The sequence below is a fragment of the Variovorax saccharolyticus genome (genome assembly GCF_030316765.1).
Classification (GTDB): domain Bacteria; phylum Pseudomonadota; class Gammaproteobacteria; order Burkholderiales; family Burkholderiaceae_C; genus Variovorax; species Variovorax saccharolyticus.
In genome coordinates, this window is the sequence record NZ_JASZYT010000002.1 from 712,957 (window position 1) to 768,923 (window position 55,967).

Here is a 55,967-nt window from a genome sequence, read left to right on the forward strand (position 1 = left end):
ATTTCAGTGCTCGGCGCCTACCTGGCCTGGTCGCTGATCTGCGCCGAGGTGCTGTTCACCGCCGCCAAGACCAAGGACATGCCCGCCGTCTTCGCCAAGGAGAACGGCAACGGGGTGCCGGCCAATGCGCTCTGGCTCAGCAACATCATCGTCCAGCTGCTGGTGATCACCACCTACTTCTCGAACGATGCCTTCGCGCTGATGCTGAACCTCACCAGCGCGATGGCGCTGATCCCGTACCTGTTCGTGGCGGCCTACGGCTTCATGATCTCCAAGCGCGGCGAGAGCTACCAGCTGCGGCCCGAGGAGCGAAAGCGCGACCTGATCATGGCCTCGGTGGCGGTGATCTACACGGTCTTCATGATCTACGCGGGCGGCCTCAAGTTCATCCTGCTGTCGGCGGTGCTCTATGCGCCCGGCACGCTGCTCTATATCTGGGCCCGGCGCGAACAGGGCAAGACCGTGTTCACGGCCACCGACTGGATGATCTTCCTCGTCGCCGTCGCGGGTGCCGTGGTCGGCATCTACGGGCTCGTCACCGGCAGCATCACCATCTAGTCACGCGGACTGGATATACACAGGCAGACACTGAAATTTTGGAGGTCAACATGGCGACTACGGATGTGAAAGAGACAAAGTTCGGCGTGCACTCGGAGGTCGGGCAGCTGCGCAAGGTGATGGTGTGCGCCCCCGGCCTGGCCCATTCGCGCCTGACGCCGAGCAACTGCGACCAGCTGCTGTTCGACGACGTGCTGTGGGTCGAGAACGCCAAGCGCGACCACTTCGACTTCGTCACCAAGATGCGCGACCGCGGCATCGAGGTGGTCGAGATGCACAACCTGCTGGCCGAGACGGTGGCCGTGCCCGAGGGCAAGAAGTGGATCCTCGACAACCAGGTCGTGCCCAACCAGGTCGGCCTCGGCTTCATCGACGAGCTGCGCAGCTACCTCGAGGGCCTGGACAACCGCAAGCTGGCCGAGACGCTGATCGGCGGGCTGTCGACCAACGACTTCCCCGAGTCCATCGGCGGCAAGGCGCTGGAGGTGGTGCGCGAGGCCGCAGGCGTCACCGAATACCTGCTGCCGCCGCTGCCCAACACGCTCTACACGCGCGACACCACCTGCTGGATCTATGGCGGCGTGACGCTGAACCCGCTGTACTGGCCGGCGCGCCACGAGGAAACCATCCTCACCACCGCGATCTACAAGTTCCACCCCGACTTCGCCGGCAAGGTCAACGTCTGGTGGGGTGACCCGACCGAAGACCACGGCCTGGCCACCCTCGAAGGCGGCGACGTGATGCCGATCGGCAAGGGCAACGTGCTGATCGGCATGAGCGAACGCACCTCGCGCCAGGCCATCAGCCAGCTCGCCGCCACGCTGTTCAAGAAGGGCGCGGCCGAACGCGTGATCGTCGCCGCGATGCCCAAGATCCGCGCCGCGATGCACCTCGACACCGTGTTCACCTTCGCCGACCGCGATTGCGTGCTGCTGGCGCCGGACTTCATGAACCAGACGCGCACCTACTCGTACCGTCCGAGCAGCCATCCGAGCGGCGTCGAACTGCATGCCGAGAACAAGCCCTTCGTCGACGTCGTGGCCCAGGCCCTGGGCTTCAAGAAGCTGCGCGTGGTCGAGGCCGGCGGCAGCGACTACCAGCGCGAGCGCACCCAGTGGGACAGCGGTGCCAACCTGGTCTGCGCCTCGCCGGGCGTGGTTTATGCATACGATCGCAACACCTACACCAACACGCTGCTGCGCAAGCAGGGCATCGAGGTGGTGACGATCGTCGGTGCCGAGCTGGGCCGCGGACGTGGCGGCGGCCATTGCATGACCTGCCCGATCATTCGCGATCCAGTAGATTTCTGAGGCTTGACGATCGGTCCCGAGGGGCCGGAGGGATGGCACGGACCGCCACGAGGCGTCCGGAAGATCAATTGTTAGAGAGAGGAAGACAGCACGTGTCCCCGACATCCGCTGCCCAACGAGTTGGAATCCGGCCCAGGACGGCGACGCTGCTGGCGATCGCGGCCCTGGTGTCGCTGTCGGCCTGCAGGCGCGCCGAAGAGGCGCCGGCGCCCGAAGTCCGTCCCGTCCGCGTCATGACGATCGAGCAGCGCACGGTCGGCGACACCGTGTCGTTGACCGGGCGCATACAGGCCCAGAGCGAGGTCAACCAGTCCTTCCGCATCGACGGCCGGCTGATCGAGCGCAACGTCGACGTCGGCGACCGGGTCAGGCCCGGCCAGCTGCTGGCCCGGCTGGACCAGATGAACGAGGACAGCAGCCTGCAGTCCGCGCGGGCCCAGTTGGCGGCTGCGCAGGCCCAGGGCATCGAGGCCCGCAACACCTTCAACCGGATGCGCGACCTGCTGGCCGAGAACGCGGTCTCGCGCGCCTCGTTCGAGCAGGCCGAGGCGATGCTCAAGGTCACGCAGTCGCAGGTCAATTCGGCCCAGTCGCTGGTCGACATCGCGCAGAACCGCCTGAGCTACACCCGGCTGCTGTCCGACGTGGCCGGTGTGGTCACGGCGCGCGGCGCCGAGCCCGGGGAAGTGGTGCCGGCCGGCCGCATGATCGTGCAGGTGGCGCGCGAAGGCGCGATCGACGCGGTCTTCGACGTCCCGGCCCAGATCAAGGACATCGCGCCGACCAACCCCGACATCCTGGTCTCGCTGGGCGGCGATCCGAAGGTCACGGCCGCGGGCAAGGTGCGCGAGGTCTCGCCGCGCGCCGACCCGGTCACCGGCACCTTCGCGGTCCGGGTCCGGCTGGTCAATCCGCCCGCGGCGATGCGCCTGGGCAGCACCGTCACCGGGCGCATGAAGCTCAACACCGAGCCCGCGCTCGACATCCCGGCCAGCGCGCTGGTGCGCGCCAACGGCCAGACCTCGGTGTGGGTGGTCGACACCAAGGCCGGCACGGTTTCGGCTCGCAACGTGCAGGTGCGCGCCTATGACGCGGCCCGCGTCCAGGTCTCGCAGGGGCTGGCGCCCGGCGACGTGATCGTCACCGCCGGTGTCCAGGCGCTGCGGCCGGGACAGAAGGTCCGCTGGCTCGAGGCCGCGAAGTGATCGGCCCGAACCTGTCGGAGTGGGCGCTCTCCAAGCGCTCGCTGGTGGTGTTCCTGATGATCATCGCGGTCGTCGCGGGCACCTTGTCGTTCCTGAAGCTCGGGCGCGCCGAAGACCCGGCCTTCACCTTCCGCACCATGATCGTCGCCGCCGGCTGGCCCGGCGCCACGGTCGACGAGACGCTGTCGCAGGTCACCGAGCGGCTTGAGCGCACGCTGCAGGAAACGCGGCACCTCGACCGGGTGCGCAGCTACACGACGGCGGGCCAGACCACGATCTTCGTCGACCTCAAGCAGTCGACGCCGCCGGCCGAGGTGGCGGACATCTGGTACCAGGTGCGCAAGAACATCGGCGACATGCGCCAGACGCTGCCGACCGGCGTCGTCGGTCCCTTCTTCAACGACGACTTCGGCGACACCTTCGGCATCATCTATGCCTTCACCGCCGACGGCTACACCTTCCGCGAACTGCGCGACAAGGTCGAAGACGCGCGCTCGCGCCTGCTGCAGGTGCCCGACGTCTCGAAGATCGAGGTACTGGGCGCGCAGGACGAGCAGATCTTCATCGAATTCTCGACCGAGCGCCTGGCCGGCCTGCGCCTGGACTACGGCGCGATCGTGGCGGCGCTGCAGGCGCAGAACGTGATCCGTCCGGCGGGCGTGCTGCACACCGAGCAGGAGCGCGTCTTCATGCGCGTCACCGGCTCCTTCGACAACGAGCGCGACATCGAGTCGGTCAACCTGGTGCTCGGCGGGCGCAACATTCGCCTGGGCGACATCGCCACCGTGCGGCGCGGCTTCACCGACCCGCCGCAGCCGATGTTCAGGGTCAACGGCAAGCCGGCGATCGGCCTTGCGATCGCGATGCGCGACGCCGGCGACATCCTCGCGCTCGGCAAGAACATCAAGGCCGTGATGGCCGACATCACGGCCAACCTGCCGCACGGCATCGAGCCGACGCTGGTGGCCGACCAGGCGGTCACGGTCGATGTCGCGATCAGCGACTTCATGGCCTCGCTGTGGCAGGCGATCGCGATCATCCTGGTGTGCAGCTTCGTGAGCCTGGGCGTGCGGCCCGGCGCGGTGGTGGCGCTGTCGATCCCGCTCACGCTGGCGATCGTCTTCGCGATCATGGACTTCGTGAACATCGACCTGCACCGGGTCTCGCTGGGCGCGCTGATCATCGCGCTGACCCTGCTGGTCGACGACGCGATGACCACGGTCGACGCGATGCTCAACCGCCTCGCGGCCGGCGACACCAAGGACCAGGCCGCGACCTTCGCCTACCGCACGCTGGCGGCGCCGATGCTGATCGGCACGCTGGTGTCGATCTCCAGCTTCGTGCCGATCGGCTTCGCGCGCAGCTCGGCCGGCGAATACACCTTCTCGATCTTCGCCGTGGTGGCGATCGCGCTGATCGTCTCCTGGCTCGGCGCCGTGATCTTCGCGCCGCTGGTGGGCAAGGCGCTGCTCAAGTCGCCCAAGGCCGATGCGGTGGTCAAGCCCAGCAAGTTCCTGAATGCCTACGGCGGTTTCCTCAAGGGCGCGATCCGCGCCAAGTGGCTGACCATCGGGCTCACGCTGGCGGCCTTCGTGGGGTCGATGTTCCTGGTGCGTTTCGTGCCGCAGCAGTTCTTCCCGGCCTCCGACCGGCCCGAGCTGACGGTCGACCTGACCCTGCGCCAGAACGCATCGATCTATGCCACCGAGGAAGAGGTCAAGAAGCTCGAGGAGATCCTCAAGGCCGACCCCGATGTCGACCACTTCAGCAGCTATGTCGGCCGCGGTGCGGTGCGCTTCATCCTGACGCTCAACGTGCAGCTGGCGAATCCCTTCTTCTCGCAGCTGGTCGTGGTCGCCAAGGACCTCGAGTCCCGCGACCGCCTGCAGATCAAGCTCGAGAAGGTGCTGGCCGAGCAGTTCCCGGACATGGTGGCGCGGGTGTCGCCGCTCGAACTCGGGCCGCCCGTGGGCTGGCCGCTGCAGTACCGCGTGATGGGGCCCGACAAGGACGAGGTGCGCCGCATCTCGCTCGAGCTGGCGGGCATCCTGGGCTCGCATCCGCAGGCCCGGCACGTGAACTTCGACTGGATGGAGCCGGCGCGGCAGATCCAGATCCGCGTCAACCAGGACGAGGCGCGCCAGCTCGGCATCAGCACCGGCGCGCTGGCCGGCATCATGAACGCGACCGTGACCGGCACCGCGGTCACGCAGGTGCGCGACGACATCTACCTGATCAACGTGGTGGCCCGCTCGAGCGCCGAGCAGCGGCTGTCGCTGCAGACGCTGAGCACCCTGCAGGTGCCCACCGCCAGCGGCCGCATGGTGCCGCTGAACCAGTTCGCGACCTTCTCCGAAGAGCAGGAGTCGCCGCTGGTGTGGCGCCGCAACCGGGTGCCGACGCTCACGGTGCGCGCCGACGTGGTCCACGGCGCGCTGCCCGACACCATCGTCGAGGCGCTGGCACCGAAGATCAAGGAGTTCAACGCCAAGCTGCCGAAGGGCTACAAGATCGAGACCGGCGGCCTGTCCGAGGAAAGCGCGGAGTCGAGCGCCTCGGTGTTCGCGGTGGTGCCGCTCATGATCGTGCTGATGCTGCTGAGCATGATGGTGCTGCTGGTGAGCTTCCGCCGGCTCGCCATGGTGGTCTGCGTGATGCCGCTGGGCTTGATCGGCGTGGTGCTCACGCTGCTGGTGTTCAACCGGCCGCTGGGCTTCGTCGCAATCCTCGGCATCCTGGCGCTGATCGGCATGATCGCCAAGAACGGCGTGATCCTAATCGTGCAGATCGAGACCTACCGGGCCGAGGGCATGAACGTGCTCGACGCCGTGGTGGCCTCGGGCACCTCGCGGATGCGGCCGATGATGCTGACCTCGATCTCGACCGTGCTGGGCCTGATCCCGATTGCGCCGACCGTCTTCTGGGGCTCGATGGCCTTCGCGATCATGGGCGGCCTGCTGGTGGCCACGCTGCTGACGCTGGTCTTCCTGCCGACCCTGTACGTGCTGGTGCTCGGCAAGGAGAAGCCGACGCCGCCGGCAGGCGAGGCCGAGCCGGCGTGAACGGCCGGCTGGCTGACGGGGCAACGCAGATGCAGGCATCCGCAACACCGACCGGGACCGCGGTGCTCGACCTGCACGTGGCCGAACTCCGGCAGCTGTTCAACTCGATGGACCCGGCGCCTTTCCGCCAGCGCGACCTCGATGCCAAGGCACAGGCCTACATCGTCGACTGGGCCCAGGAGGTGCCGGCCGGCCGGCCGCTGGAACTGGTCGTGCACGTCGGCGCCGAGGCCGTCGCGCCGTCCGATGCCGCGATGCTGAAGGACGCGGTCGACGAGTACTTCCGCCAGCGTGCGCTGGCCACTTGGCGCGGCTTGCGCAAGCTGTTCCGCACCGGCCGCATCAGCCTGCTGATCGGCGTGCTGTTCGTCGGCACCGCGGCGGTGGTTGGCGAGTCGATCGCCAGCTTCGTCAGCAAGGGGCGCTACGCGACCCTGATCCACGACAGCCTCGTGATCGGCGCCTGGGTGGCGCTGTGGCGGCCGATGGAGATCTTCCTCTATGACTGGTGGCCGGTGCGCACCGAGGCCCGCCTGTTCGAGCGACTGAGCAGGATCGATGTCCGGCTGATCAGTGCCGGCGGCACGGAGGCGAGCGCATGAAGCCCGCCGCCGCCGATCCCGCCACCCCGGCCGCACCGTCGCGGCGCACCACGGCCGTGGTTCGCGGACTGATGCTGCTCGTGCTCTGGCTGCTGCTGATGCCCAGCCTCAAGCCCGCCGACCTCGGGGTGGGCCTGGTCGCCGTGGCCGCCGGAACCTTCACCAGCCTGCGCCTGCTGCCGCCCGAGGCGGGGCATCTGCGCCTGGGCGCGCTGTTCGGCTTCCTGCCGCATTTCCTCTGGCAGTCGGTGCTGGCCGGCGTCGATGTCGCGCGCCGGGCGCTGTCGCCGCGCATGCCGCTGAAGCCCGGCTTCATCGTTTACAAGGTCGGCTTCCGACCCGGCCTCGCGCGCAACGAGTTCAGCTCGATCACCAGCCTGCTGCCGGGCTCGGTGCCGGTGGCCGAATCGGAGCACGACATCACCTACCACTGCCTGGACCTCGACGCGCCGGTCGCCGAGCAGCTGGCGGCCGAGGAGCGGCGCCTGCGCCGCGCGCTGGTCGCCGGGGAGCGCCACCATGACTGAGTTCCTGCTCGGCGCTTCGGCCTTCGTGCTGCTGACGGTCGCGGTCGGCCTGATCTGCATCCTGCGCGGTCCCGACGACGTCGATCGCATGATGTCGGTGCAGCTGTTCGGCACCGCCGGCATCGCGGCCCTGCTGCTGCTGGGAGCCGCGATCGGCGCCGAGGCCGTGGTCGACCTGGCGCTGATCCTGGCCGTGCTGGCGGCCTTCGCCGCGCTGGCCTTCGTCAAGGCCGGCTCGCGCCCCGGCGCCGCGCACACAGAACCGGAGGACCGCGCATGAGGGCCATCCTGGACATCTTCACGATCGTCGCCGTGGTCGCGGGCGCCTTCTTCTTCCTCGCCGGCACCGTGGGCCTTCTGCGCTTCCCCGACACCTTCACGCGGGCGCACGCGCTGACCAAGGCCGACAACCTCGGACTGGGTCTGGTGGTGATCGGCCTGCTGCCGCAGATGGACGGCGTGATGGCCGGGCTCAAGCTGGTCCTGGTCTGGCTGATGGTGCTGCTGGCCTCGGCCACGGTGTCGCAGCTGATCGCGCGCGCGGCGCGGCGCGGCGGGTCCGACGGGGCCAAATCATGACCTTGGCGCTGACCCTGGCCCTGGTGGGCCTGCTCATGGCGCTGGCCATCTGGACCGTGGTGGCGCGCGACACCTTCGCCGCGGTGACCGGCTTCGTCCCCTACGGGCTGCTGCTCACGCTGGCCTGGCTGCAGCTGCGCGCGGTCGACGTCGCGATGACCGAGGCGGCGATCGGCGCCGGCTTGACCGGCGTGCTGCTGATCGCCGCCGCCGCCCGGCTGCGCTCCACCGAGACGCCGGCCTGGGCCGAGCGGCCCGGCCTCGCGACGCGGGTGCTGGCTGCGATCGTCTCGGCGGCCGTGGCGGCCGGCATCGGCGCCTGCGTGCTGCTGCTGCCCGATCCGGCGCCGAGCCTGGCGCCGGCGGTGGTCGAGAACATCGCCGCCACCGGCGTCGGCAATCCGATCACCGCGGTGCTGATGTCCTTCCGCGCGATGGACACGCTGCTCGAGGCCATCGTGCTGCTGCTGGGCCTGGTCGGCGTCTGGTCGCTGGCGCCCGACCGCTTCTGGGGCGGGCGGCCGGGGCCGGCGCCGACGGAAGACCCGAACAGCATCCTGGGCTACCTCGCGCGGGTTCTGCCGCCGATCGGGATCGTCGTCGGCTTCTACATCCTCTGGGTCGGTGCCGACCATCCGGGCGGCAAGTTCCAGGGCGCCACGGTGCTGGCGGCGATGTGGCTGCTGGTCATGATGGCCGGCCTGTCGGACGCGCCCGCGGTCGACCGGCGCTGGGTCCGGATCGCGCTGGCCGGCGGCCCGGCCGCATTCATCGCGGTCGGCCTGCTCGGCAGCGTCATCGCGGGCGCCTTCCTCGGCTATCCGGAGGCGCTCGCCAAGCCCCTGATCGTGGTCATCGAGGCGGCGCTGCTGCCGTCGCTGGCGGTCACGCTGGCGCTGCTCCTGACCGGGCCGCCGAGCCGGAAGGACAGCAGCGAATGAACACGCCCACCCTGCTCGGACTGTGCGCCGCGGTGCTGATCGGCCTGGGGCTCTACGGCCTCATCGTGAACCCGCACCCGCTGCGCAAGATCATGGCCTTCAACGTGATGGGCAATGGCATCTTCCTGGTCGCCGCCGTGATCGCGCGCCGCGGCGCCGGCGCCGGAATGGGCGGCGACCCGGTGCCGCAGGCCCTGCTGATCACCGCGCTGGTGGTGGCGTTCGCCGCCTCGGCCCTCGGGGTCGCCCTGGTGCTGCGGCTGTTCGAGGAAACCGGCTCGGCCTCGCTGACCGCGCCGGAGGCCGCGCCGCGCACCCCTGCTGCCGAGAGCGAGGTCTAGGTGCCGCTCTCCATGCCCGTTGTGGATCCGACGACGCCGGGCGGCCTGCTGCTGGTGCTGGCCGTGCTGCTGCCCTTCATCGGCATGATGCTCGGCTTCGTGCTCGGCGGCCGGCGCGCGCAGCAGGTGGCCTGGGCGACCATCGCGCTCGGCATTGTGTTGATGGCCGCGATCGCGCACCGGCTGTGGGAGTCGGGCGACGCGCTGGTCTACCTGCTCGGCGGCTGGGCGCCGCCGCTCGGCGTCAGCCTGCGCGCCGATGGCCTGGCGGTCTGCATGATGGTGGCCGTGATGGTGGTGGTGGTCGGCATCGGCGTCTATGCCAACGGCGATTTCGGCACCCCGGCCGGGGTCCGCGAGAAGCGCTCCGCGCTGACCTTCTGGCTGCTGCTGCTCGCGGTCTGGGGCTCGCTCAACCTCGTGTTCGTGAGCGGCGACGTCTTCACGCTGTACGTCGCGCTCGAGCTGCTCACCTTCGCCGGCGTGCCGCTGGTCAGCCTGGACGGCCGCGGCGAAACCTTGCAGGCCGCGCTGCGCTACCTGCTGTATGCGCTGGTCGGCTCGATGTTCTACCTGCTCGGCGCCTTCCTGCTTTACGGCGCCTACGGCACGCTGGACATCGCGCAGCTGGCCCAACGCGTCGGCGCCGAGCCGGTGGCCTGGATTGCCGCCGTGTGCATGACGGTGGGCCTGCTGGCCAAGACCGCGCTGTTCCCGCTCCACCTGTGGCTGCCCCCGGCGCATGCCGGCGCGCCGGCCGCCGCCAGTGCGCTGCTGTCGGCGCTGGTGATCAAGGGCGCCTGGTTCCTGGTGGTTCGGCTGTGGGTCGATGTGTTCGCCGGCGTCATCACGCTGCCCTCGGCGCAGCTGCTCGCTGCCCTCGGCGCCTCGGCGATCCTAGTCGGCAATGTGGTCGCCCTGCGGCAGGCGCGCCTCAAGCTGCTGATCGCCTACTCGACCGTGGCCCAGATCGGCTACCTGTTCCTGATGTTCCCGCTGGTGGCCGGGCTCGATGCCGCGCAGCTGGACAGCAGCTTCGCGGTCACCGGCGGGCTGCTGCAGGCGATCTCGCATGCGACCGCCAAGGCCGCGATGTTCATGGCGGCCGGGCTCATCTACACCACGCTCGGCCATGACCGCGTGGCCGACCTGCGCGGCGCCGGGCGGGCCCTGCCGATGACGATGGCGGCCTTCGCGCTGGCCGGCGCCTCGCTGATCGGGCTGCCGCCCTCGGGCGGCTTCCTCGCCAAGTGGATGCTGCTGTCGGCGGCCATCGCCACCGCCCAGTGGTGGTGGGTGGTCGTGATGCTGGTGGGCGGCCTCTTGACCAGCGCCTACGTCTTCATGGTGATGGTGCGCGCGATGGCGCCGGCCGCCCTCGGCTGGGTGCCTAAGGCGCGCGTGCCGGGCTACCAGCAGGGGGCCGTGCTGGCGCTCGCGCTGTGTTCGTTCCTGCTCGGCGCGGTGGCGCTGCTGCCGGTCGACGTCGCCCAGATCGGCCGCACTGGCCTGCTCGCGGTGGGGGTCCGATGATCGGCTCCGTCACGCTCGCCGCGATCGTGTTCGACGTGCCGGTGCTGCTGCCGCTGGCGCTCGGCGTGCCGCTGCTGCTGCTGCTGGCCTCTGCGTTTCCCGGCCTGCGCCGGCGCCTGCCGGGGCTGTTCGCGCTGGCCCCGGTGCCGGCGCTGGCGGCGGCCCTCTTGGCCGGCGCCGAGCCGGACCTGGTGCTGGGCAATGCGTTCTTCTCGCTGACTTTCGGGCTCGACGCGCCGGGTGCGATGCTGCTCGGCGTCGCCGCGGTGCTGTGGATCTTCGCCGGTGCCTACGCGGCGCGCTGGCTGCGCGAGCGGCCCGACCGCGACGACTTCATCGTCTGCTGGCTGATGACGCTGACCGGCTCCGTCGGCGTCTTCCTGGCGGCCGACCTGATCGGCTTCTACTTCCTGCTGGCCGTGCTCAGCGTCGGTGCCAGCGGCCTGGTGCTGCAGGGCGAGGGGCCGGATGCGTTCCGCGCCAGCGCGCTCTACCTCGGGCTGGCGCTGCTGGCCGAAGCCTTCCTGCTCGCCGGCCTGCTGCTGCTGGCCCAGGCCACGCCCGACGGCAGCCTGCTGATCGCCGATGCGGTGGCTGCGCTGCCCGGCTCGCCGTGGCGCGATCTGACGCTGCTGCTGCTGCTCGTCGGCCTCGGCATGAAGGCCGGCCTGCTGCCGCTGCACTTCTGGATGCCGATCGCCTATGGCGCGGCGCCGATCCCGGCGGCGGCGGTGATGAGCGGCGCCGTGGTCAAGGCCAGCATCATCGCGCTGGTCCGCTTCCTGCCCTTCGATGCCGCGCTGCCGTCCTTCGGCCTGCCGCTGGCCGCGCTGGGGCTTCTCGGGGCCCTCTACGGCGTGGCGATCGGCATCACGCAGAGGCAGCCCAAGCTGATCCTGGCCTATTCGAGCGTCAGCCAGATGGGCTTCCTGGCTGCGGTGATCGGCATGGGCCTGGCCGCCGGCGACCCCGGCACCGCGCTGGCCGCGGCCTTCTATGCGGCCCACCACCTGCTCGTGAAGGGCGCCCTGTTCCTCGCCGTCGGCGTGGTCATGCTGACCGGGCGCCGCCACCTGTGGCCGATGTTGTTGCCGGCCGCTGTCATCGCGCTGGGGCTCGGCGGCCTGCCGCTGACCGGTGGCGCGCTGGCCAAGTACGCGGCCAAGGACCTCATGGGCAGCGGCTTGGCGGCCACCGTGGCCGTGGTGTCCTCGATCGCCACCACCTTGCTGATGGTCCATTTCCTGCGGCGGCTGGCCGCCGACACGGCGGTCGATCCGGGCGCGCGCGCGCCGTCGGTGCTGGTGGTCTCCTGGCTGGCGATGGCGCTGGCCTCGGTGGCGCTGCCGTGGGCGCTCTGCCTGCTGCTGCCGCTCGGCGCGCTGCCCGAGGCCCTGTCGCCCGCGGCGCTGTGGGCCGCGCTCTGGCCGGTGCTGATCGGTGCCGCCATCGCGGTCGGGCTGGACAGCCTCGGACGGGCGCTGCCGCAGATCCCGGCCGGCGATCTCGGCGTGGCGCTGGGCCGGCTCGGCGGTTGGGTCGCCGCGGCCGGACGAGGCTTCGAGACGATCGACACTTTCGCGCGGCGCTGGGCCGTTGCGAGCATTGCATTGCTGGTAGTGTCCCTGCTGTTCGGCTACGCGCTGATGGCACAGGGCTGAAGGAGAACGAGATGAGGAAGTCAACGCTTGCAGCAGTGTCCGCTGCGGTCCTGGTGGCCCTGGCGGGCTGCACGGTCGGGCCCGACTTCGTGCGGCCCGCGGTGCAGTCGCCGACAGCGTGGCGGATCGACTACCCGAAGGCCGCCGAAGTGGCCAACACCAAGTGGTGGGAGCAGTTCGGCGACCCGGTCCTGAACCAGCTGATCGAGACCGCGCTGCGCGACAACCTCGACGTGCGGGTCGCGGCGGCCCGCATCGACCAGTTCCTCGGCGCCCTGACGACCACCGATTCGCAGGCCTATCCGCAGCTCGGCTATGGCGCCGGGGCGGCCCGCACCCGCGCCAGCCGCGAAGGCCAGCCGCCGATCCCCGAGCCCGTCAGCAACTACTTCTCGCTCTACCAGGCCAGCCTCAACGCCAGCTGGCAGATCGACCTGTTCGGCCGCGTGCGGCGCCTGAGCGAGGCCGCCCAGGCCCAGGTCTACGCCAGCGAGCAGGGCCAGCGCGGCGTGGTGCTGACGCTCGTGACCGGCGTGGCGACCAGCTACATCGCGCTGCGGGCACTCGACCGCCAGCTCGAGATCGCCAAGTCCACCGCCGCCAACTTCGGCGAGACCGCGCGCATCTTCGACCTGCGCTTCAAGCGCGGGCTGGTGTCGCAGACCGAGGTGATGCAGGTCCGCTCGCAATACCAGCAGGCGCTGACCGCGATCCCGACCTTCGAGCAGCAGATCGCGGCGCTCGAGAACCAGATCTCGATCCTGCTCGGCCGTGATCCGGCCCCGATCCCGCGCGGGCGCAGCATCGACGACCTGGTCGCGCCGCTGATTCCCGCCGGCCTGCCCTCCGACCTGCTGCAGCGCCGGCCGGACATCCTGGCGGCCGAACAGAACCTGGTGGCCGCCAATGCCAGCATCGGCGTCGCGCGCTCGCTCTACTACCCGAGCCTGTCGCTGACCGGCGCGCTGGGCTCCACCAGCACCTCGTTCAGCAACTTCATGACCGGACCGGCCACCGCCTGGTCGGTGGTCGCGGGCCTCACCGGCCCGATCTTCACCTTCGGCGCCATCGAGGGGCAGGTCCGCTCGGCCGAGGCCCAGAAGGCGCAGGCCGAGCTGGTCTACCAGCAGACCGTGCTGGCTGCCTTCCGCGACACCAACAACGCGCTGGTCGGCACCCAGAAGAGCATCGAGGGGGTCGAATTCCAGCGCGGGCGCGTCAAGGCGCTGCGCGAGTTCGCGCGGCTGTCCAGGCTCAAGTTCGAGGCCGGCCTGATCGGCTACCTCGAGGTCCTGGTGGCCGACAACGAGCTGTTCGCGGCCGAGCTGGCCTTCGTCAACCTGCAGGCCGGGCGCTACACGCAGGCGGTCAACGTCTACCAGGCGATGGGCGGCGGCTGGGTCGACACGGCCGATGCCATGACCCAGCGTCCGGTCGGCGTGGCGGACACGCGGGCCCGCTGATCGCGCACGGCATGAACGAACGCTTCCAGACCTTCGTCTACGGCACCGCGATCGCGCTGATGCTCGGCTGGGTGTTCTACATCGGGCGCAACGTCTTCGTGCCGATCATGTTCAGCGTCTTCGTGGTCTACGTGATCCTCGGACTGGCGCGGCTGATCGGCAAGGTGCCGGTGCTGGGGCCGGCCTTGCCGCAGGTGGTCATCTCGATGTTGTCGGTGCTGATCATCGCGGTCGGCCTGGGGCTGGTGGTCTACACGATCCTGGCCAACAAGGACAGCGTGATCGCGATGGCGCCGCGCTACCAGGAGTCGCTGCTCGCCGCGGTGCAGCGGGTGGCGGTGCTGATGCGGGTCGAGGCCGAGCCGACCTGGACCACGCTGCGCCGCGACCTGCTGTCGCAGGTGAGCCTGCAGCGGGTGGTCGGCTCGGCGCTGGCGTCCCTGTCGTCGCTGTTCGCGACCGTGATCGTGGTCGCGCTCTATGCCTGCTTCCTGCTGGTCGAGCGCAGCCATCTCGACAAGAAGATCGCCGCCATCGCGCGCAGCCCGGCGCATGCGCAGCGCATCAAGCAGGTGATCGCCGACATCAACGCCCGGGTCGGCGCCTACCTGGCGCTCAAGACCTTCCTGGGCGTGCTGCTGGGCGCGCTGAGCTACGTGATCATGCGTTTCGCCGGCCTCGAGTTCGCCGGCTTCTGGGCGGTGATGATCGCCTTGCTGAATTACGTGCCGTACATCGGCTCGTTCCTGAGCGTCGTGCTGCCGGGCCTGATGGCGGTCGCCCAGTTCGGCGGTGCCGGCGAGGCGATCCAGATCATGATGCTGCTGGCGGTGGTCCAGTTCGTGATCGGCAACTTCCTGGATCCCTACGTCATGGGCAATTCGCTCAACCTGAGCCCCTTCGCGATCCTCGTGAGCCTGGCGGTCTGGGTGGCGCTCTGGGGCGTGCCCGGCGCCTTCCTGGCGGTGCCGATCACCGCCATGATGACCATCATCTTCTCCGAGTTCCAGGGCACCCGCCCGATCGCGATCCTGCTTTCCCAAAACGGCAAGCCTTAGCTCGCCCCCAGGTTGCCCGGCACTTCGTGTCCGGGCGCCCACCCCCTTCCGGGGGCGCAGTCAGCGGCCCGGCGAAGCCGGTTCCGCGACTGCCCACCAACGGGCGGGCGCTGCGCGCCGCCGGAGAACATGCACGGCCGGCTCTCTTCTGTTTTCGATCGGCCGGCGCAGCCAGGCCCGTTGGTGAAACACCGCGGAACCGGCTTCGCCGGGCCGCTGGTGTTGTCCCCGGTAGGGGGTGGGCGGGCTACACGAAGTGAGCCCAACCTGGGGGCGAGCTCAAGTTTTCGAGCTCAAGTTTTTCGCCGCAGCGCCGATATACGGTCAGCGCATGCCGCTCGCCGTTCGGGCGAGCCGGCGGTCGCGACGAGGAGCCAGTGTGAATCTGAGGTCGGTGCGGGGTCGCTGCGGCACGCGCCCGAAGGGGCGGGGATGAGCTTGGCCGTCTATGGCTACGACGCCTTCAAGGTGCTGGCCTTCGCCGCGCCGGTGGCGGGCTTCGCTGCGGTCGCCCACGTGCGCGCGAAGCGACGCCGGGAGCAGGCGCGGCGGACCGAAAGTGCGAGCCGCAGTTGCCGCAGCGTCTTCGTCGAAGTGCCGGGACTGCCGGGCGCGCCCGCGGCCATGGTGTCCTTCGAACTCACGCCGCAGTTGCTGGGCTGGCTCGCCGCCGCCCAGAGCGGGTCGCTCAAGGGCATCGACACGCCCGATGCCGTGATGCTGGCCTTCGACGTCGAGGCGGCATGGAAGGGCCTGCGCCTGGCCGGGGCCGACCTCGATCCGGACGCCCGCAGCCAGCTGGTGGCGACCCGGGAGCGCTTCTTCGTGCGCTCGATCGACGCCGGCCGCAACAGCGCCGCCGTGTCGCTGCAGTCGATGCTCGAGGCGCATCGCAGCCTCGCCGAGGGCGAGCCGCTGCATTGCTCGGTCGATGGCGCGATCGGCGTGAAGCCGGTGCGCCGGCTGCGGGTCGAGGCCGCCGCCGTGGCCCGGCAGTTCTACTGGGTGCGTGCGAACAGCCCTCCGCCCTCGCAGCCGCCGCCGAGTTAGGTAGGATTGGCGGCCGCCTCCTGCTTGCGGGGCGGCCTCGCAATTCAAGGACTCTGCATGACCACCCCCAGCTACCCCGACACCCGCCTGCTGATCGATGGCGAATGGTGTGACGCCGCCAGCGGCAAGACCCAGGACGTGATCAACCCGGCCACCGGCCTGCCGATCGGCAAGGTGGCCTTCGCGGCGACCGCCGACCTCGATCGCGCACTCGATGCCGCCCAGCGCGGCTTCGAAGCCTGGCGCCGGATTCCGGCCAACGAGCGCGCCATCACCATGCGCAAGGCAGCCGCACTGCTGCGCGAGCGCGCCCCCGAGATCGCCCGCATCCTCACCCAGGAGCAGGGCAAGCCCTTCGCCGAAGCCCGCGGCGAAGTGCTCGCCGGCGCCGACATCATCGAGTGGTTCGCCGACGAAGGCCGCCGCGTCTACGGCCGCATCGTGCCCTCGCGCAACCTCGCAGCGCAGCAGCTGGTGCTGAAGGAGCCGCTCGGCCCGGTCGCCGCCTTCACGCCGTGGAACTTCCCGATCAACCAGATCGTGCGCAAGCTCGGTGCGGCGCTGGCCAGCGGCTGTTCCTTCCTGTGCAAGGCGCCGGAAGAGACTCCGGCCTCGCCGGCCGCGCTGCTGCAGGCCTTCGTCGACGCCGGCGTGCCCAAGGGTACGGTCGGCCTGGTGTTCGGCGACCCGGCGCAGATCTCGAACTACCTGATCCCGCATCCGATCATCCGCAAGGTCACCTTCACCGGCTCGACGCTGGTGGGCAAGCAGCTCGCGGCACTGGCCGGCCAGCACATGAAGCGCGCCACGATGGAGCTCGGCGGCCATGCCCCGGTGATCGTCGCGGCCGACGCCGACGTCGAACTGGCCGTGAAGGCCTCGGGCGGTGCCAAGTTCCGCAATGCGGGCCAGGTGTGCATCTCGCCGACCCGCTTCCTGGTGCACAACAGCATCAAGCAGGCCTTCGCGCAAGCCATGGTCAAGCATGCCGAAAGCCTCAAGCTCGGCGACGGCCTGGCCGAGGGCACGACGCTCGGGCCGCTGGCCAATGCGCGCCGCCTGGGCGCCATGGCCAAGGTGCTCGAAGACGCCCGCGCCACCGGCGCCAAGGTCGCGACCGGCGGCGAGCGCGTGGGCAGCAGCGGCAACTTCTTCGCGCCCACGGTGCTGACCGACGTCTCGCTCGAGGCCGACGTCTTCAACAACGAGCCCTTCGGCCCGATCGCGGCGATCCGCGGCTTCGACTCGCTCGACGAGGCGATCACCGAGGCGAACCGGCTGCCCTTCGGCCTGGCCGGCTACGCCTTCACGCAGTCGATCAAGAACGCCCACCTGCTCTCGCAGCGCATGGAAGTGGGCATGCTCTGGATCAACCAGCCGGCCGCGCCGTCGCCCGAGATGCCCTTCGGTGGCATCAAGGATTCGGGCTACGGCTCGGAGGGTGGTCCGGAGGCGATGGAGAACTACCTCAACACCAAGGCCGTCTCCATCATGGCGGTGTAGGGCTCGCCCCCCAGGTTGCCCGGCACTTCGTGTCCGGGCGCCCACCCCCTGACCTGGGGGCAACACCAGCGGCCTGGCGAAGCCAGTTCCGCGGTGTTTCACCAACGGGCCGGGCTGCGCCGGCCTTCCCGCCTCTTGCCGTTTTGATGAGCGGCTCTTGCGTCATTGGCGGCGGGGACCACAATGGCGGGCATCATGCAAAACGCCTTGCTCCGCCGGATCCTTGTGTGTGTCTGCCTCCTGCTGCCGGCGCTGGTCTGGTCCCAGACCCAGCTCGGCAGCGCCGCTGCGCTGCTGGCCAAGCACGAAGCGGTCAAGTCGCAGTTCGACAAGAACGCCTTCAACCGGCCGCTGGTGCTCGAATCGAGCGAGGCCTCGGGCCAGTTGAGCGGCCACATCTTCGCCCTGGTCGACCACCCCTTCGCCCAGGTGAGCGGCGCGCTCACCAAGCCGGCCGTGTGGTGCGACGTGCTGATGCTGCATCTCAATACCAAGTACTGCGCGGTGCGCGAAGGCGGGGCAGGGACGATGCTGGCCGTGTCGGTGGGCCGCAAGTTCGACCAGCCGCTGTCGGACGCGCAGCGCATCGAGTTCGTCTGGCAGCCGCCGGTCTCGGCGGCGGACTACATGAGCGCGCGCCTGAGCGCCGACAAGGGGCCGCTGTCGACCCGGGACTACCGCATCGAGTTCGAGGCGACGCCGCTGCCCAACGGCAAGACCTTCATCCACATGGCCTACGCCTACGCCTACGGCACGGCGGCGCGGATCGCGATGCAGGGCTATCTCTCCACCCTGGGCAGCGACAAGGTCGGCTTCAGCGCCAAGGACAAGGACGCCTCGGGCCAGCCCAACCTGGTGGGCGGCGTGCTCGGCGTCGTGGAGCGCAACACCATGCGCTACTACCTCGCGATCGATGCCTACCTCGATGCGCCGGCCGAGGCCCAGCTGCCGCAGCGCCTGGCACAGTGGTTCGACAGCACCGAGCGCTATGCGCGCCAGCTGCACGAAGTGGAGCGCGCCGACTACCTCGAGATGAAGCGCAACGAATACAAGCGGCTGAAGACTCCCCAATAGGCGGACCCCCGGAAAAGCGCTCTTGCGTTCGAATCAGTTGCACATGTATCCTTGTGTATCTGAAAGGATCCGCCGCATGGAAATGGATTTCCACCTCCACAAGGTACAGGCGCTGAGTCCCAAGGCGGCCAAGATCGCGCTGCGGATGCTGGACCGCGATCCGCGCGTACCGACCGAATGGGTGATGGCGCTGCGTCCGGCACTGGTCGAACGCAGCAGCGAGGCGGAATCCTTCGGCGGCACCGACTGGATGACGATCGCAGCCATCGAGCGGCCCGGCATCCGGCGCTTCACGGAGCGCTTCGAGAGCCGGGAGCAGCGACATGCGCGGCTGTGGGTGCTGAGCCTGCGGACCGCGACCAAGCGCCATGACCGCGGCCAGCCCGACGAGAGCGTGTACGGCGCCCTCTAGCGGCGCACGCGAGCCAGGCGCCGGGCGTGGTCGCGCCTGCGGGCGCCGAGGCCTATTTCTTCTTCCCCTTGAGCAACTCGCCGCGGCGCTTCTGCACCTCGGCCAGCCGTTTGAGTTCGGCCGCGCAGTCGGCCTGCGTCGCGACCAGCACGACCGGACTGCGCCGCAGCGAGGTGACGGTCTTCTCGACCTGGACCGGGTCGCGGTTCTTGACGACCAGGCCAGCCGCCACCGCGGCTCTGGACTGCTTGTAGAAGGCCTTTTCGAAGGCCGGCGTGCCGCAGCGCGCGGCGATCACGCGGAAGTCCGCCTCCTGCTGCTCGCCGGCCATCAGCGCGGCATCCGCGGCCTGCTGCGCGCCGGCCGTCGAAGGCATGCCGATGCTGGCGGCCATCATCACGGCGGCGATTGCGAATGTTGTTTTCATCTGTCCCCCTGCTTCCTGGAAATGCACTGTCGCGAGCCTCATGGTACGACCGCGACGGCCCGTCTGCCATCGCCAATGGTGCTCGGCCCGATTGCCCGAAAGGGCAATGAGCCTTGCCCGATGGGCCAATTTCCAGCGCTCGCGCCGGCACCCAAGATGGTCGCGTCACCCACGCAACGCGAATCGGCCAGCGAGATGCAGAACGCTCAACTCGACGAGGAATCGGCATGACGCTCTCGAAGCACTCCTTGCGGGGTGCCATGGCGGCGGCATCACTCGCGGTCAGCCCGGCCTGGGCCCAGGACGACTCGGACCTGCAGAAGAAGCTGGCGAACCCGATCGCCGACATCGTCACGCTGCCTTTCCAATGGACCACCAACTTCAATGCCGGCCCGTTCGAGAAGCCCCAGTACACGCTGAACATCCAGCCGGTCTACCCGGTCAAGATCGGGGGCGGCTGGTCGCTGATCAATCGGGCCATCGTTCCGCTGCTGTCCAATCCCGCGCTGCTGCCGGGCCAGGATCGCAAGGACGGCCTCGGCGACATCACCTACGAAGGCTTCTTCGCGCCGACGCCGAGCGCGGGCGGCTGGATCTGGGGCGTCGGGCCCGCGATGGTGATGCGCACCGCGACCGACGAGCGGCTGGGCGCCGGCAAGTGGTCGCTGGGACCGGCGGTCGTCGGAATCAAGGAGTCCGGGCCCTGGACCGTCGGCGCGCTGGCGACGCAGGTCTGGTCCGTCGCGGGCGACGACAACCGCCCGAACGTGAGTGCGTTCACCTTCCAGCCCATCGTCAGCTACCGGCTGGATTCGAAGCAGTCGCTCGGCTATGTGGGCATCGTCACCGCCGACTGGGAGCAGACGCGCTCGAGCCAGCGCTGGACGGTGCCGCTCGGCGTCTCCTATTCGCTGCTGGTCCGGCCTGAGGGCTTCGTGCCGATGAACTTCGTCGTCGGCGCAGGCTATAACGTGATCCGGCCTGACAATGCGTCGGACTGGTTCGTCCGGTTCCAGGTCAATTTCGTTCTTCCCAAATGAGGAGTCCGGCATGCGCGCGAACGACACACTGAAGGGGCTCGCCATCGCGGCGGCGATGGCAGCCGCGGCCACGGCCTCAGCCACCCCGCTGAGCTACTACAACGGCATGCGCGAGACGCCCATCACCAAGTTCAGCAAGGCCGACATGGAGCTGATGAGCAAGACCGTCTACGGCGCCCTCGACTCGGGCGCCGACGGCGTCAAGGTCAGCTGGGCGAACGCGGCCGGCTCCAGCAGCGGCAGCGTCACGCCGGCCAAGGATCCCAAGGGCCGCGCCGCCTGCCGGCTGGCGGAAATCGAGAATCGCTACAAGACGCTGCTCGGCGCGGGCAGCTACATCTTCTGCAAGAACACCAAGTCGAAGACGCCGCCATGGGTGCTGGTGCAGCCGTGGACCGAAGGCTGATCCGGCGCTGGAATCCCTGACGCACCAAGGAGCATCCGTCATGCCGGCATTGCGCGTTCTGCTTCTGCTTCGGGGCGCCGTCGGCGTGTTGTTCGCGCTGGTCGTGCTGCTGGCGCCGGCTTCGACGCCGGTCGCGCAGGCCCTCGGCCGCAACGGCCTCTATGCGCTGTGCGACGGCTTGCTCGCCCTGGCGGTGGCCTTCTCGCTGTCGAAGGCGGCACGCTTCAACTGGCTCTTCGTGCTGGCGCTGGTCGACGCGCTGATCCGGCTCGCGATCGGCGCCGTGGCCCTGGCCTACCCCGACATCGAGGCCCGCATCCTGGGCTCGGTGGCCTTCGTGGGCGGCACCGTCACGGCCTGCATCGCGCTCGGTGCGGTCGGCCTGATCTACGTGCTGGCCGGCCGGCGCGCGGGGCAGCGCGGCGGCGCGGCGGCGGCGCTGTTCGTGAGCGCCTGCACGCTGCTGCTGGGCGTCGGTCTGCTGATCGGCTTCGGAAGCGCCGAAGCGCGTCATCTGCTGATCGGCCTCTTTGCGCTGGCGGTCGGCCTGTGCCTGCTCGTCACCGGCTTCCGGCTCAAGAGTTCCCCTGCCGCTTTTCCGGTCTAGAAGAGGAAGAGCGAACCGCTGCTCAGGAGGACTCTTCGCGCACGACGCAGCGAAAGCCAAGGTGGCAGGTCGAGGTGTCGATCGGCTGCGCCATCCGCGCCGCCGGCCGGTAGCGGTGGCAGTAGTTCGGCGCGCACAGGTGCGAGCCTCCCTTCATCACCCGCCGTGGAATGCGCACCGCGGGCGTTCGCGGGTCGTAGCTGTCCTCGAGCGCACCGCCGCGCGGGTTGTCGAGCGTGCAGCAGGCGTGCGCGATGCGGCCGTGCTCCTGGTACCAGTCGGTGGTCCATTCCCAGACGTTGCCCGCCATGTCGTAGAGGCCGTAGCCGTTGGGCGCGAAAGAGCCGACCGGTGCGGTCCACTGGTAGCCGTCTTCCAGCAGGTTCTGCCACGGGAACTGGCCCTGCCAGGTGTTGGCCATCGACCGGCCGCGGACCTTGAATTCGTCGCCCCAGCAGTATTCGGCGCCCTCGAGGCCGCCGCGGGCCGCGAACTCCCATTCGGACTCGGTCGGCAGCGACTTGCCGGCCCAGCGCGCGTAGGCTTCGGCATCCTCGAACGCCACATGCACCACGGGATGCTTCCACAGCCCCTGCAGGGAACTGCCGGGCCCGCGCGGATGGCGCCAGTCCGCGCCGCGCTGGTAGGTCCACCAGTTGTGGGGATTGCCGAGGTCCACCGGTCCGGGGGTCTGCTGGAAAACGACCGAGGACGGCGCCAGCAGTTCGGGATCGGCGCCGGGATAGTCCTCCGCCTTGGCCGGGCGCTCGGCCAGCGTGACGTGGCCCGTGGCATCGACGAAGCGCTTGAACTCGGCGTTGGTCACCGTGTGGGTGTCGATCCAGAAACCCTTCACCGCCACGCGGTGGGTCGGTGCTTCCTCGGGATAGTGGCGGTCGGAGCCCATGAGGAAATTGCCCTCGGGGATCCACACCATGGCAGGGTGCGGGGCGGTGCGGGGACTGGCGGCTGCAGGACTTTGCATGGAGACAGTATCAGGCGGCACCGGCGACGCTGGCGCTGTCCGGCGTCATCCCCAGCTGGCCGACGGCGCGCACCAGGTCGGCGAGCGAGCTCACTTCCATCTTCTCCATGACATGCGCGCGATGGGCCTTGACCGTGCGCTCGGCGGCGCCGAGCTGGGCGCTGATCTGCTTGTTGAGGGCGCCGTTGACCACCATCTCCATGACCTGGCGCTCCCGCGGGCTGAGCCGCGAATAGCGGGTCTGCAGGGCGCAAAGCCGCCGGCGTGCCTGGCGCCGTGCGGCATCGTCCTCGATCGCCTTGCGGATCACCGAAAGCAGCATCTCCCCGTCCACCGGCTTGAACAGGAAATCGGTGGCGCCGGCCTTCATCGCCCGCAGCGTCTCGTGCACGGTGGCCTCGGCGGTGACGAAGATGACGGGCAGCGGCTCGGGCTGGCTGGCGATCATCTCCTGCAGGTCGAGCCCGCTCGGGCCGGGCATGTGGATGTCCAGCACCAGGCAGCCGGGCGCGCTGCCGATGCCCTCGAGCAGCATCTCGCCCACCGAACCGTACTCGACCACCTGGAGCCCGGCAGTCCGCAGCAGCCGCTGCATCGCGTGCCGGAAGGCGACGTCGTCGTCGATCAGGCGAACCGTTGGTGTTTCCCTGTCCGCAGCAGAAAGATTCTCATTTCCCATGCCATACCTCCTGGTCCCGGCGAAGCCACCGTCCGGATCGGTGGGCTGTTGCGCCGGCAACGAGGATGCATTGAACACGGCGCCTCAGGGCATGACAAGCTGCCCTTTGGTGTAAGCGAGAGCCATTTGATTACTTTTGTAGTTATTTTGTTTACGGAAATCAGGATGTCACAAGCGCCAAGGCGAAAAAAACCGGCCCTGCTTTCGCCGGGCCGGTTCCTTGGGTAGCCAGTCGCCTGATCAGAGGGCGGCTTGGCGCGTGCTGCTGACGCGGGCGCCGCCGAACTGAGAGGGGATCACGCTGCCGGCGAAGGATTCGCGGCGCACGTTCTGGTTCGGCGCATGGGCGGCGGCGACCGCCTCGGCGCGCACCGTCGAGCGGTCGCGGCTGCTGGCGATGGTGGTCACGCCGTTGCCGTAGCCTTCCGCGTAGGGATTGGCGCTGCGCGCGGCCACGGCGGCCTGAGCGCTCAATTCGGCGCGGCTGTTCGCGGAAGTCAGGGCGTGCACGCCGTCATAGATTTCGGCATGGGCGCCGGCAGCGGCGAGCAGCGACAGGGAGGCGGCGGCGATGAGGTGCGAGGTCTTCATTTGGATTCCTTTGTTTGGATGGATCGTCCGGAGCGCTCCTGGGCGATCCGTGGGGCAAGTTTAGGCCCGGGATCTAGGTAGAAACCCGCACAAAAAGAATCGCGGTGTTGCCGGCAACGAAACAATGAGGGGGGTCACGGTGCGGCGTAGCGCGGGATAACCGAAGCGCGAAGACTTCGCCGCATGCCATGGCGAAATTGCAATGACGGCCTCGATCGGCCTCGATCGGCCTCAATCGGGCTCGAGCCGCCGCCCGTAGGCGCCGAAGCTGGCCGCCTTCAGCGCCTTCATCATGACCTTGGCCGCAGGCGAAAGCAGGCGGTCGGTGCGCGTGATGATGCCGAAGGCGTCCATGTGGCAGGGGATCTCGACCGGCAGCAGCGCGACGATGCCGTGGGCCGCGTAATAGCGCGCCACATCGGTGGCCAGCACCGCGACCATGTCGCTCTGCTGCAGCATGCGGGTGATGAACAGCAGGGCGGCGGTCTCGATCACGTTGATCGGCGGCGCCAGTCCTTCCTCCTGGAACATCAATTCGAAGCGATGCCGCAGCACGCTGCCCGCCGGCGGCACGATCCAGCCCGCCGAGACCAGGTCCCGCAGGCCGAGGCCGCTCATCCCCAGCAGCGGATGGCCGGGCCGCACCAGAGCGCACACCGGCTCCTCGGTCAGGGCTTCGTAGCGCAGGTTGCTCTTGTCGTGTTCCGCGAACAGCCGCGCCACCAGCAGATCGAGCTTGCCCTGCTCGAGCCGATCGAGCAGCACCGGGCTGGTCTCGATCTCGACCGACACGCGCAGGTTCGGATGCTCGCGCTTGACGGCCGCCACCGCCGGCGGCAGCAGCACCAGGCCCGGCGCGGTGATGACGCCGATGTTGACCTGGCCGGCGCGCCCCGCCTTGAGCGCATCGACTTCGTCGTGCGCCTGGTTCAGGCTCGCCAGCGCCACCCGTGCGTGGCGGATCATGATCTCGCCATACCAGGTCGGCCGCATGCCGCGCGGAAGGCGGTCGAACAGCGACACCTCCAGCACGTCCTCGAGATCCTTCAGCAGCTTGGAGGCGGCTGGCTGCGTCATGTTCAGCACCATGGCCGCCCGATGGATGTTGCCTTCTTCCGCCAGGGCCACCAGCAACAGCAGCTGCCGGGTCTTGAGGCGCGCACGGATGAACCAGTGCGTGTAGTTCGTCATGGGGTTTACCTGAATGCTTCTTCGGGTATGGATTCGATCCAAATATTGATTGGAAAGATATCGGTGCGATTCCTAAACTCGCGCCACTGTGAAGCGAAGCGATCTCCAGCAGAAGGCACGGCAATACATCAACGGCCGCTGGCAGAGTGGCGTCACCTCGGGCCTGAGCGAGAACCCGTCCGACACCCGCGAAGTGGTGACCGAGTACGCGCGTGCCGACCGCAGCCAGGCCGAACTGGCGATCCGCGCCGCGGCCGACGCCTTTCCCCATTGGAGCCAGAGCACGCCCCAGCGGCGCGCCGACGTGCTCGACCAGATCGGCAGCGAGATCCTGGCGCGCCGCGAAGAGCTCGGGCTGCTGCTGGCGCGCGAGGAGGGCAAGACCCTGCCCGAGGCGGTCGGCGAGGCTGCGCGGGCCGGCCAGATCTTCAAGTTCTTCGCCGGCGAGGCGCTGCGCGTGAGCGGCAGCCAGGTGCTGGCCTCGGTGCGTGCCGACGTGCAGGTGGACGTGACGCGAGAACCGCTCGGCGTGGTCGGGCTGATCACGCCGTGGAACTTCCCGCTGGCGATCCCGGCCTGGAAGATCGCGCCCGCGCTCGCCCACGGCAACAGCGTGGTCTTCAAGCCCTCCGAGCTGGTGTCGGCCTGCGGCTGGGCGCTGGCCGAGATCATCAGCCGCGCGGCGCTGCCGGCGGGCACCTTCAACCTCGTGATGGGCAGCGGGCGCGAAGTCGGCCAGGCGCTGGTCGACAGCCCGCTGGTGGATGCGATCAGCTTCACCGGCTCGGTCGCCACCGGCGAGCTGGTCCTGCAGGGCGCGGCGCGCCGGCGCGCCAAGGTCCAGCTCGAGATGAGCGGCAAGAATCCGCTGCTGGTGCTGGCCGACGCCGACCTCGCGCGAGCGGTCGATTGCGCGGTGCAGGGTGCGTACTTCTCGACCGGCCAGCGCTGCACTGCCTCCAGCCGCCTGATCGTCGAGGCCCCGGTGCACGACGCCTTCGTGGCGCAGCTGCGCCAGCGGCTGGCATCGCTCAAGGTCGGCCATGCGCTGGAGCGCGGCACCGACATCGGGCCGGTGGTCGATCGCGTGCAGCTGGCGCGCAACCTGGCGGCGGTGGCCAGTGCGCGCGAGGAGGGCGCCGAGCACGTGTGCGGAGGCGAGGCCCTGCAGCGCGCGACGGTCGGCCACTACATGAGCCCGGCCCTGTTCCTGGCGCGGCCCGAGCAGCGCATCGCGCGTGAGGAGATCTTCGGCCCCGTGGCCTGCGTGCTGCGGGCCGACGACTACGCGCATGCGCTGCAGATCGCCAACGACACGCCCTTCGGGCTCTGCGCCGGCATCTGCACCACGTCGCTGGCGCGGGCGATGCACTTCAAGCGCCATGCGAAGGTCGGCATGACGATGGTCAACCTGCCCACCGCGGGGGTCGACTATCACGTTCCCTTCGGCGGCCGGAAGGCCTCCAGCTATGGCCCGCGAGAGCAAGGCCGGCATGCGGCGGAGTTCTACACCAGCGTAAAGACAGGGTACGTGCATGCCTGAGACCTCGCGGGACAGACCAAGAAACTGCGCAGCAGTTCTTGCTCTGTCCTCGACTGACTAGAGTTTTCTCACCACGCCAACCAGGAGACATCATGAAACTGACCCGTCGCACGCTCAACATCGCGCTGGCCTCCGCCACGCTGTCCTCCCTGCTGCCGGCCACGGCCTTCGCGCAGAAGAAGCCGGTGCTCGGCTTCGCCCAGGTCGGCGCCGAAAGCGAATGGCGCACCGCCAACACCGAGTCGATCAAGTCGGCCGCCAAGGAAGCCGGCATCGAGCTCAAGTTCTCCGATGCGCAGCAGAAGCAGGAGAACCAGATCAAGGCGATCCGCTCGTACATCGCGCAGAAGGTCGACGTCATCGCCTTCTCGCCGGTGGTCGAGTCGGGCTGGGACACGGTGCTGCTCGAGGCCAAGGCCGCGAAGATCCCGGTGGTGCTGACCGACCGCTCGGTCAACACCAAGGACGATTCGCTCTATGTGACCTTCATGGGTTCCGACTTCGTCGAAGAAGGCCGCAAGGCCGGCCGCTGGCTGGTCGAGAAGGAGAAGGGCAACGCGGGCCCGATCAACATCGTCGAACTGCAGGGCACGGTGGGCTCGGCGCCGGCGATCGACCGCAAGAAGGGCTTCGAGGAGATCATCAAGGCCGATCCGAAGTTCAAGATCATCCGCTCGCAGACCGGCGACTTCACGCGCGCCAAGGGCAAGGAGGTGATGGAAGCCTTCCTGAAGGCCGAGGGCAAGAAGATCAACGTGCTCTATGCGCACAACGACGACATGGCGATCGGTGCGATCCAGGCGATCGAGGAGGCGGGCATGAAGCCGGCGCAGGACATCATCATCATCTCGATCGATGCCGTGAAGGGCGCGTTCGAGGCCATGATCGCCGGCAAGCTCAACGTCTCGGTCGAGTGCAGCCCGCTGCTGGGCCCGCAGCTGATGGCGGCGGTGGCCGACATCAAGGCCGGCAAGCCGCTGCCCAAGCGGATCCTGACGAAGGAAGGGATTTTCCCGATGGAAGTCGCCAAGGCCGAATTCCCCAATCGGAAGTATTGACCACCCCCGGCTTGGCTCACTTCGTGTAGCCGTCTCCCCCTCTAGGGGGCAACACCGGCGGACCGGCGAAGCCGGTTCCGCGGTGTTTCACGAACAAGCGGCGCGCTGGCGCGGCCGCAGAGTACTTTTGGAGAGCATGGACAGCTTGACTTCTCCCGACGCGCCGGTGCTGCTGCTGCGCGGCATCGACAAGCAGTTCAATGGCGTCCCGGCGCTGTCCGGCGTGGGGCTGCGCCTGCGCGCCGGGGAGATCCATGCGCTGCTGGGGCAGAACGGTGCCGGCAAGTCGACCTTGATCAAGGTGCTGACCGGCGTCTATCCGGCCGACGGCGGCGAGATGGCGCTGGCCGGCCAGCCGATCCGGCCGGCGTCGCCGCTCGATGCGCAGCGCCTGGGCATCAGCACGGTCTACCAGGAGGTGAACCTCTGCCCGAACCTGTCGGTGGCGGAGAACATCTTCGCCGGGCGCTATCCGCGCCGCGGCCTGGCGCAGGGCTGGCGGATCGACTGGGCCATGGTGCACCGCGAGGCGCGAGCCCTGCTGGCGCGGCTCGATGTCGACATCGACGTCACGCAGCTGCTGTCGAGCTATTCGGTCGCGGTGCAGCAGATGGTGGCCATCGCGCGTGCGCTGGGCCTGTCGTCGAAGGTGCTGATCCTCGACGAGCCCACCTCCAGCCTCGACGACGAAGAGGTCAGGAGCCTGTTCGCGGTGTTGCGGCGGCTGCGCGGCGAAGGTCTGGCGATCCTGTTCGTCACGCACTTCCTGAACCAGGTCTACGCGGTGTCCGACCGCATCACGGTGCTGCGCAACGGCGGCTGGGTCGGCGAGTGGCCGACCGCCGAGCTGGGGCCGCAGGCCCTGATCTCGGCGATGGTCGGGCGCGAGTTCGCGGCGCGGGCCGGCGGCCATGCGGAACTGCCGGCCATCGAAGCGGCGGCGCCGGCGCTGCTCGAGGCCGAGGGCCTGGGCCAGCGCGGCCAGCTGCAGCCGGTCGACCTGCAGGTGCGCAGCGGCGAGGTGGTCGGCCTCGCCGGGCTGCTCGGCGCGGGCCGCACCGAACTGGCGCGGCTGCTGTTCGGCCTCGCCCGGCCCGACCAGGGCCGCTTGCGCGTCGATGGCGTGGTGGTCGAGCTCGCGAGCCCGGCCGACGCGGTGAAACACGGCCTCGCGCTGTGCCCCGAGGAACGCAAGACCGACGGCATCGTGGCCGAGCTGTCGGTGCGCGAGAACATCGCGCTGGCGCTGCAGGCGCGGCGCGGCGTGCGCAACACGCTGTCGCGCGCCGAGCAGGCCGCGCTGGCCGAGCGCTTCGTGAAGGCGCTGGGCATCAAGACCGCCAGCATCGAGACGCCGATCGGCCTCTTGTCGGGCGGCAACCAGCAGAAGGCGGTGCTGGCGCGCTGGCTGGCGATCGAGCCGCGGCTGCTGATCCTCGACGAGCCCACGCGCGGCATCGACGTCGCCGCCAAGCAGGAGATCATGGACGAGATACTGAAACTCGCGGGCGGTGGCATGGCGGTGCTGTTCATCTCCTCCGAGATGAACGAGGTGGTGCGCGTGTCGCACCGCATCGCGGTGCTGCGCGACCGCCGCAAGGTCGGCGAACTGGTCGGCGGCAGCAGCGAGGACGCGGTGTATGAACTGATCGCGGCGGACACATGAACGCCATGTCCGGATCCATCGCCCGGCTGTTTCGCCATCGCCTGGCCTGGCCGCTGGTCACGCTGGCGATCCTGCTGGCGATCAATGCGGTCTTCAATCCGAGCTTCCTGCACCTCGAATGGCGCAGCGGCCATCTCTATGGCAGCCTGATCGACATCCTGAACCGCGCGGCGCCGCTGGTGCTGGTGTCGCTCGGCATGACGCTGGTGATCGCCACCCGCGGCATCGACATCTCGGTCGGCGCGGTGGTGGCGATCGCAGCGGCGATCGCGGCCTGGATGATCGGCGGCTCGCTGAGCAGCAGCGGGGCCGCGCAGGCCAGCCGCTTTCCGATGTGGCTGGCGATCATGGGCGCGCTCGGTGCGGCGCTGGCGTGCGGCCTGTGGAACGGCCTGCTGGTCGCGCGCGTCGGCATGCAGCCGATCATCGCGACGCTGATCCTCATGGTGGCCGGACGCGGCATCGCGCAACTGATCACCGGCGGCCAGATCATCACCATCTACTACACACCCTTTTTCTTCATTGGCAGCGGCTACCTGTTCGGGCTGCCGTTCTCGGTCTACGTCGCCGGCCTGGTGTTTGCGCTGCTGTACCTGGCGATCACGCGCAGCGCGCTCGGGCTGTTCATCCAGGCGGTGGGGATCAACCCCGGCGCGGCGCGCGTGGCCGGGGTGCGGGCGCGCCGCATCATCGGCGGCGCCTACATGTTCTGCGGCTTCTGCGCCGGCGTCGCCGGCCTGCTGATCAGCTCCAACGTCAAGAGCGCGGACGGCAACAACGCCGGCCAGCTGCTCGAACTCGACGCCATCCTGGCCGTGACGCTGGGCGGCACCGCGCTGACCGGCGGCCGCTTCAGCCTGGTCGGCAGCGTGATCGGCGCGCTGATCATCCAGACCCTGACCTACGCGATCTATTCGCTCGGCGTGCCGCCCGAGATCAACCTGGTGGTCAAGGCGGTGGTGGTGTTCGCGGTGATGCTGCTGCAATCGGCCGAGTTCCGCGCCAGCCTGCGGCACCTGGCGCAGCGGCCGGCGCAGGGAGCGTCTTCGTGAGCGCGGTCGTGTCGAACGACCGCGAGGCCAACGCGGCAGCGGCCGCGCCTCGGCGGCCCGCGGGCGGGCGCCTCAATCCGAAGTACCTGCCGCTGGCGGCGACCATCTCGCTGTTCATGCTGATGGCGAGCCTCGGCTCGGTCTTCTACGACGGCTTCTTCTCGCCGCAGGTGTTCCTGAACCTGCTGATCGACAACGCCTTCGTCTGCATCGTCGCGGTCGGCATGACCTTCGTGATCCTGTCGGGCGGCATCGACCTGTCGGTCGGTTCGGTGATCGCGCTGACCACCATGGTCTCGGCCTCGCTGGTGGAGAAGCACGGCTGGAGCCCGGCGATCGTGATCCCGCTGGTGCTGGCGATGGGCACCCTCTTCGGCGCCTTCATGGGCCTGCTGATCGAGCGCTTCAGGCTGCAGCCCTTCATCGTGACGCTGGCCGGCATGTTCCTCGCACGTGGCCTGTGCTATCTCATCAGCATCGACTCGATCAGCATCACCAACGAGTTCTACGCCAAGGTCTCGCAGTGGCGCCTGCCGGTGTGGGGCGATGCATCGATCTCGCTGTCGGCCCTGATCGCGCTGGCGGTGGTGGCGCTGGCGGTGTTCGTCGCCCACTTCACGCCCTTCGGCCGCGCGGTCTATGCGATCGGCGGCAGCGAGCAGTCGGCGCTGCTGATGGGCCTGCCGGTGCGCTCCACCGTGGTCGGCGTCTACACGCTGTCGGGCTTCTGCTCGGCGCTGGGCGGCGTGGTCTTCACCTTCTACATGCTGTCCGGCTACGGCCTGCACGCGGTCGGGCTCGAACTCGATGCCATCGCTGCCGTGGTGATCGGCGGCACGCTGCTCACCGGCGGGGTCGGCTACGTGGTGGGCTCGCTGTTCGGCGTGCTGATGCTGGGCATCATCCAGACCCTGATCTCGTTCGACGGCACCTTGAGCTCGTGGTGGACCCGCATCGTGGTCGGCGTGCTGCTGTTCGTCTTCTGCCTGCTGCAGCGACTGTTCACGGCGCGCGGCACGGCGTCGCATTGACGACGAACTCAATCCTTCCAGAACGGACGCAGATCGGCCAGCCGGACCAGCGCCTGTCGGCACAGCTTCGCGCTGGCGGGCTGGTTGGCGGCGAGCCAGCCGACCGCGAACCAGGCCGCGCCGTCGTGCGCGGCATGCGCCCGGAAGGCCGCCATCGCGATCGCGGCGTCGTTGTGCGCGCCGAGCGCGTCCTGTGCCGGCTCGAGTTGCGCCAGGAAGCGCTCGGCGGCACGCCGGCCGAACAAGGGTGCGACGAATTCACCCAGGTAGCGCAGCCGCTTGAGGCGCTTGCGCACGCGATGCTGCTGTTCGGGCTCCAGGCGCTCGAAGCGCTGGCCGTCCTTCAGCACTTGCCGGTGCAGCGTCGAGAGCCGGGCCCGGATCGCCTTGCGGGCCGAGCCGGGCCCGCTGCCGGATTCGGCCGCGCTGCCATCGGGCACGGGCAGCGAGGCGGCGATCAGGCGCATGAGCACCGACTGGAAGGCGCGGTCACGCACCACCTCCTCGGCCGGCTGGATGGCGGCCGACCCTTCGCCGAGGTCGACGGGCGGCGCACCGTGGGCCAGCAGCCGCGGCTGCAGGCCCCCCACCACATGGTCCCGGTCGCGCTGCCGTCCCAGCCGGCCGAAAGTCTCGGCCAGCACCGGCTCCCACGCCGGGTCGATGGCCGGTGCGAAGCTGGCCATTTCGCGCAGGGCGGTGCGCAGGCGCCGGATGCCGACGCGCAGCTGGTGGACGTGTTCGGGGTCGGGGCTGCCCGCCGCGACCTCGCTCGCGTTCGGAAGAATCTGGGCCAGGCAGCTGTCGAGCACGGCGCGAAAGAGCTCGGGGCCGCTGGCGCCGGTCTTCAGTCGCGGCGGCGACGCCTTGACCGGTGCGCCGTGCGTCGCGCCGCGCGCCAGCCGTTCACCGCGCTGCGACTTCGAGACCGTGTCGAGCCAGAGGCCGTAGCGGGCGCTCCAGCGGCCGGCGAGTTCGAGCAGCGACGAGGGGCTGCCATGCTTGAGCTCGATCTCGAGTTCGCGCAGCGGCTGCGTCTTGTCGCCGGCCCGCACGCTGCCGACATCGAAGGCGAGTTCGACCAGCGCATCGCCGCTGCGCATCTCGCGCGTGGTGCGCCAGACGTCCGTGCCGTAGAGCGGCACCAGTTCGATCGTCTCGGCCGGGTCGTGGCCGGCCTGGCGCAAGGCCTCGGCGATCCGCTCGCCGACCGGCGTGCCTTCGTGGCGGCCGAGCAGCGGCAGCGGGGTCGCGCTGGCCGGGGCCGGCGGCAACTCGGCGTTGTGCTCCAGGCGCTCGACCAGACTGCGGCCCGGGGCCTTGGCGGTCTGGATCCAGGCACCGTCCTCCTTGCGCACCCGCAAGACGATGCGCTGCGCTGCCAATGCGCCGTCGGCGGTGTCGTAGTAGCGGGCGCGCAGATGGGCGCGGTGCGAGCGCCCGCGAGCCACCGCCGCCTCGACCGCGGTCTGGTGCGCGGCATCGACCTGGAACTTGAGTTCGAATTCCGTCACTGGGCCACTCCGTGACCCGAACGCGTTGGCGTTGGCGTCACTCCTTGAGTTCGCTGACCTGCAGCGACAGATCGTACAGCTTGGACTTGCTCGCGTAGTAGCGATCGAGCCGCCATTCCTTCAGGATGTCCATCGCCAGCTGGAAGCTCTTGTAGTCGAGGTTGTAGAGCGTCACCAGTTCGAAACTGGCCTCGGATTCCAGGGCCAGGACCAGTCGGGCAAGGATCTGGGCGGACGCGTCGGTCGGATCCGTTTCGATGAAGCGGCGGGCGACCTTGATGGCGTTCATGGGGAAAATTCCTTGTTAATACATTCCCCTCACTATAGTCAGCGGCCTCGGCCCATTTGTGACAGTCATATGACAGGCGCGGGCTTTCCCGCGCCGCTGTCATCCAATCTTCAACGAACCGGAGTCTCGGCTTGTCGGATCACGCCGCCGCCCAGCACGCTGCCGGTGACGCTGCTCGAAGCACCCCCGACGACCCTGGCTTCGCAGGCCTCCCGGTCGCTGGCCGGCTGGCGTTCGCAGCGCGCGAGCGCATTCTGCTGCAGGGCGGCAGCGTCCGGAGCCGGGAAGGCGCCGCGGCGCGCCATGTCGGCGGCCGCGCCGCGCTCGCGCAGGCAGGCGTTCCGGTCCTGCATGACGCCATCGCAGGGCAGGGAACCCGGTGCCGGGCCGACGGCGAAGGCGGAAGAGGCGGCGAACAGGCTGCCGGCGGCCAGCAGCGCGGCGGAACAGGAACGCAGGGCGTTTTTCATGGGTCACTCCTTGAGTCATGGCGGCGCGGGCTCGCGCCACCCCAGGGCCTCGACTGTGCGGGCTGGAACTCGAGAAGCGTGTGGGACGGCAAGGCCGCGCGCCCGTCACCCGGCCGCGCATTCTTGTCGGACAGCGCCGCGCCCGGCGGCCGGACCCCGGCCGGCGCGGTCAGCCGGCGGCGATGCGCTTGGCCAGGTGAGCCAGCGCTTCCTCGACCTGGTCGACCAGGATCAGCGACAGGTCGCCGGGCTGCAGCCGGGCCAGTGCGCTGTCGATGGCGATGAACTCGCCGCGGATCTCGTCGACGAAGCTGGTGCGCCGGGCGCCCCGCAGGCCCTGCCGCAGCAGGGCCATCACCTCGCCGTCGGCGCGGCCGCGCTGTGCCGCGTCCTGGTAGAGGATGACGTCGTCGAAAGCCTCGCCGAGGATCGCCGTCTGGTCGCGGATGTCGCAGTCGCGGCGGTCGCCGGCACCGCTGATCACCACCGAGCGCTTGTTGGCGGGCATGGTGTCGACCGCCGCCACCAAGGCGCGCATGGCGTCGGTGTTGTGGCCGTAGTCGGCGATCACGGTGGCGCCGCGGTAGTCCATCACGTTGAAGCGGCCGGGCACGCCGGCGGCATCGTTCTTGAAGCTCGCCAGGCCGCTGCGGATGGTGTCCCAGTCCAGGCCCACGGCCCAGGCCGCCGCCACCGAGGCCATCACGTTGTCGACCTGGAAGCCGATCGTGCCGTTGCGCGTGATCTGCACGTCGCGCAGCGGGATGCGCTCGCGCCAGGATCCTTCGGCCGCCACCAGCGTGTCCTGGTCGACGTAGACGGTGCGCTTGCCCTGCGCCCGGTGCGTGGCCATCACCGGGTGCGTGCGGTCGGCGGTGAAGAAGATCACGCTGCCGGGGCAGGTGGCCGCCATGGCGGCGACGTTGGGATCGGCCGCGTTCAGCACCGCGTAGCCATCGGGCGCCACGTTGCGCACGACCACGCGCTTGAGCACCGCGAGGTCCTCGACGGTGGTGATGTAGTTGAGGCCGAGATGGTCGCCGCTGCCGATGTTGGTCACCACCGCCACCTGGCAGCGGTCGAAGCCCAGGCCCTCGCGCAGCACGCCGCCGCGGGCCACTTCGAAGACGGCCGCATCGACGTCGGGATGCAGCAGCACGTTGCGCGCGCTCTTCGGGCCGCTGCAGTCGCCGCTGTCGGTCTGGCGGCCGTCGACGTAGACACCATCGGTGTTGGTCATGCCGGTGCGCAGTCCGCTGCCGGCCAGCAGGTGGTTGATGAGCCGCGCCGTGGTGGTCTTGCCGTTGGTGCCGGTCACGGCCACCACCGGGATGCGGCCGTCGTCGCCGTGCGCGAAGAGGGTGTCCATCACCGCCTCGCCGACCGCCCGGCCGCGGCCGAAAGAGGGCGAGATGTGCATCCGCAGGCCCGGGGCGGCATTCACCTCGACCACGCCGCCGTGCTGCTCCTCGAGCGGGCGCAGCACGTTCTCGCAGACCATGTCGACGCCGCAGATATGCAGGCCGACCATTTGCGCCGCATCGACCGCGCGCGCGGCGACTTCGGGGTGGACCGTGTCGGTGACGTCGGTGGCCGTGCCGCCGGTCGACAGGTTGGCGTTGTTGCGCAGCACCACGCGCTGGCCGAGCGCCGGCACGCTGTCGGGCTTGAGCCCCTGCGCCTCGAGGCGGCCGATCGCGATGTCGTCTAGCCGGATCTTGGTCAGCGAGGTGGCGTGGCCTTCGCCGCGGCGCGGGTCCTGGTTGACCAGCTCGACCAGTTCGCGGACCGACTTCGCGCCGTCGCCGATCACCTGCGGCGGATCGCGGCGCGCCGCCGCCACCAGCCGGTCGCCGACCACCAGCAGGCGGAAGTCGAAACCCGGCAGGAACTTCTCGACCATCACTTCGCCATAGGCGGCCGCCGAGTCGTAGGCCGCCAGCAGCTGCTCGCGGGTCGTGATGTTGACCGTGACGCCCTTGCCCTGGTTGCCGTCCTGCGGCTTCACCACCACCGGCAGGCCGATTTCCTGGGCCGCGGCCCAGCCGTCCGCGGCATCGCTCACCGGCCGGCCCAGCGGCACTGGCACGCCGGCGGCGTTGAGCAGCTGCTTGGTGAGCTCCTTGTCCTGCGCGATGGCCTCTGCCACGCCGCTGGTGCTGTCGACCTCGGCGGCCTGGATGCGGCGCTGCTTGGAACCCCAGCCGAACTGGACCAGGCTGCCGCTGGTCAGGCGGCGGAACGGGATGCCGCGCGCCACCGCTGCGTCGACGATCGACCCGGTGCTCGGGCCCAGGCGTTCGGATTCGTCCAGATCGCGCAGCTCCGTGATGGCCGCGGTGGCATCGAACTCGGCGCCGGCCTGGGCGGCGTCGATCAGCCCCTTGGCCAGCTCGAGCGCGCGCCGCCCGACGGCCTCCTCGCTGTACTGGAAGGCGACCTGGAACACGCCTTCCTCGAGCGTGCGCGAGGTATGGCCGAAGTTCACCGGGCAGCCGGCCTGCGCCTGCAGGGCAATGGCGGCGTTTTCGAGCACATGCGCCAGGGCCAGCGGCTGGCCGAGCACGATCGGATGCAGCTCGCCGATGGTCGGGAACAGCGCGCGCAGGCGGTTCTCGAAGCCCGGCGAGTGGTCGAGCGCGGATTCTTCCGGCGTGCAGCGCACGATCGCCTCGATGCAGGTGTGGCGGCTCCACAGATTGGGGCCGCGCAGGGCGCGGATGCGGGTGACTTCCATAGCGTTCGTGTGCCGATGGGCCCGGAGGCCCGGCCGGTCAGGCAAATTGAGGTTCGGGTGAAATCAGGGTCTGCGACAGCTGCAGCGAGGCCAGCGCCGCCTGCAAGTCGGCTTCGAAGGCCTCGACGCCGGCCCCGATCAGGTTCAGCGGAATGCCCATCGCCCAGCCCGCGGCGACCGCGGCGAGCAGGCTCTCGAGGCTGACGCCGGCGTGCGTGGCGCGCCAGATCGTCAGCCGGCCGAGTCCGGGCAGGAAGGATTCGCTGCTGCCGGTGGCCAGCACCACGCGGTCCTGGCGCACCAGCACCGTCTTGCCGCCGGCATCGCGGTGCTTGGCCAGCGCCTCGGCCTGCGGATCGGCGGCGTAGAGGATCACGTCGCCATCGCACAAGGGGGCCAGGCCGGCCACCCGCGGGTCGCCGGCGTTCAGCACGGCCGTGCCTTCGGGAAGCACGACATCGACCTGGGTGCGCAGCACCTTGACCATCTGGTCGCTCTCGGTGATGTCGAATTCGCCTAGCGCCTCGGCACCTTCGAGGTCGGTCACGATGCCGACTTCACAGCGGTCATAGGCCAGGCCGTCGCGCAGGATGGTCTCGGCGCCGTTCTCGATCACCACCGCCTGCACGGCGCGGTTCACGAGCAGGCGATGGCCGGCTTCCCAGTGGGCGCTGTCGCGGGCATCGACCCGGCGCCGTTCGAGGAACAGTCCGTCGCGGCAGGCGAGGCCGGTGTGGCGGCCGCCGAGGCCGATCAGCCAGGCCACCAGGCGCGACAGCACCGCGTTGTCGCGCGAGCCGGCGACGCCGACCACGGGGATGCGGCCCGGCGCGTCATCGGGGAACAGGTGGTCGCAGATGGCGCGGCCGACCGGCCGGGGCGAGCCGACGGCCGGCTTCAGGTGCATCAGCAGGCCGGGGCCGGCATTGACTTCGACGATGGCGCCGCGCTGGGCCGCCAGCGGACGCGAGATGTCCTCGGCCACCAGGTCGACGCCGGCGATGTCCAGGCCCACCACGCGGGCCGCCAGCACGGCCGCGTGGGCGACCTCGGGATGCACCTGATCGGTGCAGTCGATCGCCATGTTGCCGTTGCGCTGGATCGTGACGATCCGGCCGGTGGCCGGCACCGAAGCGCCGACCAGATCCTGGCGCTTGAGTTCGAGCTGCAGCTTGGCGTCGGTCTCGAGGACGATCACGTCCAGCGGATATTCTTCCTCGGCGCCGCGGCGGGGATCGCTGTTGAGCTGGCTGTCGATCAGCTGGGCCACGCTCGAGCGGCCGTCGCCGGTGACGGTGATGATCTCGCCGCGCGCGGCAGCGACCACCTGGCCGCCGACCACCAGCAGGCGGTGCTCGGCGCCGCGGATGAAGCGCTCGACCATCACGTCGCTGCCTTCGGGCTCGGCGACCGCGAAGGCGGCCATGACCTCCTCGCGGGTGTGCAGTTCGAGCGAAACGCCGCGACCGTGGTTGGCGTCAGAGGGCTTGACCGCCACCGGCAGGCCGATGTCCTCGGCCGCTTCCCAGGCTTCCTCGGCGTTGGCCACCACCTGGCCTTCCGGCACCGGCACGCCGCAACTGGCGAGCAGCGACTTGGTGAGCTCCTTGTCGCTGGCGATCGATTCGCCGATGGCGCTGGTGTAGTCGGTCTCGGCGGTCCAGATGCGCTGCTGGTTGGCGCCATAGCCCAGTTGCACCAGGTTGCCGCTGTTGAGGCGCAGGTGCGGGATGCCGCGGTCGGTGGCGGCGCCGACGATGCAGGCGGTGCTCGGGCCGAGGTAGCAATCCTCGACCTTGGCCTTGACCGCATCGACCGCGCGCTGGACGTCGGCGGCGCCGAAAGGCAGGTCGTTGATCGCCGCCATCAGCAGCCGGTGGCCTTCGGCCAGCGCGACCCGGGCGACCTGCTCGTCGCGGGCCCGGAACACCATGCGGTAGACGCCGTGCTGCGAGGTGCTGCGGGTCTGGCCGAAGCCGGTCGGCATGCCGGCCAGGTTCAGCAGTTCGATGACCACGTGTTCCAGCACGTGGCCGGACCAGGTGCCTTCGGTCAGGCGCTGGATGAAGCCGCCGCGCTCGCCGACGCCGCAGTGGTGCTCGATCAGCGCTGGCAGCAGGGTGGTCAGGCGGTCGGTGAAGCCGGGAATCGTGTTCGACGGATGGTCCTCGAGCAGGCCCAGGTCGAGCCAGACTTCCAGCACGGGCCGGTAGGTCCAGAGGTTCGGACCGCGCAAATAGTTGATGCGCAGCAGTTGGATGTCGTCGAAACGGGTCATGAAAACGTTCGATGTGCTTTGGCCGAGCACGGATGCGCCTTCAAGCGCGCCCATGGCCATCGGTCAGAATCGGCGCGCGAAGAGCGCCATGAGGGGTCCGTCGGCGGGCCAGAGATACAGAAACACAATGCAACATCACGATCCAGTCGGAACCCCGGGGGGCGAAGGGGAGGCGGCTTCAGACGCTCTGAAAAGTCGGCTCTCAGTGGCGGAAAACGTTCTGGCGAGCCTCCCGGTTGACCTCGACGAAGACTTTCGATTCAAGCCCGGGCTGCTGGCCTTGACCGATCAGCGCCTGCTGGCGCGGGAGCCGGGCGGCCAATGGACCGAATGGCGGCTGCCGGCGCCGGGGCTGGAGATCCAGCTCAGCGACCACGCCGGCATCGGCACCCTCGACCTCATGGGGCCCGAGGGGCGGCTCGGGCGCTGGCGATTCACGCTGGCCCAGCAGCCGGCGGCCTTGCGGCTGCAGAAACTCTTCGACACCCGGATCGCAGGTGTCGCGCAGGCGACAGCAGCCGGCGCCGAATCCGACGACGCGCCCTTCGTCGAGGCCGAACTGCAGGCGCCGCCCTCGACCTGGGTGCTGCTGCGCCTCGGCCGTTTCGCCAAGCCCTACCGCAAGCAGCTGATCGCCGGTTTCCTGCTGACCCTGGCATCGACCGCCGCGACCCTGGTGCCGCCCTACCTGACCATCCCGCTGATGGACGACATCCTGATCCCGTTCCAGAACGGGCAGCAGATCGCGGTCGCCAAGGTCGTGATGTTCCTCGCCGCGCTGCTGGCGGCGGCCCTGGTCGGCTGGGCGCTGGGCTGGGCCCGCACCTACCTGCTGGCGCTGGTCTCCGAGCGCATCGGCGCCGACCTGCGCACCACCACTTACGAACACTTGCTGACCTTGCCGCTCGATTACTTCGGCGGCAAGCGCACCGGCGACCTGATGGCGCGCATCGGTTCCGAGACCGACCGCATCAACGTCTTCCTGTCGCTGCACGCGCTCGACTTCCTGACCGACGTGCTGATGATCACCATGACCGCGGTGATCCTGTTCTCGATCAATCCGCTGCTGGCGGTGGTCACGCTGGTGCCGCTGCCCTTCATCGCCTGGATGATCCACGTGGTGCGCGATCGCCTGCGCACCGGCTTCGAGAAGATCGACCGGGTCTGGAGCGAGGTCACCAACGTGCTGGCCGACACCATTCCCGGCATCCGGGTGGTCAAGGCCTTCGCGCAGGAGCAGCGCGAGGCGAAGCGCTTCCATGCCGCCAATGCCTACAACCTGCAGGTCAACGACAAGCTCAACAAGACCTGGTCGCTGTTCACGCCCAGCGTGTCGCTGCTGACCGAGATCGGCCTGCTGGTGGTCTGGGGCTTCGGCATCTGGCAGGTGGCGCGCGGGCGCATCACGGTCGGCGTGCTGACCGCGTTCATCGCCTACATCGGGCGCTTCTACACGCGGCTCGACTCGATGAGCCGGATCGTCTCGGTGACGCAGAAGGCCGCTGCGGGCGCCAAGCGCATCTTCGACATCCTCGACCACGTGAGCAACGTGCCCGAGCCGGCCAACCCGGTCAAGGTCGAGCGCGTGCAGGGCCGCATCGAGATGGCCGATGTCGGCTTCCGCTACGGCAGCCGGGCGGTGATCCGCGACCTCGACCTGGTGATCGAGCCGGGCGAGATGATCGGCCTGGTGGGCCACAGCGGCTCCGGCAAGAGCACGCTGGTGAACCTGATCTGCCGCTTCTACGACGTCACGGACGGCGCCATCAAGGTCGACGGCTGCGACATCCGCCGCTTCGCGGTGGCCGACTACCGGCGCCATGTCGGGCTGGTGCTGCAGGAGCCGTTCCTCTTCTTCGGCACCATCGCGCAGAACATCGCCTACGGCAAGCCCGATGCAACGCGCGAAGAGATCGTGGCCGCGGCCCGGGCCGCCCATGCGCACGACTTCATCCTGCGCCTGCCGCACGGCTATGACTCGCTGGTGGGCGAGCGCGGCCAGGGGCTGTCGGGCGGCGAGCGCCAGCGCATCAGCATCGCGCGCGCGCTCCTGATCGACCCGCGCATCCTGATCCTCGACGAGGCCACGTCCGCGGTCGACACCGAGACCGAGAAGGAAATCCAGAAGGCGCTCGACAACCTGGTGCAGGGACGCACCACGATCGCGATCGCGCACCGGCTGTCGACCTTGCGCAAGGCCGACCGGCTGGTGGTGATGGACCGCGGCGAGATCGTCGAAGTCGGGCCGCACGACGCGCTGATGGAGAAGCAGGGCGCCTACTGGCGGCTCTACCAGGCGCAGCTGCGGCAGGCCGACGACGAGAGCGCGGGTGCGCTGGCCGAACGCACCTCGGTGGCCCTGGCGCTGGGCAGCCATGCGGCACATCCGGCGGGGGACGCATGATGGAATTCGAGATCGAACGCGATGCCTTCGGCCGCCTGGTGCTGATCGACGGCGAGGGCCTGCGCCATGTCGGCGTGCTGCCGGTGCGCGCCTTTCCGCTCAGCGCGCCCGACGACGGACTGTCGCTGGTCGGCAGCGACGGGCGCGAACTGCTGTGGGTGGACCGGGTCGATGCCTTGCCCGAGTCCTGGCGTGCGCTGCTGGCGCACGAGCTCGCGGCGCGCGACTTCGCGCCGACGCTGCTGAAGCTGCACAAGGTGTCGAGCTTCGGCGTGCCGAGCACCTGGAGCGTTGCCACCGACCGCGGCGAGACCAGCTTCGTGCTGAAGGCCGAGGAAGACATCCGCCGGCTCGAAGGCGGCGCGCTGCTGATCGCCAGCGCGCACGGGGTGCAGTTCCGCATCCCGGACGTGAAGTCGCTGGACCGTGGGTCGCGCAAGCTGCTGGAGCGCTTCCTGTAGGGGCATCGCTGGGCCGCCGGGGAGGTGCATCAAATAGAATGAAGTGCATCAAACCCATGAAAGTGCATCAGCCATGCGCACCACAGTCACTCTGGAAGACGACGCCTTCGAAGTGGCCCAGGCCTATGCGCAGGCGCGCGCGCTGAAGCTCGGGCAAGCCATCTCCGAGCTGATCCGGCGCGGCGGCGGCGAGCGCCTGCCGGTGCGCAAGAAGGCGGGGGTCTGGGTGTTCGAGCTGCCGCCCGATGCGCCGCGCGTCACCAGCCGGCAGGTCAGGGACCTGCTGGAAGACGCGCCTTGAGCTGGCTGCTGGACGCCAATGCGCTGATCGCATTGGGCTGGCCGGCGCATGAACACCACGAGCGCATGCTTCGCTGGTTCGGCCGCCATGCGCGCGAGGGCTGGGCCACCAGCGCGCTGACACAGGCCGCTTTCGTGCGCGTGATCTCCCAGCCGGCGTTCTCGGGCCAGGCCCTCTCGATCGGCGAGATCGCCGAAGTGCTGCTGCGCAATACCGCGCATCCCAAGCATCGCTTCCTGGCGCTGGATTTCGGCATCGAGCAGGTGCTGGGCAGCTGCACCGGCGGCCTGCGCGGGCATCGGCAGATCACGGATGCCTGGCTGTTGACGCTGGCGATGCGCCACGGCGCCAGGCTGCTCACTTTCGACGGCGGCATCGCGCAGCTGCTCGCCACCGCCGCCGAAAGGCAGCGCCACATCAGGATTCCGGACTGAACATCATGCACACCACCGCCCTCGTCCTCTTCTCCGGTGGCCAGGACTCCACCACCTGCCTGGCCGATGCGCTGGCGAAATACGAGCGGGTCGAAACCATCGGCTTCGACTACGGCCAGCGCCACCGGGTCGAGCTCGACGCCCGGCTCACGGTGCTGGCACGCCTGCGCGAGCGCTTCCCGCACTGGGCGCCGCGCCTGGGCGACGACCACCTGCTCGCGCTCGACGTGCTGGGCCAGGTCAGCGCCTCTTCGCTGACACAGGACATCGCCTTCGAGATGCAGGCCAACGGCCTGCCCAACACCTTCGTGCCGGGCCGCAACCTGCTGTTCCTGACCCTGGCCGGCGCGCTGGCCTACCGGCGCGGCCTCGAGGTGATCGTCACCGGCGTCTGCGAGACCGATTTCTCGGGCTATCCCGATTGCCGCGACGACACGATGAAAGCCATGCAGGTCGCGCTCACGCTCGGCATGGACCGGCGTTTCGTGATCGAGACGCCGCTGATGTGGATCGACAAGGCGGCCACCTGGGCCATGGCGCATCGGCTGGGCGGCGACGCGCTGCTCGAGCTGATCGCGGAAGACACCCACACCTGCTACCTGGGGGACCGCTCGCAGCGCCATGACTGGGGCTACGGCTGCGGCAACTGCCCGGCCTGCGAACTGCGCGCCCGGGGTTGGGAGCGCTACGTCGCCTCGACCTTGTAGCGCGCGCCGCTGCCTTCGGGCTGCGGCACCAGTGTCCAGCGGCGCTGGTGGTGGTCGCCGACGGAGGCCCGGTGCGCGATCGACACCATCGCGCCGCCCGCGGCCTGGACCATCGCGGCGAGGCGCTTGTAGAGCTTGGCCTCGCTGTCGGCATCGAGCGCACTCGTTGCTTCATCGGCGAACAGCCAGGCGGGCTTGCGCAGCAGCACGCGGGCGATCGCCAGGCGCTGCTGCTCGCCGCCCGAGAGCTTCTGGCTCCAGGCATCGCGGTCGTCGAGCCGGCCGGCCAGGTCGGGCAGCAGGGCGTCGTCGAGGGCCTGCCTCAGCTGCGCGTCCGTGAAGTTCGCGGCCGGCTGCGGATAGGCCAGTGCATCGCGCAGCCGGCCGTCCGGCACGTAGGGCCGCTGCGGAATGAACATCGTGTTGTCGGGCATCGAGACCCGGCCCTTGGCAAACGGCCAGATGCCGGCGAAGGCCCGGAACAGGGTCGACTTGCCGCTGCCCGAGGGGCCTTGCAGCATCACGGTGTCGCCGGGGCTGACGGCCAGGGCAGCGCCTTCGATCAGGCGTGCGCCGTCGGGCAGGGTGACGCCGAAGCCGTCGGCGCGCAGCCCCGCGTCGTTGTCGGCGGGCGCGCGTTCGAGTGCGCTGGTCGCGCCGGCATTGGCCCGCATCGCGGCCTCGAAAGTGCTCAGCCGGTCGGCCGTGGCGCGCCAGACGGCCACGCGGTCGTAGTTGTCGACGAACCAGCTCAGCGAATCCTGCACCCGGCCGAAGGCCGAGTTGACCTGCATCAGCTGGCCGAGCTGGATCGCGCCGCTGAAGAAGCGCGGCGCCTGCACGATGAAGGCGAAGATCACCGAGGCTTGACCGAACGAGGCCGTGAAGGCGACCAGGTTCTTCTGCTTCTTGATCAGCTGCAGGTAGTTCTTGAGCACGGCGCCGAAGCGCAGCTCGAGCTGGCCGTGTTCGACCTTCTCGCCGCGGTCGAGCGCGATCGCCTCGCTGTATTCGCGCACCCGCACCAGGTGGTGGCGGAAGTCGGCTTCATAGCGCTGCTGCTGGAAGTTGAGGCCGATCAGCGGTCGCCCGATGTAGTGGGTGATGACGGTGCCGGCGGCGCAGTAGAGCAGAGCGATCCAGACCATCGAGCCGGGCACCGAGAAGCTGTGGCCGAAGAGCGAGAAGTCCGCCACGCCGCTCAGGCCCCAGAGGATGCCGATGAAGCTCACCAGCGTGACCACCGCGTTGAGCAGCCCCATCGACAGCGTCATCGTGTAGTCGGTGAAGATCTGCATGTCTTCCTGGATCCGCTGGTCGGGGTTGTCCGGCGTCTGGCCGTCGTGCTGGCCGTAGCGTGCCAGCTCGAGCCGGTAGAAGGTGCGGTCGGCCATCCAGCGCTGCAGGTAGCTGCGCGTCATCCAGGCGCGCCAGCGCAGCTGCAGCAGCTGGGTCAGGTAGAACTTGAGGATCGCGATCACGATGTAGCCGGCTGCGATCCAGCAGAAGAAGGCGATCTCCTTCCAGAAGACCGCCTGGTCCTTGTTCTGCAGCGCGTCGTAGAAGCGCGCGTACCACTGGTTGTTGAGCACCAGCATGTAGACCACGCCGAGGTTGAGCGCCACGATCGCCGCCAGCAGGCCGCGGGCCTTCCATTTCTCCTCGGAGTTGAAATAGGGCGCCGCCAGCCCGCCGATGCGGCGCAGGGTGGTCAGCATGCTCTTGGAACCGGTGCTTGCAGTCATGGCGTGGGAGTGGGTTCGCGCCTGGGGGCGGCGCGTTGCTTTCATCCTAAACCCAGGCGGCCGCGCTTTCCTTAAGCGGCGCTGAAAGCCGGGGCCGGCTGACAAACGCCTGTCACATGCACTGCCGATGATCTCGGGGTTCTGAATCTCCCCGTATCGCTTTAGGAAACCTCATGTTGCGTCGCACCCTCCAAACTCTTCTGCCTGCGGTCCTGCTGGGGCTCGGCGCCGCTGCCGTCGCCCAGGGCCGCACCGAGCTGCTGGTCTACACCGCGCTCGAGGCCGACCAGGTGCAGGCCTACAAGGCGGCCTTCGAGAAGGACAACCCCGGCATCGAGCTGAAGTTCGTGCGCGACTCCACCGGCATCGTCACCGCCAAGCTGCTGGCCGAGAAAGCCAACCCGCAAGCCGACGTGGTCTGGGGCCTGGCTGCCACCTCGCTGATGCTGCTCGACAAGGAAGGCATGCTGCAGCCCTACGCGCCCAAGGGCCTCGAAGCCATCAAGCCGACCATGCGCGACAGCGCCAACCCGCCCAAGTGGGTCGGCATGGACGTCTGGTCGTCGGCGATCTGCTTCAACACCGTCGAGGCGCAGAAGAAGAGCCTGCCCAAGCCGGACAGCTGGTCCGACCTGACGAACCCGGTCTACAAGGGCCAGATCACGATGCCGAACCCGGCCGCCTCGGGCACCGGCTACCTCATGGTGTCGGGCTGGATCCAGATGATGGGTGAAGACAAGGCGTGGAAGTACATGGACGCGCTGCACCAGAACATCGGCATCTACAGCCAGTCCGGCAGCAAGCCCTGCCGCCAGGCCGGTGCCGGCGAGTTCGCGCTCGGCATGTCCTTCGAATACCGCGCCAACAAGACCAAGCGCGACGGCGCACCGATCGACATCGTGCTGCCGAAGGAAGGGCTGGGCTGGGACATGGAGGCCACCGGCGTCATGAAGACGACCAGGAAGCCGGAGGCCGCCAAGGCGCTGGCCGACTGGGCCGTCACGAAGCAGGCCAACGAGCTCTACGCGAAGAACTTCGCCGTGCTGGCGCTGCCGGGCATCCAGGAGAAGCTGGAGTTCGTGCCGGGCGACGTCGAGAAGCTGCTGGCCAAGAACGACTTCGACTGGGCCGCTGCCAACCGTGATCGCATCCTGGCCGAATGGTCGAAGCGCTACGAATCGAAGTCCGAGAAGAAGGCGCCGCCGCAGTAAGCCTCGCGCATGACTTCGTACCTTTCCCTGCGCGGCATCGGCAAGTCCTTCGGTGCCAGCCGCGTGCTCGAAGGCGTCGACCTCGATGTCGAGCCCGGCGAGTTCGTCTGCCTGCTCGGGCCCTCGGGCTGCGGCAAGACCACGCTGCTGCGCATCGTCTGCGGCATCGAGCGCGCAGACCGCGGCCAGCTGCTGCTCAACGGCCAGGACATCGCGGGCCTGCCGCCGGCGGCGCGCGGCTTCGGCGTGGTGTTCCAGTCCTATGCCCTGTTCCCCAATCTCACGGCGGCGCAGAACATCGCCTACGGCTTGCACCCCACCGGTGCGCTGGCCCGCGAGATGGCCAAGCGCTCGCGCGAGATGCTCGACCTGGTCGGTCTCGCCGCCCATGCCGACAAGTACCCGGTGCAGCTTTCGGGCGGCCAGCAGCAGCGCGTGGCGCTGGCCCGTGCGCTGGCGCCCAACCCGCGGCTGCTGCTGCTCGACGAGCCGCTGTCCGCGCTCGACGCCCAGGTGCGCGCCAGCCTGCGCGGCGAGATCCGCGCGCTGCAGAAGCGCCTGGGCATCGTCACGATCATGGTCACGCACGACCAGGAGGAGGCGCTGTCGATGGCCGACCGCGTGGTGCTGATGCACGACGGCCGCATCGAACAGGCCGGCACGCCCGGCGAGCTCTACCACCGGCCGCGCACGCGCTTCGTCGCCGGCTTCGTCGGCCGCATGAACATGCTGCCCGCCACCGTGCTGGCGGGCGATCGTGTGCGGGTGCGCGACAGCGAGCTGCATTGCGCTTCCGGCGCGCTGCAGGTGGGCGCGCAAGCCACCGTGGGCATCCGGCCCGAGCAGGTGGTGGTGCGGCGCTTCGGCGATGGCGGGGGCGCCAACAGCTTCGCCGCCCGCCTGCTCGACACCGAGTTCCTCGGCCACCGCACTGCGGCGCGACTCGCCTGCGAGCCGCTGGGCATCGAGATCGAGGCCGAGCTGCCGGCCGACCATCGGGTCGGCGAGATGCTGGTGCCCAGCAGCATGGTGCACATCGAGCTGCCGCAGCACGCGCTGTCGGTGCTGTCCCATTGAGGGGCGTGGACCGCGAGCGCTGGCTGACCGGTGCCGGCATCGGGCTCGCGCTCGCGACCCTGCTCGTGATCGTCGCGCTGCCGGTGGCCGCGCTGGTCGGGCAGAGCTTCTTCGACCGCAGCGCGGGCTTCGTGGGCCTGGCCAACTTCGCCCGCTACGTGGACAACCCGGCGCTGGTGCAGTCGGCCTTCAACAGCGTCTGGCTGGCGGCGCTGAGCGCGCTGATCTGTACCGCCATTGCCTACGTCTATGCCTACGGCCTCACGCTTTCGTGCATGCGCGGCAAGGGTCTCCTGCGCGCGGTCGCGCTGCTGCCGCTGCTGGCGCCCTCGCTGCTGCCGGCGATCAGCCTGATCTACCTGTTCGGCAACCAGGGCATCTTCAAGGACTGGCTCGGCGGCGTGTCGATCTACGGGCCGCTGGGCATCGTGCTCGGCTCGGTCTTCTGGACCCTGCCGCATGCCCTGCTGATCCTCACCACCGCGATGGCGACTTCGGACGGCCGCCTGTACGAGGCAGCCCAGACGCTCGGCGCCTCGCGCTGGCGCATCTTCCGCACCGTGACGCTGCCGGCATCGCGCTACGGATTGATCGTGGCCTGCATGGTGGTCTTCGTGCTGGTCATCACCGACTTCGGCGTGCCCAAGGTGGTGGGCGGACAGACCGGCGTGCTGGCCACCGACATCTACAAGCAGGTGGTCGGCCAGCAGAACTTCCAGATGGGCGCGGTGGTCGGCTTCGTGCTGCTGATCCCGGCGGTGCTGTCGTTCGCGGTCGAGCGGCGAGTGCGGCGGCGCCAGGCGGCCGCGATGTCGGCGCGCGCCACGCCGCACCGGCCCGAGCCCGTCGCGCTGCGCGACCGGGTGCTGTTCGGCGTCTGCCTGCTGATCGCCGCGGCCATCCTGGTGATGATCGGGATGGCGGTGTTCGCATCGCTCGCCACCTACTGGCCCTACAAGCTCGCGCCGTCGCTGAAGAACTACGACTTCAGCAACATGGATGGCGGCGGCTGGGGCAGCTACCTCAACTCCCTGAAGCTCGGCCTGGGCGCGGCGGCGGTCGGCGCGGCCGCCACCTTCCTCTCGGCCTACCTGGTCGAGAAGCCGCGCCACTTCGGCCTCATGCGCGAGGCGCTCAACCTGCTGGCCAACCTGCCGCTCGCGGTGCCGGGCCTGGTGCTGGGCGTGGGCTACATCTTCTTCTTCAACTCTCCGTCCAATCCGCTGCGCGGACTCTATGGCGGGATGGCGATCCTGGTCATCTGCACCGTGGCGCACTTCTTCTCGGTGGCGCATCTCACTTCGCTGACCGCGCTGCGCCAGCTCGACCGCGAGTACGAACTGGTGGCCGAGTCGATGGGGGTGCCCTTCTGGCGCACGCTGTGGCGCGTGCACCTGCCGGTGGCGCTGCCCACGGTGCTGCAGGTCGGCGGCTACTTCTTCGTCAACGCGATGACCACCGTCTCGGCGGTGGTGTTCCTGTATTCGCCGCAGACCACGCTGGCCGCGATCGCGGTGCTCAACATGGACGATGCCGGCGACGTCGCGCCGGCGGCGGCGATGGCCTCGCTGATCATGCTCACGGCAGCGATCGGCCGCGGGCTGTTCGCGCTCGCCGGGCGTGCCGTGCTGGCGCGGACCCAGGGCTGGCGCAGCCGGTGACTGGCCCCCACGCTCCTCACTTCGTGTGTCGCTGCCCCCCGAGGGGGCCGCAGGCCGCCTTGGGAGCGGCCCGGCGCCGGCCTGGCCCCCACGCTCCTCGCTTCTGGCTCAGCGCGGATTGCTGATGCCGCTGGCCACGTGCCCCGAGGGCACATGGCGCGCCGCCGCATCGACGTGGCCGGTCTGGTCGTCGAAGAAGAAGTCGGGCTCGAACTCGCGCAGGAACTCGCCCTTGGGCAGGCCGCCGAGGAACATCGCCTCGTCGACCTTGATGTTCCAGTTCATCAGCGTGCGGATCGCGCGCTCGTGGGCCGGCGCGCTGCGCGCCGTGACCAGCGCCGTGCGAATGCGCATCTCGGGGCTGCCGGCCTGCTGCAGCCGGTGCAGCGCCGCCAGCAGCGGCTTGAAGGGGCCTTCGGGCAGCGGCAGCTCGGCCTTGGAGGACTCGTGCAACTGGAAGGCGTCCAGGCCCTCGGCCTGGAACACGCGCTCGGCCTCGTCGCTGAACAGCACCGCATCGCCGTCGAAGGCGATGCGCACCTCGTTGGGGTAGGCGTCGCTCGCCCGCACCGACTCGACCAGCACGCGGGCTGCGGGAAAGCCCGCCACCAGCGCCTCGCGCACGTCCTCGGCATTGACCGACAGGAACAGGTGGGCGCGCAGCGGCCGTAGGTAGCCGAAGGGCGGCCGGCCCTGCGTGAACACGCCGCGCTGCAGCGAGATGCCGTTGGCCACGCCCGAGCGGAACACGCGCATGCCCGACACCGGATCGTTGCGCGACAGGATCACGACCTCGACCCGCTGCTGGCCGCCTTCGTTGAAGCGCAGCAGCTTCTGCACCAGCGAATAGGCGATGCCCGGCTGGGCCGGCACGTCGAGCCGTTCGAGCTGCAGCTTCATGTAGCCTGCGTCGTCGCCGGATTCGAAGATGCGGTTCTCTTCCTCGAGGTTGAACAGGGCGCGCGAAGAGATCGCCACCACCAGTTTGTCGTCGAGGGAGGCCGCCATGGCTACTTCACGAATTGATTCAGTTGAATGATCGGCATCAGCACCGCCAGCACGATCAGCATCACGACCCCGCCCATCGCCACGATCAGCAGCGGCTCGAGGATGGTGGCCAGGTGCATCGCGCGGCGCTGCACTTCGGCGCCCAGCTGGTTGGCGGCGCGCTGCAGCATCAGCGGCAGCGTGCCGGTCTGCTCGCCGAGGCGCGCGAACATCGACACGATGCCCGGGAAGCGCTTCTTCTGTGCCAGCGCCGAGGCCAGCGGTGCGCCTTCGCGCACCAGCACCAGGGCGTCGAGCGCATCGGCGCGCATCGCGGTGTTGCTGAGCGTCTCGGAGGCGGCCTGCAGCGCGCGCAGGATCGGCACGCCCGCGGTGGCCAGCATCGCCAGCGTGCTGGCGAAGCGCGCCGCGTTGTAGCCGCGTGCCAGCTTGCCGACCAGCGGCAGGTTGAGCCAGGCGGCATCGAAGCGCTCGCGGATGGCCGCGCGTGCGAGTGCCATCCGGGCGCCGATGAAGGCGACGACCACCAGGATCAGCATCAGCCAGCCGTAGTTGCGAACGAAGGCGCTCAGCGCCAGCATCGCGACCGTGAGGATCGGCAGCGCACGCTTGGTGCCGGCGAAGACGTTGGCCACCTGCGGCACCACGTAGCTGACCAGGAAGACCACGATCACGATCGCCACCAAGGTCACGATCGCCGGGTAGAGGGCGGCGCCGACCAGCTTCTGCTGCAGCGCCTGGCGCTGCTCGAGATCGTCGGCCAGGCGCTCCAGCACCAGGCCCAGGTTGCCGCTCTGCTCGCCGGCGCCGATCACGGCGACGTAGATCGGCGAGAACTCGCGCGGGTGCTGCGACAGCGCACGGCCGAAGGGGGCGCCGGCATTGACTTCGGCGCGCAGCGAGGCGACCAGGTTGCGCTGGGCCACGGTCTCGGCCTCGTCGGTCAGCGCGGTGAGCGCCCGTTCGAGCGACAGGCCGGAGGACACCAGGCCGGCGATCTGCCGCGTCCAGACCGCCAGCGTGGTCGAGTTGAAGATGCGGCCGCCGCCGAACAGGCGGCGCCAGTTGGCGGTTTCCGGCACCCCGCTCTCGACGCTGCCGACCACCGTCACCGACAGCGGGATCAGCGCCTGCGCCCGCAGCATGCCGCGCGCGCTGCGCGCGGTGTCGGCCTCGAGCACGCCCTTGCGCGCCACGCCCTGGGCGTCGATCGCTTCGAAGGAATAGGCGGGCATCGGGTGTCAGTCGCGGGTCACGCGCAGCAATTCGGCGCGCGAGCTGATACCGGCCTGGACCAGCCGCTCGCCGTCCTCGCGCATCGAGCGCAGGCCGCCGCGCTCGGCCGCCACGAAGAGCTGGCTCTCCGGCGCCCGGTTGTGGATCAGCGACTGCACGGTCTCGTCGGCCACCAGCAGCTCGAAGATGCCGGTGCGGCCCTGGTAGCCGGTGTGGCCGCAGGCCTCGCAGCCCACCGGCTGGGCCTCGTGGCCGGCGGCCGGTGCACACACCGGGCACAGCTTGCGCACCAGCCGCTGGGCCAGCACGCCGAGCAGCGAGGAGCTCAGCAGGAAGGGCTCCACGCCCATGTCGGTCAGGCGCGTCACGGCGCTGACCGAATCGTTGGTGTGCAGCGTGGCCAGCACCAGGTGGCCGGTGAGCGAGGCCTGGATCGCGATCTGCGCGGTCTCGAAGTCGCGGATCTCGCCGATCATGATCACGTCCGGGTCCTGTCGCAGGATCGCGCGCAGCGCCTTGGCGAAGGTCAGGTCGATCTTGGCGTTGACCTGGGTCTGGCCGACGCCCGGCAGCTCGTACTCGATCGGGTCCTCGACCGTCATGATGTTGCTGCTGCTGGCGTCCAGCCGGCTCAGCGCGGCGTACAGCGTGGTGGTCTTGCCCGAGCCGGTCGGGCCAGTGACCAGGATGATCCCGTGCGGCTGGCCGATCAGCTGCTCGAAGCGGGCCAGGGTGTCGCCCTGCATGCCCACCGATTCGAGCGTGAGCTTGCTTTCCGACTTGTCGAGCAGGCGCAGCACGGCGCGTTCGCCATGCGCCGAGGGCAGGGTCGAGACCCGGACGTCGACCGCGCGGGTGCCGATGCGCAAGGAGATGCGGCCGTCCTGCGGCAGGCGTTTCTCGGCGATGTCGAGGTCGGCCATGATCTTCAGGCGCGAGATCAGCGCCGCGTGCAGCGCGCGATTGGGCTGCACCACCTCGCGCAGCGTGCCGTCGATGCGAAAACGCACCGACGAGGTCCGCTCGTAGGGCTCGATGTGGATGTCGCTGGCGCCGTCGCGCGCGGCCTGCGTGAGCAGGGCGTTGAGCATGCGGATGATCGGCGCGTCGCCGGCCGATTCGAGCAAGTCCTCGACCGCGGGCAGCTCCTGCATCATGCGCGAGAGATCGGCATCGCCCTGCACCTCGCTGACCACCGCGGCGGCGTTCGATTCGCCCTTGGCGTAGGCGGCGCTGATGCGCTGCGCGAGCTGGTCGGGCGCCAGCGGCTCGAAGGTCTTCACCGGGTACTTGCGCAGCACCTCGCCGAGGGCGCTGCGCGGCGGCACCTTCGGCATCCAGAGCGTGAGGCTGCCGTCGTCGCCTTCTTCCAGCAGCAGCTGCTGGCCGCGTGCGAAGGCATAGGGAAGGGGATAGCGCACGGCGTTCAGTCGCTACGGCAGTTCGCGCCGGGTCGACGGATCCGCCGTCGGCGGCAATGCGCCCTTCATCGCCGACGGCGCAAGCCGCTGGACCGGTGGCGTTGGCGGTGGAATCAGCGAGGTGCCCTGCAGCTGCGGCGTGCGCTCTTCGGTCCTGCTCTGGGCCGGGGGGAGCGGCTGCGGCGGCCGCTCCGGGATGACCGGCGCTTCGTTCACGCCGTTCAGCATCAGGTTGTCGGCGGGCTGCAGCCGCTGCTGCAGGGACCGCATGGTGTCGTAGCGTTCGTTGGAGACACGGGCGGTCGTGGCCGCGTCGCGCATCACGACCGGGCGCAGGAACATCATCAAGTTCACCTTTTCCCGCTTTCGGCTTTCGCTCCTGAAGAGAGCGCCCAGGATCGGGATGTCGCCGACCAGCGGGACCTTGTCGACGTTGTCGCTGTAGTTGTCCGACAGCAGCCCGCCGAGCATCACCAGCCCACCGTCCTCGACCAGCACGCTGGATTCGATCGCGCGCTTGTTGGTCGTCGGGCCGTTGGCGGCGTTTTCGGTGCCGGCCTGGACCGTGGAGGTCTCCTGGAACACGACCATCTTCACGGTGCCGTTGTCGTTGATCTGCGGCCGCACGCGAAGCGTCAGGCCCACGTCCTTGCGCTCGATCGTCGTGAACGGGTTCTGACCGCCGCCGGCCCCGGGGTTGGAGAACGAGCCGGTCACGAAGGGGACGTTCTGGCCGATCACGATCTTGGCTTCCTCGTTGTCGAGGGTCAGGAGATTGGGCGTCGACAGCAGGTTGGCGTCACCGTCGCTGCCGAAGAAGTTGGCGATCGCGCTCAACACCTGGACGCCGTTGATCGTGCTCTGGGCGCCGGCGTTGAGGCCGCGTCCGAGCGTGGTCAGGGCAGCCGGCGTATTTGAAATCAGCGCGGCGCTCAGTGCGAGGATGCTCGGACCGGCCAGGCTGGAGTTGGTGCCGATGGCGCCATTGTTGCCAAGCGCCGTCTGCCACTGGATACCGAATTGCGCCGCCTTGGTGGTGGTGGCTTCGACGATCAGCGCCTCGATCATGACCTGCGCGCGCCGGCCGTCGAGCTTGTCGATGACCGCGCGAATCTGCCGGTACTGGGGCTCGGAGGCCGTGATGATGAGTGAGTTGGTCGAGGGGTCGGCCTGGATCTGGCCGCCGGTCGACGGCTGGTTCGCGTTGTTGACCGGCGTCGTCGCCGCGGTGCTCGTACCGGCGGCCTGCTGGTTGGCGCCCAGCTGAGCAGCCGCTTGCTGAACTCCGCTCTGGGCCACACCGCTTGCGGCGCCGGTGGCCGAGCCGCCGCGCGCTTCGGCCGAGATCGCCGCGCGCAGGGTGGCAGCCAGCCTCACGGCGTCGGCGTTCTTGAGGTAGACCACATAGACATTGCCGGCCGCGCCGTTGCCGGTGTCGATCGCCGGGCGGTCGAGCTTGTCGATCAGCGTGCGCACCAGCTGGGCGCGCGCCGGATTGGCCGCCCGCATGATGATCGCGTTGCCGCGTGGCTCGGCCATCAGCGTCGTGCGGAACGAGGCGTCGGCCTGGCCCGGCGCCGCGGCCCCGGGCGTCGTGCTGCCGCCTTCGATCAGCCGCTGCACCAGCGGCACCATGTCGGTCGCCACCGAGTACCTCAGCTGGATCACCTCGATGTCGGAGGCGTTCGGCACGTCGAGGGCGGCCACGATGCGGGCCAGCCGGCGCATGTTCTCGGCGTAGTCGGTGATCACCAGCGAGTTGTTGCCGGGGTTCACGTTGATCGTGTTGTTGGGCGCGATCAGCGGCCGCAGCACCGGCAGCAGGTTGTTGGCCGACTCGTAGTTGAGCTTGAAGATCTGGGTGACGATCTGGTTGCCGCTGAGGCTCGAGGTGGTCGGCGTCGAGGTGGTGACGGTGCTGGTCTGCAGCTTGGCGTCGGCCTCGGGCACCACCTTGTAGAGCCCTTCGGACTGCACGACCGCGAAGCCCTGCAGCCGCAGCGCGGCGGCGAACTGGTTGAAGGCCGCGGCCGGTTCGATCGGGCGGTCGGTCTGCAGCGTGATCGTGCCCTTGACGCGCGGGTCGACCACCACGTCGCGGCCCGTTACCACCGCCATCGTCCGCGCCACCGATTCGATCTCGGCGTTGCTGAAGTTCAGGGTGATCGGCTCTCCGCGCCGCAGCGCGTCCTGCGCGAAGGCGGAAGGAATGCAGGCCGCGATCAGCATCTGCGCCGCGAGCGCGATCGTGCCGATGCGGATGCCGGAGGAAGACGTTGGCTTCTTCATGGTCAACCCAGTGTGATGAGCGAGCGCGCGCCTTCGCGTCGCCCGATGATGTTCAACAAGTTCGAGAGTGCGTCTTCGCGTCCAGGCGCGGCGCTGGCTTCGCCGTCGAAGCGCATGGCCGTTCCGTTCCAGCGTCCGCTGCCGTTCAGCTGCAATGCGCCTTCGCGCGTGGTCACGAGCAGCGAAGGCACCGGTCCACCCTCGAGCGCGATGCGGTAGCTGCCCATCGGCTTCAAGGTCGACAGGCTGGAGGAGATGTCGGTGGCATCGAGCGTGGCGCGCCCGGCGATCGTCAGCTTGGGGCCGTTCCAGCGAATCGACAGGGCCTGCATCGACAGTTCGAGCACACCCTCGAGCTTGAGCGTGTTCCAGGGCGCGCCGAAGCCGGCCAGCATTGCCGCCGGCCAGCGGGACTGGCCGTCGCGCCATTCGAGTTCGAGGCCGTCGGTGCGGGGGCGGCCCTTGAATTCCAGCGGTTTCGTTGCGCAGCAGGGCATGTCGAGCACGGCAGTGATGCCGTCCCAGCGCGGCCGCAGGGTCCAGCCGAGCTGTCCTGGCAGCGAGATCGATTCCGCGCCGCCGGCACCGCTGGCGAACGCGACCCCGGCGCTGCCGTTCCAGACCGTGCCGCGCGCATTGACCAGCTGCAGATGGCCGTCGCTCCATTGCGCCAGGCCGGCCGCGAGCCAGCGCGCCGGTGCGAAGACGGCCAGCGCGAAGGCGACGCCGATGAGGGCGCCGAGCCATGCCCAGCGCCAGCCTGCGCGGGAGGCGGAGTGGGGAGTGGTGTCCGGAGTCGGCACGTGCTGCTCAGCGGGCCGGGAGGCCCATGACGAGCGTGCCGTCCCAGCGCACGCGGGTCGGTCCGGAGGCCGCAGCAGGGGCGGCGGCGGTCTGCTGCGCACTGCGCGTCAGATGCACCTCGCGCGGCACGGCGCGGGCATTGCTGCGCGCCTGCGTGAGCAGCTCGGCGAGGGCGTCGGCCGGCGCGCTGCGCACGGCGATCGTGACGTTCTCGCCGGCCCCGGCGCTCTGGAGCTGGGCATTCGGCCCGAGGTTCTGGCGCACCGTGGCTTCGAGCGCGCGCATCGCATCGTCGCGGTTGGCGCGCGGCTGCGACTGCAGGGCCCTGGCCTGGCTCTGCAGCGCGGTCATCTGCTGCAGCTGGGCGTCCAGGCGCGCGTGCTCGGCCGGTGCGGACGACAGCGTGCGCAGCGCCGGAGCCAGCGCCACCCACCAGGCGAGCGCCAGGGCGATCAGCACCGCCGCGGCAAGGATCATGCGTTGCTCGCGCGGCTCGAGTTCGGGCCACCAGGCCTGCCAGCGAGCTTCGAGGGATTCGAGCCATTTCATCGCGGGGCCTCCGCCTGCACCAGCAGCAGGTCGCCTTCGCTGCGCGCAGCGTAGCCGCGCGAGGACAGCGCGCTCTTCACGCTCGAGAACTCGGAGGCCGGCAGGCCGAGCCCGCGCAGCCGCAGCTGGCCGGCACTGAAGTCGATCGCCGTGGGAACGCGTCCGGGCGTCAGGCTGGCGGCCAGCGCGCCGAGCATGGGCTCGAGGTCGGAGGCC

52 protein-coding genes (2 of these 52 only partly in view) are annotated in these 55,967 nt (G+C 69.4%); 34 read left to right on the top strand and 18 right to left on the bottom strand.

Annotated features, from left to right (window positions below):
- The 18 genes from QTI45_RS09490 to QTI45_RS09575 form a co-directional block, all read left to right on the top strand.
- Positions 1-558 carry the 3' end of a basic amino acid/polyamine antiporter gene (locus QTI45_RS09490; RefSeq protein WP_286654163.1) on the top strand. The gene continues 864 nt to the left of window position 1, outside the view, so 558 of the gene's 1,422 nt are visible here — the last part of the coding sequence; its start codon lies beyond the left edge, outside the window; it ends in the stop codon at positions 556-558.
- 119 nt (positions 559-677) lie between these two features.
- Entirely contained in the window at positions 678-1,868 is a 1,191-nt protein-coding gene (locus tag QTI45_RS09495; RefSeq protein WP_444813126.1) for an arginine deiminase, read from the top strand.
- 92 nt (positions 1,869-1,960) lie between these two features.
- On the top strand, positions 1,961-3,073 hold the full coding sequence (locus tag QTI45_RS09500; RefSeq protein WP_286654164.1) for an efflux RND transporter periplasmic adaptor subunit: 1,113 nt from the start codon (positions 1,961-1,963) through the stop codon (positions 3,071-3,073).
- Complete coding sequence (locus tag QTI45_RS09505; protein ID WP_286368966.1) at positions 3,070-6,135, top strand: efflux RND transporter permease subunit; 3,066 nt, start codon at positions 3,070-3,072, stop codon at positions 6,133-6,135. Before QTI45_RS09500 ends, QTI45_RS09505 begins: the two co-directional genes overlap by 4 nt.
- Before the next feature lie 29 nt (positions 6,136-6,164).
- Positions 6,165-6,737: a hypothetical protein gene (locus tag QTI45_RS09510; RefSeq protein ID WP_286654165.1), complete on the top strand. Its 573-nt coding sequence runs from the start codon at positions 6,165-6,167 to the stop codon at positions 6,735-6,737.
- A complete protein-coding gene (locus QTI45_RS09515; protein WP_286654166.1) occupies positions 6,734-7,264 on the top strand; it encodes a Na+/H+ antiporter subunit E in 531 nt (176 codons plus the stop codon). The genes QTI45_RS09510 and QTI45_RS09515 overlap by 4 nt, the downstream gene beginning before the upstream one ends.
- A complete protein-coding gene (locus QTI45_RS09520) occupies positions 7,257-7,544 on the top strand; it encodes an MrpF/PhaF family protein (RefSeq protein WP_286368969.1) in 288 nt (95 codons plus the stop codon). Before QTI45_RS09515 ends, QTI45_RS09520 begins: the two co-directional genes overlap by 8 nt.
- On the top strand, positions 7,541-7,843 hold the full coding sequence (locus QTI45_RS09525; RefSeq protein WP_286654167.1) for a cation:proton antiporter: 303 nt from the start codon (positions 7,541-7,543) through the stop codon (positions 7,841-7,843). Before QTI45_RS09520 ends, QTI45_RS09525 begins: the two co-directional genes overlap by 4 nt.
- Positions 7,840-8,784, top strand: a complete 945-nt coding sequence (locus QTI45_RS09530; protein ID WP_286654168.1) for a hydrogenase subunit MbhD domain-containing protein — start codon at positions 7,840-7,842, stop codon at positions 8,782-8,784. The genes QTI45_RS09525 and QTI45_RS09530 overlap by 4 nt, the downstream gene beginning before the upstream one ends.
- Entirely contained in the window at positions 8,781-9,125 is a 345-nt protein-coding gene (locus QTI45_RS09535; RefSeq protein ID WP_286368972.1) for an NADH-quinone oxidoreductase subunit K, read from the top strand. The genes QTI45_RS09530 and QTI45_RS09535 overlap by 4 nt, the downstream gene beginning before the upstream one ends.
- Before the next feature lie 12 nt (positions 9,126-9,137).
- Positions 9,138-10,658, top strand: coding sequence for a complex I subunit 5 family protein (locus QTI45_RS09540; protein WP_286654169.1), 1,521 nt, complete (start codon positions 9,138-9,140; stop codon positions 10,656-10,658).
- The gene (locus QTI45_RS09545) at positions 10,655-12,319 is read left to right on the top strand and encodes a proton-conducting transporter transmembrane domain-containing protein (protein WP_286654170.1); all 1,665 of its coding nucleotides are present in this window, start codon (positions 10,655-10,657) and stop codon (positions 12,317-12,319) included. Before QTI45_RS09540 ends, QTI45_RS09545 begins: the two co-directional genes overlap by 4 nt.
- An 11-nt stretch (positions 12,320-12,330) precedes the next feature.
- Positions 12,331-13,782 (top strand): efflux transporter outer membrane subunit, encoded by a 1,452-nt coding sequence (locus QTI45_RS09550; RefSeq protein WP_286654171.1) that lies wholly within the window; start codon positions 12,331-12,333, stop codon positions 13,780-13,782.
- 11 nt (positions 13,783-13,793) lie between these two features.
- Positions 13,794-14,840, top strand: a complete 1,047-nt coding sequence (locus tag QTI45_RS09555; RefSeq protein ID WP_286368976.1) for an AI-2E family transporter — start codon at positions 13,794-13,796, stop codon at positions 14,838-14,840.
- A 432-nt stretch (positions 14,841-15,272) separates the two neighbouring features.
- Positions 15,273-15,890, top strand: coding sequence for a hypothetical protein (locus QTI45_RS09560; RefSeq protein WP_286368977.1), 618 nt, complete (start codon positions 15,273-15,275; stop codon positions 15,888-15,890).
- Between the two features lie 57 nt (positions 15,891-15,947).
- Positions 15,948-17,393, top strand: a complete 1,446-nt coding sequence (locus QTI45_RS09565; protein WP_286654172.1) for an NAD-dependent succinate-semialdehyde dehydrogenase — start codon at positions 15,948-15,950, stop codon at positions 17,391-17,393.
- Between the two features lie 195 nt (positions 17,394-17,588).
- The gene (locus QTI45_RS09570; RefSeq protein WP_286654173.1) at positions 17,589-18,467 is read left to right on the top strand and encodes a hypothetical protein; all 879 of its coding nucleotides are present in this window, start codon (positions 17,589-17,591) and stop codon (positions 18,465-18,467) included.
- A 76-nt stretch (positions 18,468-18,543) separates the two neighbouring features.
- Positions 18,544-18,879, top strand: coding sequence for a hypothetical protein (locus tag QTI45_RS09575; RefSeq protein ID WP_286368980.1), 336 nt, complete (start codon positions 18,544-18,546; stop codon positions 18,877-18,879).
- 52 nt (positions 18,880-18,931) lie between these two features.
- Here the strand turns inward: QTI45_RS09575 and QTI45_RS09580 are convergent, their stop codons facing one another.
- Positions 18,932-19,306, bottom strand: coding sequence for a hypothetical protein (locus tag QTI45_RS09580; protein WP_286654174.1), 375 nt, complete (start codon positions 19,304-19,306; stop codon positions 18,932-18,934).
- Positions 19,307-19,533: 227 nt separating this feature from the next.
- On the opposite strand from QTI45_RS09580, the gene QTI45_RS09585 reads away from it, so the two are divergent.
- From QTI45_RS09585 to QTI45_RS09595, 3 genes are read left to right on the top strand one after another with little or no spacing between them, the layout of a single operon-like run.
- Positions 19,534-20,346, top strand: a complete 813-nt coding sequence (locus tag QTI45_RS09585; RefSeq protein ID WP_286654175.1) for a hypothetical protein — start codon at positions 19,534-19,536, stop codon at positions 20,344-20,346.
- Between the two features lie 10 nt (positions 20,347-20,356).
- Positions 20,357-20,752 (top strand): hypothetical protein, encoded by a 396-nt coding sequence (locus tag QTI45_RS09590; protein ID WP_286368983.1) that lies wholly within the window; start codon positions 20,357-20,359, stop codon positions 20,750-20,752.
- 40 nt (positions 20,753-20,792) lie between these two features.
- Positions 20,793-21,359 carry a hypothetical protein gene (locus QTI45_RS09595; protein ID WP_286654176.1) on the top strand — a complete coding sequence of 189 codons (567 nt, stop codon included), beginning with the start codon at positions 20,793-20,795 and terminating at the stop codon, positions 21,357-21,359.
- 22 nt (positions 21,360-21,381) lie between these two features.
- On the opposite strand, the gene QTI45_RS09600 is transcribed toward QTI45_RS09595, so the two are convergent.
- The 4 genes from QTI45_RS09600 to QTI45_RS09615 all read right to left on the bottom strand — a co-directional run bounded on the left by QTI45_RS09600 (position 21,382) and on the right by QTI45_RS09615 (position 24,805).
- On the bottom strand, positions 21,382-22,344 hold the full coding sequence (locus QTI45_RS09600; RefSeq protein WP_286654177.1) for a formylglycine-generating enzyme family protein: 963 nt from the start codon (positions 22,342-22,344) through the stop codon (positions 21,382-21,384).
- 10 nt (positions 22,345-22,354) lie between these two features.
- Positions 22,355-23,023, bottom strand: a complete 669-nt coding sequence (locus QTI45_RS09605) for a response regulator transcription factor (RefSeq protein WP_286368986.1) — start codon at positions 23,021-23,023, stop codon at positions 22,355-22,357.
- A 240-nt stretch (positions 23,024-23,263) separates the two neighbouring features.
- Positions 23,264-23,614, bottom strand: coding sequence for an alpha/beta hydrolase (locus QTI45_RS09610; RefSeq protein WP_286654178.1), 351 nt, complete (start codon positions 23,612-23,614; stop codon positions 23,264-23,266).
- Positions 23,615-23,845: 231 nt separating this feature from the next.
- Positions 23,846-24,805: a LysR family transcriptional regulator gene (locus QTI45_RS09615; RefSeq protein WP_286368988.1), complete on the bottom strand. Its 960-nt coding sequence runs from the start codon at positions 24,803-24,805 to the stop codon at positions 23,846-23,848.
- An 88-nt stretch (positions 24,806-24,893) separates the two neighbouring features.
- On the opposite strand from QTI45_RS09615, the gene QTI45_RS09620 reads away from it, so the two are divergent.
- The 5 genes from QTI45_RS09620 (at position 24,894) to yjfF (ending at position 31,155) form a co-directional block, all read left to right on the top strand.
- Entirely contained in the window at positions 24,894-26,348 is a 1,455-nt protein-coding gene (locus QTI45_RS09620; RefSeq protein WP_286368989.1) for an aldehyde dehydrogenase family protein, read from the top strand.
- A 92-nt stretch (positions 26,349-26,440) separates the two neighbouring features.
- Positions 26,441-27,406 (top strand): ABC transporter substrate-binding protein, encoded by a 966-nt coding sequence (locus tag QTI45_RS09625; RefSeq protein WP_286368990.1) that lies wholly within the window; start codon positions 26,441-26,443, stop codon positions 27,404-27,406.
- A gap of 145 nt (positions 27,407-27,551) precedes the next feature.
- On the top strand, positions 27,552-29,072 hold the full coding sequence (locus QTI45_RS09630; protein ID WP_444813261.1) for a sugar ABC transporter ATP-binding protein: 1,521 nt from the start codon (positions 27,552-27,554) through the stop codon (positions 29,070-29,072).
- Positions 29,073-29,077: 5 nt separating this feature from the next.
- Positions 29,078-30,124, top strand: a complete 1,047-nt coding sequence (locus QTI45_RS09635) for an ABC transporter permease (protein WP_444813262.1) — start codon at positions 29,078-29,080, stop codon at positions 30,122-30,124.
- 8 nt (positions 30,125-30,132) lie between these two features.
- Positions 30,133-31,155 (top strand): galactofuranose ABC transporter, permease protein YjfF, encoded by a 1,023-nt coding sequence (yjfF, locus tag QTI45_RS09640; RefSeq protein ID WP_444813266.1) that lies wholly within the window; start codon positions 30,133-30,135, stop codon positions 31,153-31,155.
- An 8-nt stretch (positions 31,156-31,163) separates the two neighbouring features.
- On the opposite strand, the gene QTI45_RS09645 is transcribed toward yjfF, so the two are convergent.
- The 5 genes from QTI45_RS09645 to QTI45_RS09665 all read right to left on the bottom strand — a co-directional run bounded on the left by QTI45_RS09645 (position 31,164) and on the right by QTI45_RS09665 (position 38,443).
- Complete coding sequence (locus tag QTI45_RS09645) at positions 31,164-32,669, bottom strand: CYTH and CHAD domain-containing protein (RefSeq protein WP_286654182.1); 1,506 nt, start codon at positions 32,667-32,669, stop codon at positions 31,164-31,166.
- 37 nt (positions 32,670-32,706) lie between these two features.
- Positions 32,707-32,958, bottom strand: coding sequence for a hypothetical protein (locus tag QTI45_RS09650; RefSeq protein ID WP_286368994.1), 252 nt, complete (start codon positions 32,956-32,958; stop codon positions 32,707-32,709).
- 110 nt (positions 32,959-33,068) lie between these two features.
- Positions 33,069-33,428, bottom strand: a complete 360-nt coding sequence (locus QTI45_RS09655; RefSeq protein WP_286368995.1) for a hypothetical protein — start codon at positions 33,426-33,428, stop codon at positions 33,069-33,071.
- A 169-nt stretch (positions 33,429-33,597) separates the two neighbouring features.
- The gene (gene cphA, locus QTI45_RS09660) at positions 33,598-36,165 is read right to left on the bottom strand and encodes a cyanophycin synthetase (RefSeq protein ID WP_286654183.1); all 2,568 of its coding nucleotides are present in this window, start codon (positions 36,163-36,165) and stop codon (positions 33,598-33,600) included.
- A gap of 37 nt (positions 36,166-36,202) precedes the next feature.
- Positions 36,203-38,443, bottom strand: a complete 2,241-nt coding sequence (locus tag QTI45_RS09665; protein ID WP_286654184.1) for a cyanophycin synthetase — start codon at positions 38,441-38,443, stop codon at positions 36,203-36,205.
- A 127-nt stretch (positions 38,444-38,570) separates the two neighbouring features.
- Between QTI45_RS09665 and QTI45_RS09670 the strand changes: the two genes are divergently transcribed.
- The 5 genes from QTI45_RS09670 to queC all read left to right on the top strand — a co-directional run bounded on the left by QTI45_RS09670 (position 38,571) and on the right by queC (position 42,750).
- Positions 38,571-40,847: a cyanophycin metabolism-associated ABC transporter gene (locus QTI45_RS09670; protein WP_286368998.1), complete on the top strand. Its 2,277-nt coding sequence runs from the start codon at positions 38,571-38,573 to the stop codon at positions 40,845-40,847.
- A complete protein-coding gene (locus tag QTI45_RS09675; protein ID WP_286368999.1) occupies positions 40,847-41,308 on the top strand; it encodes a cyanophycin metabolism-associated DUF1854 family protein in 462 nt (153 codons plus the stop codon). The genes QTI45_RS09670 and QTI45_RS09675 overlap by 1 nt, the downstream gene beginning before the upstream one ends.
- A gap of 73 nt (positions 41,309-41,381) precedes the next feature.
- Positions 41,382-41,609, top strand: coding sequence for a hypothetical protein (locus QTI45_RS09680; RefSeq protein WP_286369000.1), 228 nt, complete (start codon positions 41,382-41,384; stop codon positions 41,607-41,609).
- Positions 41,606-42,043, top strand: coding sequence for a TA system VapC family ribonuclease toxin (locus QTI45_RS09685; RefSeq protein WP_286654185.1), 438 nt, complete (start codon positions 41,606-41,608; stop codon positions 42,041-42,043). The genes QTI45_RS09680 and QTI45_RS09685 overlap by 4 nt, the downstream gene beginning before the upstream one ends.
- Positions 42,044-42,048: 5 nt before the next feature.
- Positions 42,049-42,750 carry a 7-cyano-7-deazaguanine synthase QueC gene (gene queC / locus QTI45_RS09690; RefSeq protein ID WP_286654186.1) on the top strand — a complete coding sequence of 234 codons (702 nt, stop codon included), beginning with the start codon at positions 42,049-42,051 and terminating at the stop codon, positions 42,748-42,750.
- Here the strand turns inward: queC and QTI45_RS09695 are convergent.
- Positions 42,729-44,495 (bottom strand): ABC transporter ATP-binding protein/permease, encoded by a 1,767-nt coding sequence (locus QTI45_RS09695; protein ID WP_286369003.1) that lies wholly within the window; start codon positions 44,493-44,495, stop codon positions 42,729-42,731. The two genes, queC and QTI45_RS09695, sit on opposite strands and share 22 nt — an antisense overlap.
- A 173-nt stretch (positions 44,496-44,668) precedes the next feature.
- Here QTI45_RS09695 and QTI45_RS09700 point away from each other — a divergent pair, with 173 nt between their 5' ends.
- From QTI45_RS09700 to QTI45_RS09710, 3 genes are read left to right on the top strand one after another with little or no spacing between them, the layout of a single operon-like run.
- A complete protein-coding gene (locus QTI45_RS09700) occupies positions 44,669-45,706 on the top strand; it encodes a putative 2-aminoethylphosphonate ABC transporter substrate-binding protein (RefSeq protein ID WP_286654187.1) in 1,038 nt (345 codons plus the stop codon).
- A 9-nt stretch (positions 45,707-45,715) separates the two neighbouring features.
- Positions 45,716-46,783 carry an ABC transporter ATP-binding protein gene (locus QTI45_RS09705; RefSeq protein WP_286654188.1) on the top strand — a complete coding sequence of 356 codons (1,068 nt, stop codon included), beginning with the start codon at positions 45,716-45,718 and terminating at the stop codon, positions 46,781-46,783.
- A gap of 5 nt (positions 46,784-46,788) precedes the next feature.
- On the top strand, positions 46,789-48,444 hold the full coding sequence (locus tag QTI45_RS09710) for a putative 2-aminoethylphosphonate ABC transporter permease subunit (RefSeq protein WP_286654189.1): 1,656 nt from the start codon (positions 46,789-46,791) through the stop codon (positions 48,442-48,444).
- A 108-nt stretch (positions 48,445-48,552) separates the two neighbouring features.
- Here the strand turns inward: QTI45_RS09710 and QTI45_RS09715 are convergent, their stop codons facing one another.
- The 7 genes in view from QTI45_RS09715 to gspL are tightly spaced (at most 12 nt apart) and all read right to left on the bottom strand, a layout consistent with a single transcriptional unit that may run on beyond the window.
- Entirely contained in the window at positions 48,553-49,452 is a 900-nt protein-coding gene (locus QTI45_RS09715; protein WP_286369007.1) for a 5'-nucleotidase, read from the bottom strand.
- Positions 49,453-49,454: 2 nt separating this feature from the next.
- Positions 49,455-50,687, bottom strand: a complete 1,233-nt coding sequence (gspF, locus tag QTI45_RS09720; RefSeq protein WP_286369008.1) for a type II secretion system inner membrane protein GspF — start codon at positions 50,685-50,687, stop codon at positions 49,455-49,457.
- A 6-nt stretch (positions 50,688-50,693) separates the two neighbouring features.
- Positions 50,694-52,109 (bottom strand): type II secretion system ATPase GspE, encoded by a 1,416-nt coding sequence (gene gspE / locus QTI45_RS09725; RefSeq protein ID WP_286654190.1) that lies wholly within the window; start codon positions 52,107-52,109, stop codon positions 50,694-50,696.
- A gap of 12 nt (positions 52,110-52,121) precedes the next feature.
- Positions 52,122-54,398: a type II secretion system secretin GspD gene (gene gspD / locus QTI45_RS09730; RefSeq protein WP_286654191.1), complete on the bottom strand. Its 2,277-nt coding sequence runs from the start codon at positions 54,396-54,398 to the stop codon at positions 52,122-52,124.
- A 2-nt stretch (positions 54,399-54,400) separates the two neighbouring features.
- Positions 54,401-55,201: a type II secretion system protein N gene (gspN, locus tag QTI45_RS09735; protein WP_286654192.1), complete on the bottom strand. Its 801-nt coding sequence runs from the start codon at positions 55,199-55,201 to the stop codon at positions 54,401-54,403.
- Between the two features lie 7 nt (positions 55,202-55,208).
- Positions 55,209-55,751 carry a type II secretion system protein M gene (locus tag QTI45_RS09740; RefSeq protein ID WP_286654193.1) on the bottom strand — a complete coding sequence of 181 codons (543 nt, stop codon included), beginning with the start codon at positions 55,749-55,751 and terminating at the stop codon, positions 55,209-55,211.
- On the bottom strand, positions 55,748-55,967 hold the end of the coding sequence (gene gspL / locus QTI45_RS09745; RefSeq protein WP_286654194.1) for a type II secretion system protein GspL. It continues 989 nt past the right edge of the window; the window shows 220 of its 1,209 coding nt (coding positions 990-1,209); the start codon falls outside the window, past its right edge; its stop codon occupies positions 55,748-55,750. Before gspL ends, QTI45_RS09740 begins: the two co-directional genes overlap by 4 nt.

What these genes read in the sequence shown, in the direction of transcription:
- gspD (WP_286654191.1), bottom strand. Translation starts at nt 54,398, where the DNA reads ATGAAGAAGCCAACGTCTTCCTCCGGCATCCGCATCGGCACGATCGCG.
- QTI45_RS09570 (WP_286654173.1), top strand. Translation starts at nt 17,589, where the DNA reads ATGCAAAACGCCTTGCTCCGCCGGATCCTTGTGTGTGTCTGCCTCCTG.
- QTI45_RS09680 (WP_286369000.1), top strand. Translation starts at nt 41,382, where the DNA reads ATGCGCACCACAGTCACTCTGGAAGACGACGCCTTCGAAGTGGCCCAG.
- QTI45_RS09665 (WP_286654184.1), bottom strand. Translation starts at nt 38,443, where the DNA reads ATGACCCGTTTCGACGACATCCAACTGCTGCGCATCAACTATTTGCGC.
- QTI45_RS09610 (WP_286654178.1), bottom strand. Translation starts at nt 23,614, where the DNA reads ATGAAGACCTCGCACCTCATCGCCGCCGCCTCCCTGTCGCTGCTCGCC.
- QTI45_RS09605 (WP_286368986.1), bottom strand. Translation starts at nt 23,023, where the DNA reads ATGGGAAATGAGAATCTTTCTGCTGCGGACAGGGAAACACCAACGGTT.
- QTI45_RS09530 (WP_286654168.1), top strand. Translation starts at nt 7,840, where the DNA reads ATGACCTTGGCGCTGACCCTGGCCCTGGTGGGCCTGCTCATGGCGCTG.
- QTI45_RS09525 (WP_286654167.1), top strand. Translation starts at nt 7,541, where the DNA reads ATGAGGGCCATCCTGGACATCTTCACGATCGTCGCCGTGGTCGCGGGC.
- QTI45_RS09590 (WP_286368983.1), top strand. Translation starts at nt 20,357, where the DNA reads ATGCGCGCGAACGACACACTGAAGGGGCTCGCCATCGCGGCGGCGATG.
- QTI45_RS09635 (WP_444813262.1), top strand. Translation starts at nt 29,078, where the DNA reads ATGTCCGGATCCATCGCCCGGCTGTTTCGCCATCGCCTGGCCTGGCCG.
- QTI45_RS09585 (WP_286654175.1), top strand. Translation starts at nt 19,534, where the DNA reads ATGACGCTCTCGAAGCACTCCTTGCGGGGTGCCATGGCGGCGGCATCA.
- QTI45_RS09550 (WP_286654171.1), top strand. Translation starts at nt 12,331, where the DNA reads ATGAGGAAGTCAACGCTTGCAGCAGTGTCCGCTGCGGTCCTGGTGGCC.
- QTI45_RS09515 (WP_286654166.1), top strand. Translation starts at nt 6,734, where the DNA reads ATGAAGCCCGCCGCCGCCGATCCCGCCACCCCGGCCGCACCGTCGCGG.
- QTI45_RS09560 (WP_286368977.1), top strand. Translation starts at nt 15,273, where the DNA reads ATGAGCTTGGCCGTCTATGGCTACGACGCCTTCAAGGTGCTGGCCTTC.
- QTI45_RS09535 (WP_286368972.1), top strand. Translation starts at nt 8,781, where the DNA reads ATGAACACGCCCACCCTGCTCGGACTGTGCGCCGCGGTGCTGATCGGC.
- QTI45_RS09595 (WP_286654176.1), top strand. Translation starts at nt 20,793, where the DNA reads ATGCCGGCATTGCGCGTTCTGCTTCTGCTTCGGGGCGCCGTCGGCGTG.
- gspF (WP_286369008.1), bottom strand. Translation starts at nt 50,687, where the DNA reads ATGCCCGCCTATTCCTTCGAAGCGATCGACGCCCAGGGCGTGGCGCGC.
- QTI45_RS09625 (WP_286368990.1), top strand. Translation starts at nt 26,441, where the DNA reads ATGAAACTGACCCGTCGCACGCTCAACATCGCGCTGGCCTCCGCCACG.
- QTI45_RS09695 (WP_286369003.1), bottom strand. Translation starts at nt 44,495, where the DNA reads ATGACTGCAAGCACCGGTTCCAAGAGCATGCTGACCACCCTGCGCCGC.
- QTI45_RS09655 (WP_286368995.1), bottom strand. Translation starts at nt 33,428, where the DNA reads ATGAAAAACGCCCTGCGTTCCTGTTCCGCCGCGCTGCTGGCCGCCGGC.
- QTI45_RS09700 (WP_286654187.1), top strand. Translation starts at nt 44,669, where the DNA reads ATGTTGCGTCGCACCCTCCAAACTCTTCTGCCTGCGGTCCTGCTGGGG.
- QTI45_RS09675 (WP_286368999.1), top strand. Translation starts at nt 40,847, where the DNA reads ATGGAATTCGAGATCGAACGCGATGCCTTCGGCCGCCTGGTGCTGATC.
- QTI45_RS09565 (WP_286654172.1), top strand. Translation starts at nt 15,948, where the DNA reads ATGACCACCCCCAGCTACCCCGACACCCGCCTGCTGATCGATGGCGAA.
- QTI45_RS09545 (WP_286654170.1), top strand. Translation starts at nt 10,655, where the DNA reads ATGATCGGCTCCGTCACGCTCGCCGCGATCGTGTTCGACGTGCCGGTG.
- QTI45_RS09580 (WP_286654174.1), bottom strand. Translation starts at nt 19,306, where the DNA reads ATGAAAACAACATTCGCAATCGCCGCCGTGATGATGGCCGCCAGCATC.
- QTI45_RS09495 (WP_444813126.1), top strand. Translation starts at nt 678, where the DNA reads ATGGTGTGCGCCCCCGGCCTGGCCCATTCGCGCCTGACGCCGAGCAAC.
- QTI45_RS09740 (WP_286654193.1), bottom strand. Translation starts at nt 55,751, where the DNA reads ATGAAATGGCTCGAATCCCTCGAAGCTCGCTGGCAGGCCTGGTGGCCC.
- QTI45_RS09540 (WP_286654169.1), top strand. Translation starts at nt 9,138, where the DNA reads ATGCCCGTTGTGGATCCGACGACGCCGGGCGGCCTGCTGCTGGTGCTG.
- QTI45_RS09555 (WP_286368976.1), top strand. Translation starts at nt 13,794, where the DNA reads ATGAACGAACGCTTCCAGACCTTCGTCTACGGCACCGCGATCGCGCTG.
- QTI45_RS09600 (WP_286654177.1), bottom strand. Translation starts at nt 22,344, where the DNA reads ATGCAAAGTCCTGCAGCCGCCAGTCCCCGCACCGCCCCGCACCCTGCC.
- QTI45_RS09615 (WP_286368988.1), bottom strand. Translation starts at nt 24,805, where the DNA reads ATGACGAACTACACGCACTGGTTCATCCGTGCGCGCCTCAAGACCCGG.
- QTI45_RS09650 (WP_286368994.1), bottom strand. Translation starts at nt 32,958, where the DNA reads ATGAACGCCATCAAGGTCGCCCGCCGCTTCATCGAAACGGATCCGACC.
- QTI45_RS09670 (WP_286368998.1), top strand. Translation starts at nt 38,571, where the DNA reads ATGCAACATCACGATCCAGTCGGAACCCCGGGGGGCGAAGGGGAGGCG.
- QTI45_RS09715 (WP_286369007.1), bottom strand. Translation starts at nt 49,452, where the DNA reads ATGGCGGCCTCCCTCGACGACAAACTGGTGGTGGCGATCTCTTCGCGC.
- QTI45_RS09575 (WP_286368980.1), top strand. Translation starts at nt 18,544, where the DNA reads ATGGAAATGGATTTCCACCTCCACAAGGTACAGGCGCTGAGTCCCAAG.
- QTI45_RS09705 (WP_286654188.1), top strand. Translation starts at nt 45,716, where the DNA reads ATGACTTCGTACCTTTCCCTGCGCGGCATCGGCAAGTCCTTCGGTGCC.
- queC (WP_286654186.1), top strand. Translation starts at nt 42,049, where the DNA reads ATGCACACCACCGCCCTCGTCCTCTTCTCCGGTGGCCAGGACTCCACC.
- QTI45_RS09520 (WP_286368969.1), top strand. Translation starts at nt 7,257, where the DNA reads ATGACTGAGTTCCTGCTCGGCGCTTCGGCCTTCGTGCTGCTGACGGTC.
- QTI45_RS09510 (WP_286654165.1), top strand. Translation starts at nt 6,165, where the DNA reads ATGCAGGCATCCGCAACACCGACCGGGACCGCGGTGCTCGACCTGCAC.
- cphA (WP_286654183.1), bottom strand. Translation starts at nt 36,165, where the DNA reads ATGGAAGTCACCCGCATCCGCGCCCTGCGCGGCCCCAATCTGTGGAGC.